Here is a 57,671-nt window from a genome sequence, read left to right as displayed (position 1 = left end):
GTTGGCCCCATAAGCCCCGCCCTGTACCCGGATCTTCGTCCACAGGTATTCATACCGCAGCATGGTGGCCAGCACCAGCATGCTGCCGCTATATTGATACCCGTGTTTGTGATAATCGCCGCCGGCCAGCACATACTGCACCTTGCCCGGTGTGATGATGGCTTCGTTCGTTTCCGGCTGCGGAAGGATCTTTGCTGCTTTTCCGCCAGCCTCACTGTCCGCAGGCAGCGCCGCGGTAAAGTCAAGCGCCATCCGGCGTACTTCGTCCCTGTCCGCTTTGTCACAGCTGTAGCTTAACAGATACCGGCCTTTATTAAAGAATACAGGCAGCAGTTTCTGCAGATTGGCGATGACCGTATCCGCCTCTTTATCAAAATCTTCCGCCAGCCTTTTAATAAACTGATAGTAACTGTAATAATCCTGTTCCGTCACACGGGCTTTGGCGGAAAAATAAGAAGCGAGCCGCACGGCCGCCACCGTCTGGCCTTTGGCAAAAAATGTATTGTCCCAGTCGGTTTTCACCTGGTCGATCAGTTCTTTCAGCCGCCCTTTATCGGTAAACCGGGTGTGCAGCGTCATGGCCTTCAGAATCTTGAACAGTTCCGGCAGTTTGGCCGTCAGGCATTTTGCCGCCAGGGAAAACTTCACCGTGTAATCGTTGCAGTCGCTGTTCCGGCTTAACGCCTCCATCTGGAAGGAGATTCCACCGGTGTACATGTCCGTATATTTTGCCAGGTCCGCATAGGAATACTCATCTGTGTTCAGTTTGCCCAGCACATCGCTGAGGAGGTTGCAGTACGGCAGCAGTTCCGGGTCAATGCCGGTCATATCAAAATGCCAGTTTAAATAGGTAACTTTGTTAGTCGGCAGGGCCTGGTACAGCAGGGTTCCCCCTTCTGCCTGTTCTTTTTCGACTTTCAGTATTTCCGTTTCCCGTTTTATGTCTTTCCGTTCCAGCAACGGGATGGATGCCAGGTCTTCTTCCGAATCCGGCGCGGCCTGCCGTTCATGGAGTTCCACGCATTCCGCGGCGTACCGTTCCAGCTCGCTGCGGTTCATCTTTTCTTTTACCGCAGCCAGTGTTTCCGCCAGTTCGGCCTGTTCCTTTTCCTCTTTACCCTCTTCCGGGGTCAGGGTCAGGATGACGCGGTGGGTATTGTCCAGCAGATTGGTCTCGATCAGGGTTTCATAATAGTTGGTGTGCACGGCTTCGCGCAGTTCCTGCAGCAGCGGTTCATACTGCAGGCTGCTGACCGGGTCGATGTCGTAGATCCAGGAATCCAGCACGGACAGCCCGTAAATCAGTCCTTTGGGATAGGTTCCGAAATCCGCTTCCCGCAGTTTGAACTCCGCGCTGTTCAGCGAGGCTTCCAGCAGTTCCTTGTCGATGCCTTCCATGGAAATCTTCTGCAGGTTATGGTACAGCGCTTTCACAAAGGCGTCCTTCTGTTCCAGTTCGCTGCCGCTGGCGCGGACGGAGAAAATGTTCTGCAGCATGCTGCCGCTCATACTGCCGGAAATGTCTTTGGCAACACCGGCGTCCAGCAGGGCGCGGCGCAACGGCGCCCCTTCCGATTCCAACAGCACATTTTCCAGCAGGCGCAGGGCCATGATTGTCTTCTGGTCCCGCATGTCCCCCGCCACGATTTGCACTTCATGGAAGGTCATGCCTTCTGTGGGAGAACCTTCCGGCACCGGATAGGTCCCGTCGAACTCCGCCGTTTTGGCCAGGGGTTTCTGCAGCGGGATTTCGGAATGCACCTCTCCTGTTTTCGGGAACTCTTTCAGATAGCTGTCCAGATGGGCCAGCGTTTTTTCAATATCCATATCCCCATACAGGTAGATATAGGAATTCTCCGGGCTGTAATATGTCTTGTGGAAACGGGTAAAGGCTTCCTGGGTCAGTTCCGGGATGGCGGAAGGCAGACCGCCCGATTCAAAACGGTAGGTGGTGTCCGGAAATAGAATCTTCTTTCCATAATATTCAAGGAACGCATCCGGGGCGGAATACGCGCCTTTCATCTCATTATAGACAACACCGTTGTACTGCAGCGGGTCGTCGGCGTTCTCCAGTTCGTAATGCCAGCCTTCCTGCTTCAGGGTAAATTTGTTTTCATAAATCAGCGGATAGAACACCGCGTCCAGGTACACGTCCATCAGGTTTCGGAAATCCTTGTCGTTGCGGCTGGCCACCGGGTACACGGTCTTGTCCGGGTATGTCATGGCGTTTAAGAAAGTATTCAGGGAACCTTTCACCAGTTCCACAAAAGGCTCTTTCAGATGATACTTCCGGGAACCGCACAGGACGGAATGCTCCAGGATGTGGGCCACGCCGCTGTCATCGGAAGGCGGCGTACGGAAGCCGATGGTGAACACCTTGTTATCGTCTTCATTGGCCAGATAGAAAAGACGGGCGCCGCTCACCGCATGCTCCATGAGGTACGCCGCAGAGTTTACTTCCTTGATAAATTCTTTTTTACAAACGCGGAATCCGCTGTATTGTTTTCCAGTTTCCACTCTCTTTACTCCTTTGATGTAAGGAAGCGCGAAACATCTGCGCGCCTGCCGGCGCTTTTGCTTTCGTGTTTCCTTAACTGAAATCTGTGTCTTCTTATTTAAAATCTGTGTTTCATTTTACCATATTTTACGCGGTAAAACAAAAGATATCCCAACAAGTATGATTGCTTTTTGCAAAGAGTTCACAAAACCGGTTATTTTACATTAAAACCGACTGTTTTTACATTCTTTCTATTGATTTAACCGCGTTTCTCATTTATAATAATTGTAAAGATGACATTGAACTGACATCATGCTTTCGGGAGGTATCTGCTATGGCTTCTATGGAACAATACCGTTTTACATTACGCATCCATCCGCTGATCATGGAGAAGATGAAATATATCGCCGAGACAAACGGGCGCTCGGTGAATAAAGAGATTGAACAGATTTTAAAGTGGGTCATCAGCGACTACGAAAACAAACGGGGCCGCATCCATGTGGATGAACAGGACCAGCCCGGTTTCCGCGGCACCCGCACCAACAAGGAAGAACTCCGCCGTCTGGAAGAACAGGCAAAGATGCGGAACAAACCTATCAGTTCGGCGTTGTTTAAGATAAAATAATTTGAATTAATACCTATTACAATATAATTCACCGGCACACGTTGTGTGCCTTTTTTATTTTGTTTTCCGTTCCGCAGGAATTCTATCCGGATCTTCACAAATAAAAATAAGGGAAACCGCTGTTACGCAGTTTCCCTTTTGTTTACGAGGTGAGTGTTCAATAAGCCGAGTTCTGTTCCGACAAGCGGTGGCAATCATTTATCTATTCCTGCGATTACTCGCAAGATACAGCGACACAACCCGGAAGGTTCAGCGGGCCGCTTCATCCCTTCCCTATTTGGTCTTACTCCGAATGGGGTTTACCAAGCCAAGTAATTACTTACTTGCTGGTGCGCTCTTACCGCACCGTTCCACCCTTACCAGATAAATCTGGCGGTACACTTTTCTGTGGCACTATCCCTAAGGTTTCCCTCGCCGGACGTTATCCGGCATTCCGCCCTATGGAGCTCGGACTTTCCTCACCGCCTGCAAATCCGAAAATTTACAGGCGCCGCGATTGCCTTTCACACTCACGTGTGTATCGTAGCACAAGGTATTTTGCTTGTCAAGACAGTTTGAATTATTTCAAAGTTTCGCCACTGTTTTGCAACAAATTCTGCCGGCAAAGCCATGTATGCTTTGCCGGCAGCCGTATTTCTGCAATAATTCTGCTATAATTTATGCAAAACGTTTCATTTCACCATCAGATAGCGCTTCATCATGTTGTTAAACTCCCAGGGGGACTTGCTGTCCTTCACATCGAACTGGTTCATGATGGAATTCACTTCATCCGCGTAATGCACAATAAACGCTTCTTTGGTCGCGCAGGCCACAGGCGATCCTTTTTCCTGGTCGCCGTGATGGGACAGGATGACATGTTCCAGCTGCTGCAGCGCCGCAGCGGGCATCTTCAGTTCCGTCGCCGCTTCCCGCACCATCAGCGCGGACATGGTGATATGCCCCAGCAGCCGGCCTTCCGTGGTATAGGGAAAACCCAGGCCGGCGGAAATCTCTTTTACTTTTCCGATGTCATGCAGCAGGGCGCCTGCCGTGATTAGATCTTTATCTGTATTGCCGATAGCCTCCGCCATGGCAAGAGCCAGTTCAGTCACGTCCACTGAGTGCTGCAGCAATCCGCCCAGATAGGCGTGGTGCAGCTTCATGCCCGCCGGGTTCTTGCAGAACTCTTCATAAAACGGACCGCTGAACACTTTCTTCAGCAGCGTGCGCAGGCTGGGCGTTTTCACGCTGTTAATCAGCGCCTCCAGTTTGTTTTTATAGACTTCCATATCAAAACTGCCGGTGGGTACCAGATTGGAAATATCGTCCTCCGGCATGATGTTGTCCAGCTTCTGGATCACGACCTGCAGCGCCAGCGTGGACGAGTATTTGACAATGTCCACCGGACCGGAGATCATAAATGCTTTGGCCGCGTCCAGATCCCGCAGCCGGTTCACGATATCCCGTTCAAACGCAATGAACTGGATCTTGCCACTGTTATCTTCTACCGTCCCCCTGGCAAACACACCCCCGTTGGAAGAGTTGCCCACCTTCTGCAGGCGCAGCAGCACCGCCTGGGTCATCCGTTCCCCCGCTTTTATGTTTTCAATCATTTGTATCTCCTCTTTACCGTTTATATAGTGATTGGTTTACATAATTTGCAGCAGCTTTGTTTCTTTTGCCACCAGCACCTTCGCCGTGTAACCCTCCCGGCTCAGCCGCAGGGCCAGCCGGTCGGCCAGTTCATTCACCACCGGCAGCTCCGTTCCCTGATGGGTCGCGTCGATCAGGTTGATATGTTTGCCCTTTGCCTCCTGGGCATCATGGTATTTTATATCACCGGTCACATAGGTATCCGCCCCGGCCTGCACCGCGTAATCCAGGAAATCCATGCCGTTGCCGCCGCAGACGGCCACTTTATGTACCGGGCGTCCTGCCGGGATTACGGTAATATGTTCCAGCTTCAGCGCATGCTTTACCTTTCCGGCAAACGCTTCCAGATCCGTCGCTTTTGTTAATGTACCGATCCGTCCTATGCCTTCCAGCGTATCTTCCCCGGAAAGCCCTTCCACATTTTCCAGTTCCAGAAGACTTGCCAGCACATCGTTCACCCCGCCTGTCACGCTGTCCAGGTTCGTGTGGGCGCTGTAAACGGCGATATCATGCCGGGCTGCTTCCAGCAGCAGGGCCGTACGCCAGTCCGCGTCGGTGAGTTGTTTTATGCCGCGGAAAATGGCAGGATGGTGCGTTACGATAATATCCGCGTGAAGCTGTACAGCCTGCTCCAGCACTTCCGCAGAGAAATCCAGCGCGCATAAAATAATCTTTACTTCTTTATCGTTATGCCCTACCTGCAGCCCTACGTTATCCCAGTCTTCCGCCAGCCGCGCCGGCGCCATTTCGCTCATGATTCTGGCAATTTTCGCTACTGAAATATTCATTGCGTTTCCTCTTCCGTTAACCGCTGTAAAACAGCCGGCCCACTATGTTATTTTCTGCATTGCTTTTGCAATGTGTCCATCACTGACTGACTAAAGCGACTTCCTTCTGTACAGATAAATTATACTGATTTATGGATCAGCCCGTCAACTTGGGCGAGCAGTTTTTTCAAATTATTGTATTTAGCGCTGTTCACTGCCGCGGGGCTCGCCGCCATCTGCCGCAGCAAACGGCGGTAATGTTCCGATTTGCCTTCTATATACTCCTGCCACAGGGCAGGCTTCTTTTCCAGGATACAGGGACCGAATTCCTCTTCCAGAGGAGACAGGTCCTGCTTTCCTTCCCCGTGGACTGCTTTAATGATACTGTAGATATGTTTATTTTCTTTGCAGAGCGTTTCTTCCGCAATACGATAGCCGTGCTGTACCAGCCACCGGCGCAGCAGGCCGGCAGCGTTCATGGGCTGCAACACAAAGGTGGTGACGGATGCCGCGATTTCCGGGGATTCTTCCAGGATGCCCGCGATCGTCGCGCCGCCCATTCCCGCAATGACAACGGTTTCCGCCTCCCCGGCGCGCAGTCCCTGCAGCCCCGGCGCCATGCGGATTTCCATCTCGTTATGCAGTTTGTATTTGTTTCTTGTTTCTATGGCTGCCTGGCAGGGGCCTTCCGCAATATCCGAAGCAATCACGCGGCGGCACTGCCCGGACAGCGCCAGACAGGCCGGTACATAGCCGTGGTCCGTGCCGATATCCGCCATTGTGTGACACACGGGGACCAGGGAAGCCACTGTTTGCAGCCGTTCACCGATTCGAAGCATAGTGTTCTCCGTCCGTAACGTACGTAAAAACGGTCTGCCTGTGTAACAGACAGACCGTTAAGGGAATTGGAATTATTTTTTCGCTTTTTTAGCTTTCGCTTTTTTAGCCGGTTTAACGTTAACAGCTTCTTTGAAAGCTTTGCCAGCTTTGAAAGCGGGAACCGTTGCGGCAGCGATCTTAATTGCAGCGCCGGTCTGCGGGTTTTTGCCGGTACGGGCAGCGCGTTCACGGGCTTCGAAAGTGCCAAAGCCGATTAACTGTACTTTGCCCTTTTTGGCAACTTCAGCAACGATAGCTTCGTTGATGGCTTTCAGTGCTTTTTCTACATCTTTCTGAGATAATCCGGATGCTGCAGCAGCTGCTACAATAAGTTCTTTCTTGTTCATCGTAAAATCTCCTTTGCGAAAATTTTTATTCAGATGCCGTTTTCTACTGCATCTATGTTAATAATATCAGTGTTTATCAGTGTTTGCAAGCCTTTACACGGTTTTTTTTGCTGTTTTTTCGCTTTTTTCATGTTTTTTTTTATAAAAACCGGTTTTCAACAGTAAATTGTGTGTAAAAACGGATTTTTCCCTGCAATTTAAGCATCCGGAGCCGCATATAAATTCGCAGATTTTCTTGACACTGCCGTAAAGTTCGGTTAAAATAAGTAATGTTGAAAACAACGGGCCCGTAGCTCAGCTGGTCAGAGCCGGCGGCTCATAACCGCTTGGTCGGGGGTTCGAATCCCTCCGGGCCCACCAATACCATAACCGGCATAAAAGCAGCGCAGGATAATGCTAACACGCGCCGGATTGCAACTAAAGACTGTAATAAAACGCAACCCGCTTCAGAAGCGTTTCTGAAGCGGGTTGTTTTTTATATTCTGTTATTCCTGTTGAAGCGAAGTTGGAATCAGTCCGCCACAAAATCACGCAGCTGGGTACAACGTTTGCTGCGGAGCCGGCGCAAAGCTTTGGCTTCAATCTGACGGATACGTTCACGGGTCACCCCGAAATGCTGGCCTACTTCTTCCAGCGTACGCTGCCGTCCGTCTTTCAGGCCGAAGCGCAGTTCCAGCACTTCCCGCTCGCGGCTGCTCAGGGTGCTCAGCACCTCGTTCAGTTTTTCCCGCAACAACGCAAAGGAAGCGGCGTCCGCCGGAGCCGGGGCGTCATGATCTTCGATGAAATCGCCCAGATGGGAATCTTCTTCTTCCCCGATAGGCGTTTCCAGAGAAACCGGCTCCTGGGCAATCTTCATGATTTCCCGCACCCGGTCTTCCGTGGTTTCCATCAGTTCCGCGATTTCCCTGGGGGTCGGTTCCCGTCCCAGTTCCTGCAGCAGCTGCCTTGATACGCGGATCAGCTTGTTGATGGTTTCCACCATATGGACCGGTATGCGGATCGTCCTTGCCTGGTCGGCAATGGCCCGGGTAATGGCCTGACGGATCCACCATGTGGCATAGGTGCTGAATTTAAAGCCTTTATTATAATCGAACTTTTCAACGGCTTTGATCAGGCCGAGATTCCCTTCCTGAATCAGATCCAGGAACAGCATGCCGCGGCCCACATACCGTTTGGCAATGCTTACCACCAGACGCAGGTTCGCCTCCGACAGGCAGCGTTTTGCCTCATTCCCCTGCTGTTTAATCGTTTTCAGCATGGCCGCAAACTGTGTCTTGATATCCGCGAGGCGCTGGGCGTTCTTTTTATCCGTCCTGTAGACCTTGCTTTTCGGGCTTAAAGAGTTCAGGCGTTCTTCCAGCCACAGTTCGGAAGCGTCAATAAGCTTTCTGATCTCACCGAGATTACGCGGTTCCGGTCCGTTGTCTTCTTCCCGTTCCGGGCATTCTTTGTCCCAGTCCGCACATTTGAACTTTTCTTCTTCCAGCAAGCCGATCAGGCGGCCTCTCTCATTTTTCGTAAACTGGGCAGTGTCCGCCACAAAATCCGCGATAACATATTTTTCCCCGCTCTTCCGTTTTTCATCAAATTTGCGGAACGCAACAGGGACGGAACGCATGTCGGTTGCCGACTGTTCTTCTTCCAGAAGGACATTCAACTTACGGAAAGCCTCTTCAAATTCCTTTTTCGTTTTGAATTTTAAAGGTTCATCCGCATTTTTGCTGCCTTCCATCCGTTCAATCTGTTTGCTCTTATCCATGCGTTTGGCCAGTTCCACTTCATCTTCGCTCTGTAAAAGGGGAACGCGGCCGATTTCCTTCAGGTACATGCGCACCGGGTCATCAATACTGATGCCGTCGGGCACCGTCATGGAAGAGGCGATTTCGGCTTCGGTAATTTCTTCCGCTTCTTCATCTTCCGCAGGTGGCAGGATATCGTCTTCGTCTTCATCCTGGGGATAAATGATGTTGATCCCCCTGCTCTGGAGATATTCCATCATAAAATCAATGGCTTCCGGAGAAGTAACAGCGGACGGAAGAATATCATTCACTTCGCTGTCCGACAGAATGTTGCCGTTGACTTTTGCCCGGGCTTCCAGTTCCAGCATTTTTTCTACAGGAAAGCCTGCCGGCATCAGGGCAAGAAGTTCTTCACTGGCTTCCAGAACCGGCTGCGCTGTTTCCGGCGTTTCCGCTTCCGGTTTCCCGGAATCAGGTAACTCCTTCTTTTTGTTCTTCTTTGGAGCTTTTTTATCTTCAGATGCGCGTTTTTCAGGCGCACTTATCCCTTTATCCGCTTCAGCGGTTTTGTTTGCAGAAGGTTTCTTTACGGTCTTCTTTTCCGGTTCCTGATTTCCTTTCGGAGCATTATCTTTCGCTGCTTCTGCCGGTTTGGCTTCAACTTCTGCGGCAGTTTTCTTCGCTTTGGCCTTCACTGCAGTTTTCTTTTCTTCTGCCGGTTTGGCTTCTGCTTCAGCGGCTGCCTTTTTCGCTTTGGCGTTCACTGCCGGTTTGGTTTCTGCTTTTACTGCCGGTTTCTTTGTTCCGGCAGGTTTGGGCTTTGCTTTTGCTTTCGCCGGATCTTTCTTTGTTTCTGCAGCGATTTCTGCCGCTTTCTCAGCAGTCTTTTTTGTCTCTGCCGGTTTAGGTTCTTTCTTTGCAGTTTCCTTCTTCGCGGTCTTTTCCGGCTCTTTTTTGGCTTTTACTGCCGCTGCGGCCTTTTCTGCTGCCGCCTTTTTCTTTTTGCCGTCTTTCTTTTCCGCGGGTTTCGGTCCTGCAACGATCTTTTCTTCTGCGATTTCCGTATTCAGTTTTTTGTTGGATTTCTTTTTGTTAGTTGCCATACAGATTTGTAATCTTCCCTCTTAATTCATTGCAAATTTTGATCTCATCTTCAAACCTCGGATCGTTCATGCCTGCATACATATCTGCAAGCCGCCGGTGATCCTCGTAGGCACGCTGCAGAAAATCCCGCTGCATCCTGCGGACATAACCTTCTGCGATCTGCTTCAGGCCCGCTTCGTCAGCAACAAAATCTTCCCCGGCTAAAATTCTTGCGGTTTCCGCATTGGTTTCCTCGTCCCCCGCTGCAAACAAGCTCTCTTTGACTGTGGAAAAATCAGCGTTTCCCAGCTTGCATATTTTTTCATAGATGCTCTGTCGGACAGGTGACGCGAAACCGGTTTGCTGTATAATCTCTTTGTACGAATCTATCAGCCAGGAATACCGGAAGAATAACAGTAACAGTTTTCTTTCCGCCAGCTCCAGCGCGCTGGGCACCGGCTGCGCGGACGATACAGGAGCCCGGGGGACGGAATTGCCGCCGGAAAAACGGGATGCCGATTTTTTCCTGTATTCCCCCATGATCAGGCCTTCGTCAATAACCAGTTCCTTTGCCAGGAACCGGATATATTCTTCGGCTTCTATCTCTGTTTTACACTCCTGCAGGTAAGGAATTATATTCGACACACACTGCACTTTTCCTGCCAGTTCCGATACATTATTTTTCGAGATTGTATAACGGATCTGGAATTCCGTGCCATCCCATGCGTTTTTCACAAGGTCTTCAAAGGCGTCCCTGCCGGATTTCCGGACAAACGCGTCAGGGTCTTTCCCTTCCGGCACGTTCAGCACTTTGACGGAAAGGCCGGCTTTCTTGGCGATGCTGACCGCCCTTACCGCGTTGCGCCGTCCCGCGTCATCACTGTCATAGGCAAACACAACGCTTTCCGTAACCCGGTGCAGCAGTTTCGCATGCTGCTCACTGAACGCGGTCCCTAACGACGCAACAGCCCGGTTGATGCCTGCCGCGTGGAGGCTGATGGCGTCCATATACCCTTCCACAATAATGGCTTCTTTTGCTTCCCGGATTGCTTTAAGCGCCACGTCCAGCCCGAACAGCGTTTCCCGTTTCTGGAAGACATCGGTCTCCCCTGTATTTAAGTACTTGGGCAGTCCGTCATCCATCACGCGCCCGCCAAAGGCGATTACCCTGCCCCGTGGGTCTTTGATGGGGATCATCACACGGTTGATGAACACGTCACGGTAAGAACCGTTCTTTTGCCGGATCAGTCCTGCGGCTGCAAGCTGTTCCCGGGAGCATCCTTTTCTGGCCAGGTTGAATTCCAGGGCGTTAAAAGACGGCAGGGAATAGCCCAGGGAAAAACGTTCGATAACGGCATCGGTGATGCCCCTGTTATGGAAGTACTCCAGCGCAGCCGCACCGGGCCTGGTTTTCTGCAGGCAGGCGGAAAAATAACGGCAAGCCAGGTCATTGACCGTATACATATCTTTGCGCCGCTGTTCCCTGCGCACATCCGCTGCTGTCCGGTGTGTTTCGGGAACCGGAATGTTGGCCCGCCCCGCCAGGGTTTTTATTGCTTCCGGAAACGTACTGTTTTCTATCTTCTGCACAAACGTGAAAACGTCCCCGCCGGTATGGCAGCCGTAACAATAGAAAAACTGGCGTTCCTTGTCTACACAGAAGGAAGGCGTCTTTTCCCCGTGGAATGGACAGCATGCCCAATAGTAACGTCCTTTTTTCTGCAGCGATACATAACCTGCAATCACGTCGACAATATCGGAGCTGTCCTTAACCTGTCTTTTAAAATCTTCATACTGCTGATCCATCGTTAGCTCCTTATCATCGAACATCAATCCTCAAACTTCAATAACTTATTCTCTGTTGCGGAAGAAAATCCTCTTTTTCGTTAAAAAAATACTTGACACTTTAGTTTGTAAAAAAATGAGAGCGGCTTACCTCTGTTTCAGCCGCTCAGCATTAACTTGCATAATAATATTCAGTAAAAACTGTTTAATCCGTATTTGTATCTGCGTATGTTTTTGTTTCCGCAGACTTCCACTTTATTCGCTTACCTTCGGTACAAAGTACTGGTTGAACATCCTTACGGCGCTCAGGTCCGTCAGACCTGCCACATAATCCACGATCGCCGTCATTTTCCCGAACCGTTCAAAGTTCAGCCGGACTTCCTCAGGCAGCAGCTGCGGTTCTTTAACATACAGATCCAGCAGACTCATGATCACATGTTCCGCTTTGTGGTGTTCTTTCTCCAGAGACGGGCACTCATACACATAAGCAAACATAAAGTTTCTGAACTCTTCTACCGCTTCGTCATAATAGGAATCCAGAATGATTTTGTTTTTCCCCGCAGAGCACTCCACGATATTATGCACCAGGATATCCAGAATCTGGGTTGGTTCCGTACCCAGGCGCATGGCCACCATCCCCGGCAGTTTGTCCGGTCCCACCAACCCTACCCGGATGCCGTCGTCCAGGTCGGAGCACAGATAGCAGATGCGGTCACAGCGTCTGACGATGGCGCCTTCCGGCGTGTCCGGCAGCTTACTCCCGGTATGGCACAGAATCGCGTCCTGTACTTCTGTTGTAAGATTGAGGCCGCGTCCCTGCCGCCCGTAATAGGTTACTACCCGGATGCTTTGCTCATTATGGGTAAAATGCCCCGTGTATTTATTGATCGCCCGCTCCCCGGCATGCCCGAACGGCGTATGCCCCAGGTCATGCCCCAGGGCCGCGGCTTCAATCATGTCTTCGTTAAGGCGCAGCGCCCTGCCGATCGTCCGGGAAATCTGCGAGACCTCCATGCTGTGGGTCAGGCGGGTACGGTAATGGTCGCCGGGCGACAGATATACCTGGGTTTTATGCTTTAACGCCCGGAACGCTTTGCTGTGGATGATGCGGTCACGGTCACGCTGGAACGCAGTTCGCAGATCATCCTGGGTTTCTTCTGTCAGCCGGTGCGAGGCCGCGCTTTTGCAAGCCCAGGGCATCAGGTTCTTCTGTTCCTGGTCTTCAGTGTATTCACGAACATTCATAATCGATAATTCTCTGCTCCTTACCGGCGGGCCGCATTATTTTTATAATAATAATCCAGGATGATGCCGGCGGTTTCTTCAATCGCGCGGTTGGATACATTGATGATCATACAGTGCACGCGCCGCATGATCCCTTTTGCATAATCCAGTTCTTCGGTGATGCGCTCCACATCCGCGTACTCTGCATCTTCGGAAAGCCCCATGGCTTTCAGGCGGGTCATGCGGATATCCGTCAGCTTATACGGGTCAATGAGAAGCCCGATGATCTTATGGTGCGGAACCTTAAACAGCTCCGGCGGCGGAACAATTTCCGGCACCAGCGGGACATTAGCCACCTTGAGCTGCTTATGGGCCAGGTACATGGACAAAGGCGTCTTGGATGTCCGGGATACGCCGATAATCACGATGTCCGCTTTCAAAAGACCCAGCGGATTTTTGCCGTCATCATACTTAACGGCGAATTCCACGGCTTCCACACGCTTGAAGTATTCGTGGTCCAGCGCATGGATCAGGCCTGCCTGGTTCTTGGGAAGCAGCCCGGAATTCTTCTGTATGGCCCGCAGCATGGGCCCCAGCACATCCACTACCTGGATCTGCAGTTCCACGGCCCTGTCGGCAAGATGCTCGCGCAGACGCGGATTTACGATTGTATAACAGACGACAGCCTGATGCTGCGCCGCTTCCTGCAGCGCTTCGTCAATCTGTTCCTTATTGTTGATATAGGGAATCCTGATTACATCAAATTTAGTTTCCGTAAACTGGCTGACCGTCGCTTTAATAACAGATTCCGCCGTGCCGCCGATAGAATCTGACAATGCATAGATAATAGGATTCGTATTACTTATGATGACCCACTTCCCTTCCTTCTGCAATATCTACAAACAGCCGTGTAAAATTAGTTTTGGTAATGCGGCCAATCACTTCATAGTCTTTTGTCTTCTCATTCACACACCTGACTACGGGCAGACTGTCGATCTGGTTGTCGATCACCTTGCGGGCCGCGGAAGACACCGTTGTGTCCGGGAACGCCATCACCATTTTGGACAGCGGGGTCATTGCCATGACCACGGGTATCGTTTTCATATCCCCATTCGTATTGGTTGCCAGCTTCAGCAGGTCCTTACGGGAAACAACACCCACCAGCAGATTTTTATCATCAACCACATAGATTGAGCCGACATCTTCTACAAACATGCTGATAATGGCTTCGTACGCGCTTTTTGTGTTCAGGATCACAACCGGCATGGACTGGATATCAGAAACCAGAATATCAGAGACCTCTTCCGTCAATAAGCCCAGGGTGCTTCTGCCGATAAAGTAATAGCCGACCTTCGGGCGCGCGTCAATAATGCCGCTCATGATCAGAATCGCCAGATCGGAGCGCAACGCGGCCCGCGTCACATGCAATTTATCCGCGATACGCTGTCCTGTGATAGGGCCCTCAGCCCTTACAATTTCCGCAATCTGTTTCTGTCTTGCTGTTAAGCCCATTTGATTCCGTCCTTTCCGGCGTAAAACGCGATCCCGTCCTTATACTGTTTAAAATATCAGGCACCGTTAATTACAGGGCATCCGGATTCCCGCCAGGCTATATAGTGCCTACACTGCCAATAATTATTATACACTAATTATATGTCTTTTTTGCAATTTTGTAAACTATTAAGCGTATGTTAATCATATAACCAGGCAATGTGCAGCAAATAAACGGGACTTGCTCAGATTCCTGCCTGCTCTTTTAACGCGGCGGCCTTATCGGTATGCTCCCAGGGAACGTCGATATCGGTACGGCCCATATGTCCGTATGCCGCGGTCTGTTTATAGATAGGACGGCGCAGGTCCATATCGCGGATGATTCCTGTCGGGCTTAAGGAAAAGTTTTTGCGTACCAGTTCCGCGATTTTGTCGTCCGCAATCACGCCGGTGCCGAAGGTATCTACCAGGATGGAGACCGGCTGTGCTACGCCGATGGCATAGGCAAGCTGGATTTCACAACGCTTTGCCAGACCGGCCGCTACAATATTCTTGGCTACATAGCGCGCCGCATACGCAGCCGAACGGTCAACCTTGGACGGATCCTTGCCGCTGAAAGCGCCGCCGCCATGCCGGGCCATTCCGCCATAGGTATCCACAATAATCTTGCGCCCGGTCAGACCGCTGTCGCCCTGAGGCCCGCCGATGACAAAACGGCCGGTGGGATTGATAAAGTATTTTGTGTTTTCATCCAGCAGTTCTGCAGGTACAACTTCCTTGATAACCAGTTCGATCATATCCTTGCGGATCTGGTCCTGGGTGGCATCCGGATCGTGCTGGGTGGAAATAACAATCGTATCCACACGGACCGGCTTTCCGTCTTCGTATTCCACCGTAACCTGGGTCTTTCCGTCAGGACGGAGATAAGCCAGAGTTTTATTCTTGCGGACTTCGGTAAGTCTCCTGGCCAGTTTGTGAGCCAGGGAGATCGGCAGCGGCATCAGTTCCGGTGTTTCGTCACAGGCGTAACCGAACATCATGCCCTGATCGCCGGCGCCCATTTCGTTTTCCGCGGCAGCGCCTTCCTTTGCTTCCTTGGATTTATCCACGCCCATGGCAATATCGCCGGACTGTTCGTCAATGGAAATCAACACGCCGCAGGTGGAACCGTCAAAACCATATTTTGCCCTGTCATAACCAATGCCCAGAACTGTGTCCCTTGCGATTTTGGGGATATCCACAAAACAGGTGGTGGATATCTCGCCTACGATATGAATCTGGCCGGTAGCCACCACCGTTTCGCAGGCCACCCTGCCTTCCGGGTCCTTTTCCAGAATTGCGTCCAGGATGGCGTCAGAAATCTGGTCGGCAATTTTATCCGGATGACCTTCCGTAACAGATTCAGAGGTAAATAATTTGCGCATAATACATGCTCCTTTCCTTAAAAAAAGATGCCCTCGCGCACGTGAGAGCATCTTAATTACTTTTATGATCTCATCTTGCGATTTCTCGTAAGGACTTAGCACCGTTTGACAATCCTGCGACTGCAATGGTTGCTGCGGCTTCACTGGGCCAGTTCCCTCCACCGCTCGTGATGAGCTTTATTCAATTATCGTAACCATTATAACAGAATTTTACAGTAATGCAACTGTTTCACACTAATTTCACAGCAGGAAATTTTTCCGGCTCCAAAACGCGCAACTTCGGCAAAGCCGTTGCGCATTTTTAATGCTTCCGCAACTACCGTTTCCGCTTAGCCATGACACGGTCCAGCAGGATCGAAGCCACCTCATCTTTGGAAAGGATCTCCAGCGCTTCTACCGTTCCGTCCGGATACAAAAACTTGACGATGTTGGTATCTGTATTGAATCCGGCGCCCTTCAGGGAAACATCATTGGCGACGATCATGTCCAGGTTTTTCTTTTTCACTTTGCTTGCCGCGTTTTCCAACAGGTTTTGCGTTTCTGCCGCAAATCCCACCAGGAACTGCTGTTTCTTCATGCCGCCCAGCGTTTTCAGAATGTCCGGGTTCTGGTCCATCACGATGGTCATCCCGTCTTCCGGATGGATCTTTTTGATCTTCTGGTCCGCCACGGAACGTGGTTTAAAATCTGCCACCGCGGCAGCTTTGATCACAATGTCCGTCTCCGGATACACGGCGAGACAGGCATCCAGCATCTGCTTTGTCGTCTCCACGCGGACCACCTTCGCATAGGGCGGCGGTGTCAGGGCGGAGGGTCCGGTGATCAGCGTCACGTCCGCGCCCCGCAGCAAGGCCTGCCTGGCAATGGAGTACCCCATCTTCCCGCTGCTCCGGTTCCCTACAAAGCGTACCGGATCGATGGGCTCACGCGTACCCGCTGCGGTAACCATCACTTTCAGGCCGCGCATATCGCCTTCCCGCTGTGCAAGAAACCGTTCCAGGTACGCAATGATTTCCGGCACTTCCGGAAGCCTTCCGGCACCGGTCGTGCCGCAGGCCAGTTCGCCGGAAGCCGGTTCCATTACGGCAATGCCGCGGCCGGCTAACACTTTCAGGTTTTCCTGCGTCGCCACGTTCTCGTACATGCCCGTATTCATGGCCGGGCAGACGATTTTCGGGCAGGGAGCCGCAAGTACTACTGTGCTGAGCAAATCATCCGCCAGCCCGCAGGCCATCTTGGCCAGGATGTTCGCCGTGGCCGGCGCCACCAGCAACAGATCCCCCCAGTTTGCCAGGGCGATATGCTCCACGTTAAACTCATCCCTTCCGTCCCACATGGAAACGGCGCACTTATGCCCGCTGATTTCCGCAAAAAGCAGCGGGGAAACAAATTTCGCGGCGTGCTCCGTCATGACGACACGGACCTCTGCCCCCTGCTTGCGAAGCTTGCTCACAAGATCTACCACTTTGTAAATGGCAATGCCGCCCGTTACTCCCAGTACGATCTTTTTCCCTTTCAGCATAACTCCATCTCCATTATTTCTTACGGGTATAGGTAATTTTTTTCTCGCCTACCTCTTTCAGCGCGATGCTGACTTCCTTTTCCGGAAGGGTCTGCCCGGGCTTTGTCAGTTCACGGGCCCGTTTGGCAGCCAGGATCGCCAGGGTATACTTGCTGTCGACCATCTCCGCCAGCTTGTCGATGGAAGGATTTACCATGCTCATTTTGAATTGCCTCCTGTATATAAAAATATCTGATTAAATATTATGCATTCTGCCCGAGTATCTTATCAATCAGGTACCCGTTCCGCTTTGCCCGGTACCGTTCCGCTTCCAGCAGCGTCAAAACGCGCTGCGTTGCTTCTTCAGCTATGTCGTTGACAACGACATAGTCATATCCGCTGGAGCTTTTCAGTTCGCCTGCCGCCGCTTTCAGCCGCTTTTCTATCACTTCTTCCGTATCTTTGCCCCGTTTGTAAAGCCGGGCCCGCAATTCCTCCAGGGACGGCGGCATCACAAAAACAAATACGCCGTCGGGGAATACCTTCTTGACCTGAAGGGCGCCCTGGATATCAATCTCCAGCAAAACATCTTTTCCTTCATTCAGAAGGTTCATTACATAAGGTTTCGGCGTCCCGTAATAGTTCCCATAGACCTGGGCGTATTCCAGCAGTTCGCCGCGGAATATCATATCCTTGACCTGGGCGACGGTCTTAAAAAAGTACTCCCTGCCGTCCACTTCCCCTTCCCGGGGTTCCCTGGTTGTAACAGAAACCGAATAGCACAGCTCCGGCAATTCCTTGCGAAGCAGGCCGCAGATTGTTCCCTTTCCGGCACCGCTGGGACCGGATACGACCAGCAGTAACCCCCGGGGCTTATCTGATGAATTTTTCATTGTTCCTCCATTCCTTCCGTGTCAGGGTTAAAACGGTTGGCTACCGTTTCCGGCTGGATAGCCGATAAAATTACATGACAGCTATCGGTAACGATAACCGCACGAGTCTTTCTTCCATATGTCGCGTCAATCAGCAGCCCTTTGTCCCTTGCTTCGGAAATAATGCGCTTGACCGGTGCTGATTCCGGACTGATGACCGCAATGATACGGTTGGCGGAAACAATATTGCCAAAACCGATATTGATCATTTTAATGCTCATATATTCTCCTGCTTTTAATTATTCAATATTCTGGACCTGTTCCCTGATCTTTTCAATCTCCGCTTTTACATCCACCACGATTTTTGCCAGTTCAAAATCGTTGGCTTTGGAAGCGATGGTATTGGCTTCCCGGTTAAATTCCTGGACCAGGAAATCCAGCTTGCGCCCCACCGGCTGCGCGGCATCCATAATCAGGCGGAACTGACGGATATGGCTCTTCAGCCGGACGATTTCTTCCGTTATGGCAACCCGGTCTGCAAAGATTGCGACCTCCTGCAGCACGCGGTCCGGGTCCGCGGTAATTTTTTTGTCTGCCAGCAACGCGTCCAGCCGTTCATTCAGCCTTGCCTGATACTCCGCCACAACCTGCGGGGATCGTCTTTCGATTTCCAACACGTTCTGTTCGATCAGATCCAGCCGTTTATGGAAGTCCGCCCCGATATTTTTGCCTTCCGCTTCACGCATGGCCACCAGGGCTTCCACGGCCTGGTCCACAGCCTGTTTGATCTTCGGCCAGTAAGCATCACAGTCGAACAGGCCTTCTTTGGTCGTGATCACCTCAGGACAGCGCGCCAGATATAAAACTTCCGCCTGTTCGCTGATAGAAGGCGACGGTATGCCGATTGCGTCTCCCACTTCCCGCAGGGCATTATGATAAGCCGCTGCCAGCGCTTTGTCAACAGTAACGTTCACCGCGTCCTGATTCGTGTATCTGGCGGTTACAAACACGTCGATCCGTCCCCTGGACACAGAAGCCAGGATTGTCTTACGGATCTTGTCTTCCAGCGGGTTCAGGAAATGCGGCAGACGGATCGCCGTTTCGTTATACCGGTGATTGACAGTTTTTATTTCTATTGTAACCGAAAAGTTTTCTTCTTCATAACATCCCCGGCCGAAACCGGTCATGCTTTTAACCATTGTATGGACCTCCCATCTTACCGGATCGCTGCCGGATCCACTTCAAAGCGGCGTTCCCCGCAATATTTATCAGAGATTAAAACCGTATAAGGCTGCGCCGGGTTGAACTGGGAACTGTCAAAATAAAACTGCATTTCAAGAACCGCGACCTTCTCGGTCTTTGCAGTATTGTCATCTTTCTTTTCGTTCCTTGTCAGCTGTTTCCCGTCATCTGCCTGATTCGCCTTTTTACCCTCTTCCTTCTTGTCAGTTTTACTGATCATCTCATGATGCAGATACATGGAAGCATACGGCGCCAGCTGTGTATTTCCCTGCAGCAGTTTCACCATATATTCGCCTTCCTGCAAAACAACCGGGGTATTCAGCCTGGCCCCAATCAGCGTAATGCCATCATATTCCTGAATTGCCTTTCGAATATCCGCCGGTTCCGGCACACGGGATTCTTCCACCTTGTCCCGGGCATGGATCGCGGCCAGCAGATACGGAGTATAAACAAAAATGCTCTCCTTTTGCCGGTAGGGATTCTTCAAAGCCTTTTCCGGTATCAGCCAGGGATCCACCAGCTGGTACAGCGTTTTCTTTTCCTGTTTATTGGCGATTCCGTACTGGATCGCTTTCATCATGTTCTCATCTGTCATGGGGGTCAGCGCGAAACACTGTGACAGGAAGCTGCAAAATAATAGTGTAAGGAAAACTTTTTTCATCCTGGTTCCTCCGAAAGATATTTTGAGCAAAGTATGATATACTTGAAACTGAATACAGAAACTGTACCGATATTATAAACCATTGTTAAAATGAACGCAACCAAACAGCCAAATAAAATAAAGAAAAAGGAAGATAAACCATGAATTTGGAAGGTATTGCCTTATATGCGCTGACAGATTATCTGAAACAGGAAATTACCGGCAGCCGGATTTACAAAGTCGGCATGCCGTCAGCGCATATTGTTTATTTTTCGCTGAAACGGGAACACGATACAATTCATCTCATTATGGACGTCAACGGCGGTTCCCCCTCTGTCAGGGTTGTTGCTGCCGCGCCCGATAATCCGCAGGAGCCGCCGGCATTCTGCATGCTGCTGCGCAAGCATCTGGAAGAAGGAAAAATCACTCAGGTCCGTCAATACGGCCTGGACCGTGTCATCGAGCTGGAAATCAGCCTGTTAGGGAGGACCGGCCGGATCATTACCAAACAGATCATTATTGAACTCACCGGCAAAAACGCCAACCTGGTCTTTGCGGAAGATGGGAAAATCCTGGACAGCCTGAAGCATGTCAGTCCCCTCATGAATTCCGTCCGCGTCATCCAGCCCGGGTATGCTTATAATCCTCCGCCCCCGCAGTCAGGGCTGAATATCCTGACCGCATCCCCGGAAGAAATTGTGGAAGCCGTTCCCGATGAAGTGACCGTTTCCTTATGGAAGCAGCTGGTAAAAGCGACCACCGGTATTGGCAAAGCTTCGGCTTTACAACTGTTATCCGCCGCCAAAATCCCGTTAAACGCCAACTACCTTACTCCGATGGACCGGAAACATCTGGTTTCTGCGATAACGGATGTGCAGGCAGACATGACGGCAAGCACCGCGTATCCGGCCACGGCCCTCATTTCCGAAAGCAACCAGTGCCAGACCGTCTTCCCGTTCCCCGTTACATATGTCCCGGAAGGCTTCCGTGCGGAAACGTTTCCCAACATAAACGACGCATTGTGCCATGCGGCCCGGTTGCAGCCGGTGCAGTTACCTGAACAGGATCTGTTGCGGAAAACCGTGCTTTCGGAGTTACGCAAAACAGAGAAAAAAATAAGCGCCCTGGAACAGGATCTGTCCCTGTCCAACGACGCGGATACTTTCCGTATCATTGCCGACAGCCTGATGGCCGCGTTATATCAGATTCAGAAAGGAGCCGCGTCCTGCTCTGTCCCCAATATTTACGACGGCGCCTTACTGCAGGTAACCCTGTCCCCGGTACTGACACCGGCGGAAAACGCGCAGAAATATTATAAGAAATACAACAAACTAAAACGTGCGCAGGATGAGATTGCCCTCCACCTGGCGGAAGCGACGGATATGCGTAACTGGCTGGAAAGCGTAGAAGAAAGCCTGCGCCTTGCAACCACCCGGCAGGAAACAGAAGAAATCAAAGAAGAACTGCAAACCGCGGGGATTTTGCCTGTTCCTAAACGGAAGTCCCATGCGTCCGGCAAATCCAGTCCCTTACAAATTGTTTATTCTGAATCGACCAGAATCTACATCGGCAAAAACAATCGGCAGAATGAAGAAGTGACTTTCAAAACCGCCACAGGAAATGATCTCTGGCTGCACGTTCAGAAAATCCCCGGCAGCCACGTGGTCATCAAAACAACGCTTCCAGAACCGGAGCCGGAAGCAGTGGATGCGGCTGTCCAGCTCGCCGCTCACTTCAGTAAAGCCCGCGGCGGCAGCCAGGTTCCCGTAGACTGCGTTCCCCGTCGCTTTGTGAAAAAACCGCCCGGCGCCAAACCCGGTTTTGTTCTTTTTACAAATCAGAAAACTTTTTATACCACACCTGATGAAGCGTTTATTAAAAACCTATTACAAAAAAATAATATTAAATGAATTCAGCAAATGAAAATACCGCAGCATTCAGAAATAAAATTCCGGATACTGCGGTATTATTAATTTAAAAGAACACAAATCAATGTCTGGCTACGATCAGCCGGCTCAGTTTTCCGTCCGTTAACTGCATGAACTGGTTATATTCATGTTTGTGGTCCGGGGTGGGATCAAACCGCATGATGATAAACTTCGGGTCAGTGTGGTCGTCCAATGAAGCAAGCTTTCCCCTGTAACAATCCAGCACTTCCGCTTTCGTCATGCCAACCTGTATGCCGCTTCCCGTCTTGTATCCGGCCCCGGTCATGTAGTACGCGTCCGGTCCGTACGACGGCGGCAAAGGTTTCCCATAGGTTTCACCATGATCCCTGATTTCATTGAAAACAAGCCCGGAATACTTAAACTCTGTTAAGACAGCCGTCTGCTTCTTCTCGATCGGCTCACCCAGAATCTCTTCGATTTCTTTCCAGCGGCAGCCTATGCCCACGCCCATCACGGAGTCGCCTTTGATTTTCGGGGCAATCGCGGCTTTCAGCCATTCCACATGATCCTGCTTCAGCGTCTTCCGGATTTCTTCTGCGTCCGCCTTAAATTTGGCGTCCGCCTTCCCATACTTTTCGCCTAACGCCTTCAGCTTGCTGTCGATTTGTTCCAAAGCTGCTTTATGCCTGGGCGCCGCCTCGTCGATCGCCGCGTCCAGCGCCTCCCCTTCCAGATTCGCCGGGACTTTGATCAGCTGGACCTGCTTTAATTCCTCAAGGATCTGGGCTTTTTCTTTATTATATTTTTCTTCTTCCCCACAGCCCGCAACAAGCAGCGCCGCCATTGCCAGAAGAACGGCAAACAGCAGCAGCCTGCGGCGGGATCCTTTCAAACGTTTCATAGGTATGTTTATACTTCTTCGCCGGAAGGAGCTTCCTTATGGGGCATCAGGTTTACCCATTTGACAAACTCATCCTGATCCAGCTGGACGACAAACCGTAACCCGTTTTCCAATTGGGCAGCCACCACATGCCAGGTTTTGTTGTCGCCGCCAAGAATCGCGCCGGCCAAAGCGCCCAGCGGGCCAAAGATGGCAAGTCCGACAATTCCCCAGCCAAGGCTGAACTTCTTTTCGTTTTCCTGAGTGACTTCTTCATAATATGAAATATTATCTTTAATGCCGATTTTCTCTGAAGAAAAAATACCGGTAGATACATTTAAGACAAAGTCATTGCTCAGCAAACCCGGGGTAATCAGTTCCGCCTTAACTTCTTCCTGCCGGCTGTCCGTGCCGCCTAAATATTTTGCCATGTTGAGATATCCTCCTTTACTGCCTTGTCTTTAATTTAACCTGTCTTTGTAAGATAATTAGTAAACCCGTACATAACAAGGTTATTATATCATTATAAGGCGATTCATATCTTGACTTTTATGTGAAAAGATTTTTGAAAGCCGGATGTGTTAAACGCTGACATCTTCGTTATGGGTGAGACGGAAGAATATCAACAGGGATACGATGGAAGTCAGTGTCAGAATCGTAGAATACGCCGCGGCATTGCCGAAGTTACTGCGGATGACTTCCGCATAAATCGCAACCGTCAGGGTGCTGGTACTGCTGGTATATAAGATGATGCTGGAACTCAATTCGCTGATCAGGGTGATCCAGCTCATGATTGCGCCGGCCAGTACGCCCGGAAGCATCATCGGTACCATAATCTTACGGAAGGATTTAAATTCGCTGGCGCCCAAACTGATTGCCGCTTCTTCCACGCTGGGAGAAATCTGGGAAATGATTGCCGTGCTGGAACGGATTGTATAAGGCATGCGCCTGATTGTCAGGGAAATGATAATAATGAGAGCCGTGCCGGACAGAACCAGAATCCCCGAATTGAAACCCGACAGCAGCGCGATACCTAACACAGAACCCGGGATGATATACGGGAACATGGTCAGCGTATCCAGAATATTTGTCAGCAGGGACGGTTTCCGCGCGGTAAGATACGAGATCAGGATGCCCAGGACTACTACGATACCGATAGCGCATAACCCAAAGGCATAGGTGTTGAAAATCGAAATATTATCTTTGGAAAACAGCGTATTCTCATAATTCATCAAAGAGAATTTCCCGGTATACACTGCGCCCCCCACCGTTTCCAGGAAAGAAGTAAAGATAACTGTCAGCTGGGGAAGCATGGCGATAAACGCTACGCCGAAGACAAACAGATACGCGAAGAATTTCTGGCTTCCTTTCGCCTGTACCGGCTGCATGGGTTTTAAGGCCGTCATCGCATAGGAGTAGCGTTTTGCTACGATGCGCTGCAGGAAGAACAGGAACAGTGTAATCACAACGACGATTACGCACAGGGCCGCCGCAAAATGATCGTCCGTGCTGACTTCGCCCATGAACTGGGTGTAAATCAAAACCGGGAACGTCTTAAACCCTTCCCCGATCAGCATAGGCGTACCGAAGTCTGAGAACACCCGCATGAACACCAGCAGGGAACCTGCCAGCAGGGATGGCATGACCAGCGGAAGGATGATCTGTGTCACCCGCTGGAATGCGTTGCAGCCCAGGCTTTCCGCCGCTTCATTCAGAGAACTGTCCAGATTCTTTAAGGCGCCGGAAACATACATGTAAATCAAAGGGAATGACTGCAGTGAAAAAACAAGGACGATGCCCGCAAACCCGTAAATGCCTCCGAACTGGACGCCAAACAGGCTGTTGACCAGCTGCGTAATAAAACCGTTGCGTCCCAGCAGCTGGATCCATGCATAGGCGCCGATGAAAGGAGGCGACAGGTACGAGATTACGATTAAAATATTGACATATTTGCTGTAAGGGATTTTAAAGCTGCGCAAAACATAAGCCATGGGCAGACCGATAATGGCCGCCAGCAGTGTCGCGCAGATAGTTACCTTGAAGCTGTTGACCAGCGTGCTCCAGTAGAACTTGCGGCCGAAAAACTTTGTAAAGTAATCGAAGGTCAGCGCGTGGGTCTCGGGATCAACCACGCTCTGATACATGATCAGAAACAGCGGGTACACTACAAACAAAAGGAAAAAGCACAGTATTGCCAGCGTAAACCCGGTCCAGATGTTTGGCTTCTTCATGCGTCCTCACCACCAATTCGCCTGCCGTTAATATCTTCTGTCTGAATGATCAGCGACTGCATCCCGTCCTCTGTAAATACATTAATGCGTTCTGCTTCAACGCGCAATTTAACAGCCGTATTGTTGGGAATGATCCGCCCCACATCCGAAGGTGTGATGACTTCCACCTCCTGGCCGTCGGCCATGGTCAGGAAGTAATGTGTCGAAATCCCCAGGAACACGCTGTAATTCACCACCGCGTCCAGGCCTTCCCCGTCCATATGCACGGTAAACTCTTCCGGACGGACGGCAACGGTTACGGGGATGTCCGCCGCGCCGCAGGTTTCCGCGTATTTTGCAACAGCGGCAGCGTCCAGCGTCTGCATGGGAACCTGGTATTTTCCAAAGGACAGGATATGCTGCGCACCGGCTTTCCTGACAACAGCCTTAAAAATATTCGACAGACCGATAAACGTCGATACAAATCGGTTGGCAGGCCGCTGATAAATGTACTGGGGAGACCCGACCTGCTGGATGACGCCGTCATTCATAACGGCAATACGGTCGGAAACCGCCAGGGCTTCCTCCTGGTCATGGGTAACATATACCGTTGTAATCCCCACCTGCTGCTGGATGTTTTTAATGGCATTACGCATTTCGACACGCAGTTTCGCATCCAGATTGGACAATGGTTCGTCCATAAGCAGCACCTGGGGATGGATTACAATAGCCCTGGCCAGGGCCACGCGCTGCTGCTGACCGCCGGACAGCTGTGTAGGCATACGGTCTTTCAAGTGCCCGATCTTGACTACATCCAGAATTTCAACAACCGATTTTTCAATTTCCGCCGCAGGCACTTGGCGCTGTTTCAGACCGAAAGCCACGTTGTCAAAAACGGACATATGGGGAAAAATTGCGTAATTCTGGAACACCATGCCCATATTGCGCTTATTGACCGGGATGTTGTTAATGACTTTATCATCGACTTTTATCGTGCCTCCTTCGATGGAGTTAAAGCCGATAATCATGCGCAATAAGGTAGTCTTCCCGCAACCGGAGGGGCCTAATAAGGTAAAGAATTCTCCCGGATGGATCTTCAGGGACAGACCGTTGATTACGATTGTATCTTCATATTTTTTGATTACATTATCAATATCAATGGAAACGCTCATCAGAATTCTCCTTTGTATAACAAAATGGCGCCAATTGGTATATTGGCGCCATTCATAGCTTCAGCACAAATTGATTACGGAATGACCCCGCAGTTCCTTATGCCGTTTTACAGTTACATGGATTTTTCCAGGTGTTTGGTGAATTCCTTGGTGAATTTTTCTTTGTTTTCGGAAACCCATTTTTCGTTGAATTTCGGAGCGATTTTGATCTTGCTGGCAGGAGTCATGTAGTCAGCCAGTTTGGCGTTCTTCCGCAGCGGGCGGACCGTCAGCGTGGTGCCCACCAGGTTCTGGATCTTTTCGCTCAGCATATAGTCGACAAACTTTTTCGCGTTTTCGGGATGCTTGCAGTTTTTGATAATCTGCACAGACTGGGGAGCGTACAAAGCGCCTTCTTTAGGGAATACAACTTCAACCGGAGCGCCGCTCTTAACCAGTGTCGCAGCCGGATCTTCCCAGGTCAGGCCTACAATATATTCTCCGCCTGCCACGCCTTTATAAACCTGGCTGGAGCTGTTCATCATCTTGCCGTTCAGCTGTTTCAGGAATTTATCGCAATAATCCCAGGCTTCTTTACTGAAGGGATCGCCATTCCCCATATCATACAGCATTACAACCAGAGATTGGAACGCAGAAGAAGAGTTTACCGGGTCGCCGAATGCGATTTTATCTTTCAACGCCGGATTCAGCAGGTCGCCAAAGCCTTCAATCTTCATGTCGCCCTTCATCTTTTTGTTTACGACCATGACTGTAGGATCGGAGAATGCCGGTGTGAAGAATTTCGTACTGTTCCGGAACTCCTCCATCATGTTCGGGTCTTCTTTGGAAACATATTCCATGAAAAGGTCTTTTTTGGAGGCCAGCATCGCTTCACTGCCAGCCCATAAAACGTCGCCCAGCGGATTCGCTTTTTCGGAAGCCACACGTTTTACTACTTCGCCGGTGCCCGCTACCACAACATTTACTTTAATGCCGGTATCTTTTTCAAAGTTTTTGATTACCGCATTATTCAGGCTTTCGGAGCGGGCAGTGTATACAGTCAGTTCTTTTGCCGCGTTATCCGGTTTCGGACCTTCAGCCTTTTTGTCACCGCCGCCGCACCCGCTGAACAACATGGACAGTGACAATAATGCTGTTGCTAAAAATGCTACTGATTTTTTCATTCTCTCTTCCTCCCATTTTTAACAAACAATAACAACTTGCCTTTATTACGAACCGCAAGTTCTTTATGATTTGATTATAACACTTCAATGTCAATATCTCAAATACTAATTCAAACAAAAACCAGCCTGTACCTCTTTAAAAGTACAGGCTGGTGTTCTCTGTGTTCTATTCTCTGAATTCACATTTCAAATGCTGGCGTTCCGGCATCAGTTTATACTTAACCCTTGGGTAACCGACCATCATACAACCCACCAGTTTCTGTTTCGGCGGAATTCCCACCAGGTCCAGCAGCGGTTTGTATCCGGCAATGCCGCAGGCCTGGATGAACCCGGCGATCGTCGTTCCCAGACCGATGGCAGGCGCAAACAGTTCCGCATAGGCCAGGCACTGCTCGCTGTTGCTTACTCCCGTCACATTCAGGCGCCTTGTTGATACAAAGATGAGCATCGGCGCGTTGCGACCGATAATATCAACCTTTTTTTCATGAAATGTATGCAATACCGCTTTGAAATACCGTTTGTTCACCGTTTCTTTTTCTACTTCTTCCGCCATCCAGTCAGCAGTCGTCCTGCGGATCGCTGCCAGCGTGTCCGGATTGGAGATCACCGTAAAATACATGCTCTGACTGTTTCCTGCAGTGGGCGCGTACCGACAGATATCCAACAGCTTTAACACATCTTCCTGTTTCGGTGGCTGCGGTTTGAACAGGCGCACGCTGCGGCGGGAGCGGAGAAAATCATAAGCCTGTTGTTCCGATATGATCGACGGGGGAACCGGAGTCATTTCTTCCCGCGGCGTATATTTATTATCCATGGCGCCCGTAGGGCAGATTGCCACACAGTGCCCGCAGCTCATACATCCCCGGTCCACATTGCATTCCGGGCCGTTCTCCCCCATATCCAGGATACAGGCAGGACAGTCTGCCACACACAACCCGCACTTTACACATTTATTCCGATTAACTTTTATTAAATCCATTACCGGCACTCTGCCAACCCTCCAGACCCTGTGAACTCTGTCTTCCGTTTTTAAGGAAAAAAACGATATTTTGTATTATACCACATCTCAGGAAAAATGCTAACTAAAAACAGCATTTTTCGTAAAAAAAACAGCTGCAGAACAATCCGCAGCTGTGAAAAAACTTATTTCCTGTTCGTCTGTTCGCTGGTCAGTTTGTACATCAGCGCATTACAGATAGCGGCCGCCACGTTGCTGCCGCCTTTACGGCCAACGGCCACGATGTACGGAACTCCGCTGGCCATAATGATTTCTTTGGACTGCACCACGTTAACAAAACCGACCGGCACACCGATGACCAGAACCGGTTTGATTTTTCCTTCTTTGACAAGTTCATCCAGACGCACCAGTGCAGTAGGCGCGTTGCCGATCGCAATGATGACCGGTCCCTGCAGCGTTGCTGCTTTTTCCATGCAGGCCGCAGCGCGGGTGCTGCCCGCTTCTTTTGCGCGGGCCGCCACGTCCGGGTCGCTCATAAAGCAGACGGCGTTACCGTTCAGTTTGGCAAGCGCGGCTTTGTTGATGCCGGTCTGGGCCATCTTGGTGTCCGTAACAATAGTAAATCCCCCGTTTTTCATAACGGCCAGCGTGTCTGCCACCACATTGTCGCTGAACCGCATGGTGCGGGCATAATCAAAATCCGCTGCGGTGTGGATGCAGCGCTTGATGATGCTTTCTTTATCCGGATCCAATTTTAACTCGCCTAATTCTTCTGTAATAATTTCAAAGCTGCGCTTTTCGATATCCATTGGCAGTACATTTTCCAGGTTCATGTGGTACCTCCTTGTTTAATGAATTCTTACCGATGATACGGCTTCCATACTTTTGCACCTTTTGACTCCGGCAACCCGGATTCTGACAACAATATTATTATACGCAAACAAAAAAATAACGACAATATATCTTCCGTATCATTTACCTATTTTTCAATTCCTTCCCTGGCAGGAATTCCTCTGTCAAAAGGATGTTTACGTTTGCAAATCTCTGAAACATAGTCAGCCAGTTCCAACAGCTCCGGCGACGGATTACGTCCTGTCATCACCACTTCCAGATGTTCCGGCTTGTGTTTCAGAAAATCAATCAGCAGACTTTCATCCAACAGATGAGTACCACAGGCGCCGATCACCTCATCCAGCACCAGCAGGTCTGTCTCTTCTTTCCGGCAATGCGAAGCCAGTTCCTGTATAAACGCGTTATGGATTTTCAGCACTTCCGCTTTTTCCTGTTCATTCATCTGGAACGAAAATTTGGTCAGCGGTTTGCCACGGAACACCGTTACTCCCGGCAGTAACGCAAGGGTGCGCAGTTCTCCGGTTTCCCGGCCTTTCAGAAACTGCCCCAGGACAACCTTCAATCCTCTTCCGCTGGCACGCAAAATCAGACCTAACGCAGCAGTAGTCTTTCCCTTTCCATTACCTGTATAAATATGGATCAGGCCTAATTTACTTTTATCCATGTAAAGTACTTCTCCCTCTGAATTTCAGAAAACGTCAGTCAGTGTTTTCATACCAGCACAACTCCGGCCGGCAAGACAATCCCTTATCTATTCGTCCAGCCCTTTTTCTACGATTGCATAAACCTTTTCCATATCCAGATGCTCACGAACACTCTGGGCCAGCAGGTCATACTGATGCTGTTTGTATTCCTGGTAATCTATTACCTTGACATCGTCCATGCTCAGGCCTTTTCTGGCCAGCAGCGCTTCTACGATTTTTGCGGCAATGCCTTCCCCGTCAAATATGCCGTGGATATAGGTTCCGTAAACCTGCATTCCGCTCCGCACCGTCTGGCTTCCTTCCGCAAACGGCTCCGCCTTCTCGTTGATGGGCTCCACCGTATTCAATGCTTTCGTTTCTTCCAGTCTGGTTATACCGCTGTGGATCTCATATCCGTAAAATTCCCTGCCGCTTAAACCGGAAAAAATACCTTCCACCCGGTTAAAATGTCCTTTCATCTGGATGGTGCGTTTTTTCTCCACAAATTCCGTTTCCGTATTCAGCAGGGCCATGCCGGTAGTCACGCTTCCCGCATGCCCGCTGTCATAACCGAATGGATCGGACAGGCTGCGGCCCAGCATCTGATACCCGCCGCAGATACCAAAGACTACCGTGCCGTTATTCGCTTTATGCAGCACGGCAGTTTCCAGGCCGTTCTGCCGCATCCACTTCAAATCATCAATGGTATTTTTGGTGCCGGGGAGAATGATCATATCCGGATTTCCCAGTTCTTCCGTACTCTTAACATAACGCAGGGACACACCGTCTATCAGTTCAAACACATTGAAATCCGTAAAATTGGACATACGGGGGAACTTGATTACAGCGATGTCAATTAATGCATTCTTACTTTTCACCTGGGTCAGGCGTTCCGATAAACTGTCCTCATCTTCAATATCCACATTCATCATGGGGAGAACACCAATCACCGGAATGCCGGTCTTTTCTTCCAGCATGTCCAGACCGGGTTTCAGAATACTCACATCGCCGCGGAATTTATTGATGATAACGCCTTTCACCATGGCCCGTTCTTCCGGTTCCAGCAACATCAGGGTTCCGTAGATTGAAGCGAACACACCGCCGCGGTCAATATCGGCTACTAACAACACAGGGGACTTTGCCATTTTGGCCATGCCCATGTTCACTATATCCTGGGCTTTCAGATTGATTTCCGCCGGGCTGCCGGCGCCTTCAATGACCATGATGTCGCTCTGCTCTGCCAGGGTATTATACGCTTTCATGATATCGGGAATCAGCTTGGTCTTATACTTGTAATACTCTACGGCCGGCATCGTGCCGATGGCCACGCCGTTGACAATGACCTGGGAGCCGCTGTCACTGGTGGGTTTCAGCAGGATCGGGTTCATCAGCACGCTGGGTTTTACCCCGGCCGCTTCGGCCTGCACCACCTGGGCCCGGCCCATTTCAGCGCCTTCCGCTGTAATAAAGGAATTCAGGGCCATGTTCTGGGATTTAAAAGGGTTTACCCGTTTCCCGTCCTGATGGAAAATCCGGCACAGCGCAGCTGTTACCAGGCTTTTCCCCGCATTTGACATGGTGCCCTGTATCATGATTGCTTTAGCCATCGTATTCACTCTCTTTCATTAAAAAGTCTGTTATATCCCGGTATGTTTCAATACTGCGGTTCAGCAGATGCCCGGTTTTTGTTTCCGCAGTTATCACCGGTCCCCTGCCCCGGGTATGTTTTCCCGTCACGCTGCTGGTCACATGGTCGCCGCAGATTACAATGCGCAGCGGCTCCTCCGCCGTATCCAGCAGCGGCTCCAAAAACTCTTTATCGATACGGGAGATAAATTCGGCCTTGCCTTCATAATCATGACGGTGCGCCGCTTCATCCGTCCCGTTGAAATGCGTCATCACAAAGGGGAAACGTGTCAGCATCTTACGGGTAACCGCCAGTTTTTCCCTGATATTTGTATCGGTATCCGCCGTACAGTAAGAAAGCTCCGGCACTTCCATCTTCAGTGCTTTCCCGATACCCCGGACGATTTCCGTCTGGCACACCAGAGCGCCTTTCATACCATTCAGTGTTTCAAAGGATGGCATCTCCGTCCGGCAGGAAGCGCCCCAGGGATACAGTCTGTAAGTAAGATCATTACGGTTGTATTGCTGCAGGATCTGATCCGTTTCCTGCATGAACAGCTTCATAGCCAGGGAAGAAGACTTCAGTTCCGCCAGCAACTCATCCACCGGAAGTCCCATGCTTTCGTGTGGCGGCGCGGTCCGGATCCGCAGCACGCTTTCTTTCCGGTCCATCACCAGCAGATTCCGGTAGCCGGAAAGATGGATAAACTCTATGTCCGGGGTCAGGGAACTGAACTGCCCTGCCATGGTTTCCATCTCCCGGAATGAAAGCCCCATGCCGTTAAAGGAAACCAGGCGGCCGCTGCTGTCCTGGGAAACCACGTTGCAGCGCAGCACCATCTCATACTCGGAAACATCCCGGTTCTGGGCCAGCAGTTCCAGATACGCCCTGTTGGTGGGAAACGCTTCTTTCGGAACACCCAGAAGCCGCAGGATGCAGGTCAGGCTTTCCGGCACTACATCCGTTTCGCAGATGCTGACCTGTGAAAGCCGGCCTTCCCGGATCAGTCTGTCCATGTTAGGATGAAACGCACGGGTAAAAGGGGTCTGTCCGTTCCAGGCAGGAATCGGATCATCGCCTAATCCGTCAATTAATATAATTAAACATGTCATGCTTTACAAGTTCCTTCATAATTCTGATCAGCTTACGGTTATCCCGGCGGGTTTTCACGGCGATCCGGTAATACCCTTCTGATAATCCGTGATAGTTGGAACAGTCCCTGATCAGGATATGGTGCTTCTTCAGCTTCTCCGGCCAGGGATAATTATGCGTTGTTTTTATCAAAAGATAGTTGGCCGCGCCTTCAAACACCTGCAGCTTGATGAGTCGCAGCTGCGCAGCCAGATAGGCTTTTTCTACTGCAATCAGTTCGCGGGTTTCTTCAAGATAATCTGTTTCTTCCAAAGCGGCGGCACCGGCCGCCTGCGCCAGCACGGAAACATTCCAGTCCTGCCCGCAGGCATACAGTTTATCCATAAGGCCGGCATCGGAAGCCAGGCAGAAACCAAGCCGCACACCCGGTATCGCGAATATTTTCGTAAAAGCTTTCAGGATGATCAAGCCCGGATGACCGGTCAGCTGGTCAAGGAGGCTGTATTTATCTTTATCCTTTACAAAATCCATGAAGCATTCATCTACCAGTAAAGGAATATGCAGCGCCTCGCAATGCTGCAACACCGTTAAAAGCAATTCTTTATCCATCAGCTTTCCGGTGGGATTATTAGGATTGCAAAGCACTACCATCTCTGTCCGTTTGGTAATTGCTTTCAGGATTTCCGGGGTGACGGCAAACTCATTTTTTTCATGTAATGTAAAATAATCTATCTTGCTGCCTGCCGCCACGGCCGCCTTTTCATAATCGGCAAACGTCGGCGCCAGTACAAGCGTCCTCTTCGGCCGCAGCGCGGTCATGATCCGGAACAGCACGTCTGCCGCCCCGTTCCCGCAGTATATCATCTCTGCCGGGAGAAAAAAATACCGGCTGAGCCCGGCGCGCAGCTCCCTGCAAAACGGGTCTGGATAATTCACGCAATCCGCCACCGCATTCTTTAGGGCGCGGCCCACGCCGGCAGGGATCCCCAGCGGATTGATATTCGCGGAATAGTCCAGCATCTCTTTATTCTGTTTCAGGGAAGGGTCGCTGTAAATATCGCCGCCATGAACATATTGATACATGAAAATTTCTCCTTTATCCTGCCGTAAACAGGTAAACAGCCTGTAACAGGCTGAACCCAAGCAGACCGGTAATCGAAGTAAAATACATCAGCAGGTTCATCTGTTTAATATGCAAAGAAGCCGCATGTTCTAAATCGTCCCCTATGGTTTCTTTATGCACCAGTTTACCAAAATAGTAATGGTCACCACCCAGCATCAGATGCAACGCGCCTGCCGCTACGGATTCCGTCTGGGCCGAATTGGGACTTAAATGATGGTACCGGTCACGCCAGAAAATTATCCAGGCATTTTTGGCATCCAGCCCGGTAAAAAAACTGGCTGCCATCATACAGAAAGCACAAATACGTGCCGGAATATAATTCGCTATGTCATCAAGCTTGGCAGCATACCGGCCGATATACAGAAACTTTTCATCCTTATAGCCGATCATACTGTCCATGGTATTAATACCCTTGTATAAAAAGGCCAGCGGCGCACCGCCGATAAACATGTACAGCATGGGTGCGATTATACCGTCTGCCGTATTCTCCGCAACCGTTTCCACCGCACCTTTGATTACTTCTTCTTCCGAAAGCTCGGCAGTATCCCGTCCCACGATCCAGGACAACATCTTTCTTCCCAGCGGAAGGTCGTGGGCTTCCAGCGCATCATAGACCTTCATGCTTTCATCACGCAGGGAACGGGTGCAGAAAATCTGGTAACACATGATAGTTTCTATCACAAAACGCAGCCAGGGATGCACGGTTCCCGCAGCCAGCAAAATCAGATACGGAACCGAAAAAGATAAAAAGCACACAACAACGACGATGATAAAACCGCCCCGCAGCAATTTATCCGGGTCTGTTCCGCATACAGCCCTCACCCGTTTTTCCAGCCAGCTGATCAGGTTGCCGATCAAAATAATGGGATGGGGCCAGCCGTGGGGATCACCGATTGCCAAGTCCAACAGAAACCCGCAGACAATGGCGCCTAACAACATCATATATAAAACGCCTCTTTATAAAAGGATTGGTATTTCAATTAATATGAACAAATCAAAATCAAAAACGCAACCAAATAATAACAAGCATAAACGGCAGAATGGATTACTGTTCAGCGCGCTTCTGCTGATAACAGATGCAGGCTTTCACAAAATTTTCCGCAAACCCGATATTGCCCCACAGATGGAGATGGGGATACCCTGCGTACAGCGTTCCGTTTGCCTGGGCTGCAGGCCAGGAAACCGCTTTTCCAGCCTTTTGCGCCGTAAAGGCAGCACCGTTCTGATCACTGTCGGAATAATGAAATTCATGGGCATGAATTGAATCGCCGGCTTTACACAGCACATTGTCTGTGTTCGCAGTCATATTGACATAACCGAAACGTACCAGCCGGTCTGTCATCCAACAGGTACCTTGCACTGCGCCTGCCCAGGGATACAATGTATCGTTGTCCCTGTACCCTTCCATCAGATACATGAAGCCGCCGCATTCCGCATAACAGGGAAGCCCAGCCGCCAGTTTTTTGCGCAGGTCTGTAAGCAGCGAAGTATTCTCACCCAGCTGCTTTGCGTATAATTCCGGATAGCCGCCGCCCAGGAATACACCATCACATTCCGGCAACGCCGTATCCTGCAGCGGACTGAAGGGAACAATCTCCGCACCCATCATGGACAACAAATCTAATGAATCCTGATAATAAAAGCAAAATGCCTTATCCTGCGCCACCGCAATTTTAACGTTCCCTAACGGCGTAATGTCCAACGGTTCATATTCCAGCGGCTCTGCGGTCTGAGCCAGCGCCATCAGCCCTTCCAAATCTATGGATTCCTCAGCCTGCTCAGCCAAACGCTCCACGATGGTTTCCAGCGTTCCAATCTCTCCCGCAGTCACAAGCCCCAGATGCCGGCTCTCCAGATTGCATTCCGGCAAATGCGGGAAATAACCGCACGCCTTAACGCCAGTTTCTTTTTCAATTACATCTTTATAGAACAGGTATGTCATCTTCTTTACATTGTTTAAGATAACGCCCTGTACATTACTGTCCCTGCGGAAATCTTTGAATCCTTTAATAAGGGCAGCCATGGAAAGCGCAGCGCCTTTGCCGTTTATGATCAGCACCACCGGTGCTTTTACGGTACGCGCCAGATCGTATGCACTGGCTTCCGCAGTTTTGCCCATGCCGTCGTAAAAGCCCATGGCCCCTTCCAGGATAGCTATGTCTGCATCTTTGCTGTTTTTTGCCAGCAGCCGCTTTACATTCTCGGGGCCGGTGAGGAATAAATCAAGGTTCCGGGATTTTGCCCCGATCACCTTTGAATGGAACATGGGGTCAATATAGTCTGGACCGCTTTTGAAAGCGGCAACCCGCAGTTTTTTGTCCAGCAGAGCCCGCAGCACCGCACAGACTACTGTAGTCTTGCCGCTGCCGCTCTGGGGTGCCGCAAATAAAAGCCGGGGAATGTCAAGAAACACCGTTTCCGCCATTTTCCTTCCCCCTTCCTGAACACACGTATCGAACACATTTATAACGCAAAAGCGCCTGCATGCACCACCAACACACGCCTTACCGCACTGATTCTTTCCGGTTCGTCATGCCTGCGCTTTTTTCTGAGCCGTGATGATGTAAATCGGATTTTGCGCCATCATCAGGTTATACCGGCCCAGCTTTTTGTTATAAGCCGATGCAATGTTCACTACATCCAACTCATAATCCGGTTTTTCTTTGTAATAATCAACCACCGTGCAAAGTGTTTCCAATGCAATCACATTGATTACAATACGGCATTCCGGATTCCGGGCATACAGGCTGTCCAGCATTTTCGCCATATTCCCGCTGCTGCCACCGATGAACACACAGTCCGGCGCCGGAGTCTTTTCGATTTCTTCCGACGCTTCCCCAGCTACGATTTCCATATTATCGCAATGGAAGCGTTCTTTATTTAAACGCAGGAGTTCCAGCGCGTCTTCTTTCATCTCAAAGGCATACAGTTTCCCCAGGGGCGCCTGCAGGGCCAGTTCCACGGAACACGAACCGGTACCCGCTCCGATATCGTAAATAATGTCGTCCGGGCGCGGTTGCAATTTGGAAATGGAAACCGCGCGGATTTCCTGTTTAGTCATGGGCGCCTTGCCCCGAAGGAAAAGACTGTCATCCAGACCGTGCACACCCTGCCGCAACGGGCCTCCTGCCTTTTCATTTAAAATCATCATTACTGAGAGGGACGGGAAATTCCCTTCCGCAATTTCTTCCGCAGTTCCGGTTACGATTTCTTCTTCCGGATAAGACAGGTTAGAGCCAACGTGAACCGTCACTTCACCCAGCCCCTGTTCACACAACTGCCGGCATAATACCTGCGGGGAATTTTCTCCGCCGGTGAGGGAAAACACTTTTTTATATTGCAAAACAGCAGAAACCAGATTCTGCTGCCTTCCATGCATGCTGATAATCTTCGCATCGTCCCAGGACAGCTGCAGCCGGGACGCAAAATAGACCAGACTGCTGATACCGCAATAGCGTTTTACTTCACATTGAGGAAGTTTTCCGGCAATGGTTTTGGCCAGGCTGAAAAAACCCACGTCACCGGAAACCAGAATGCCTAACACATCCTTCTCTGCATCCGCGTTTGCAGCCAATTCCGCCAGTTCTGCGAGTTTGATTGTCGGACAGACTTTCTTCCCGCTTCCGAACTGGCCGACCATCCGTTTATCCCCGGCCAGAATCGTGCTTTCAGTAATAGCCTGTCTGGCCTCCCCTGTCAGAAGATCCGGGTTGCCCGGGCCGATTCCGATCACATTCACTTTCAGCATTGCCAGTCTCCTCATTATTAATTAAGCGCCTAAGCGCCGAATTTTTCTTTCAGTTCCGCCAGCACCTGTTCCAGATCTTCGCCGGTCTCCGGATTCCTGTCAATCAGAATCAGTTTAGCCCCTACTTCGGCGGCCGCCTCCAGTTTATCATCAAACCCGCCGGTCTTTCCGGAATCTTTGGAAACGATATATTTCGCACCGGAACGGCGGAACATGGCTATATTCAAATCCTTTGCAAACGGTCCCTGCATGCAGATAATCTGTGCAGGTTTGTACCCAAGGTTGAGCGCGTTATCCAAGGAATCCCGCAAAGGCAATATCCGGCAGGTAATGCGTTCCGCATATCCGGGAAGCTTTGTAAAATCAACCAGGTTCTTGCTGCCGGTCGTTAAAAACACCGGTCCTTCCGTCCCGCTCAAAACTTCTATGGCTTCCCCGAAATCTTTTACCGTGATACAGCCGGGGTGTTCGCTGGCAGGCCGTAGCATCCGTTTATAAGGGAAACCGGTCTCCCTGCAGGCTTTCTGTACGGTTTCCGTAACCAGTACCGCATAAGGGTGGGTGGAATCCAGCACCAGATCCGGCTGCACCTCACGTAAAAAAGCGCACATATCTGCAAAGTTCATGCGTTTTGTCAGTACATGGATATAGGGATTTTCAGGATACAAAGACGCACCGTACGCCGTAGCAACGGAGACATAAACATCTACCTGCAGAGCAGCCAATGCGTCAGCAATCTTTCTTCCTTCTATAGTTCCGGCAATCAGCCAGACTTTTCGTTTCATAAATGATAACCCCGGGGCGTTACGATACGCCCGTTAATCACCTTGCTCTGGGAGTTTCCGATAATCACGGTAGAGAACATGTCCACGTTCTCGTTATCTCCCAGTTCTTTTAAGGTGGTCAGTTCGTAAGATTCCCCTTCCCGTCCGATATTATGCACGATGCCACAGGGGATGTCACCGCTCTGGTTCTTCAGCATAATGTCACAGGCTTTTTTCAGATAGTCTTTCCGTTTATGGCTTCTGGGATTGTATAGGGCAATACAGAAGTCAGCCTGAGACGCACAGTCCAGACGCTTTTCGATTTTTTCCCAGGGAGTCAGCAGGTCGCTTAACGAAATAAGGCAAAAATCACAAATCAGAGGAGCGCCAAGAAGCGCAGCGCCGGAACAGGCAGCCGTTACGCCGGGAATCACTTCAATATTTACATCCGGATAATCGGCTGCAACCTGGCACATGATGCCGGCCATGCCGTACACACCGGCATCACCGCTGCTGATAATGGCTACGGTCTGCCCTTTCAGCGCTTCTTCCAGCGTCGCTTTGCAGCGGTCCACTTCCTTACGCATGCCATTGGAAACAAACCGTTTTCCCGGGAACTCGTCTTTGATCAGATTCACATACACATTGTAACCGGTGATTACATCACAGGACTCCAGCGCTTTTACAGCGCGCTCTGTCATCTGTTCCCTGCCGCCAGGTCCCAGACTTACCACATAGATTTTAGCTGACATTTTTTCTCCTTTTACCGTCAGAACCGTTTAAATCACTCATTAAAATCCACAACAAAATTCTCAGCCGCCACAGCCAGCGTTACACCGTTCCTGCCAGTCTTGCGCAGTAACAGCTTCCCGCCGTTGCTGTCCAGCACTGCTGCTCTTTCACAGACATTGTCCACGCCCACCGTCTTTGCCACAAAAGCAGAGGGCGTAAAGATCCCTTCAACAGCATTCAATTCTTCCGCAGAGTAAAAGCGGATGGGAAACGAATTTTCCCTGGCGAAAGCCAGCAACCCTTCCTCATCTTTTTTAACATCGATGGAAGCGATCCCTTTTACCACGCTCATCGTTACTTTCAGTTTTTTAAGTTCCTGAACAACCAGTTCTTCGATTAAATACATGGGGGTACCCCTGCGGCATCCGATGCCAAGATGAAGAATACGGGGACGCAGCACAACCGTCTCAACAAAAGGCTGTACCGTTTTCCGCAGGGAAATCGCCAAACCGACAGGTCCCTCCTCAGCCATGATCAGCCCTTTGGGAAGCGGGCCCCTGACGGGAAATTCGCTCTTGACCCCCACCTTTTTACAATCTACCAGATAAGAGGCAAAGGTTTTGGCGCTCTGCATATTAAAAATAGACATGTTGTGCCGGGCTGCCCATTCATCCACAGCAAACAGGTCGTTGACGTCAGTAGCTGTGGTTATAACCGGCACTGCATTGAGAAATGCCGCTATCCCCGTCGCCAGCCCGTTCGCGCCGCCAATATGACCCGAAAGCAGAGGGATGACAAACTTCCCCTGTTCATCAATGGAAATCACCGCCGGATCCTTGGTCTTGCTGCGGATATAAGGGGCGATGCTGCGAATGGCGATTCCTGTCGCGCCGATAAACACCATCAGACGACACAGGGAAAAAGCCTCTTTGCACATTAACTGCAGAGAAGGGCTGATTTCCTTTAACGCCGGATTCAAATCCCTGTAGCGCCGGGTTGTATATATCCCCGTCGCGAACCCACAGGAATCCAGATACTTTTGCAGTTTCAGACTGATTTTTGCCCCATTACGGGTAAAAGAAAAAACAATTGCATTCATTTTATTTGCCAGGTTTATGATGCGTTTTCGTCACCGGTTTGATCTGCAGTTTGCTTGCATCGGCTTTACGGTATCCGGTTTCAAAGGTCGGATTGTACAGTTCGCTGCGTTCATAGGCCGAACCCAGGAACCCGCCTACGGTGATCAGCGCCAGATTCTTCACATTATTGGCCGCTGCCGTTTCCGCAATGGTGCCAACCGTGCAGTGCAGCACCTTTTCATCAGGCCATGAAGCTTTGTAAACGATGGCCGCCGGTTCGTCCGCGCCATACCCGCCGCTGATCAGTTCCTTCTGCAGTTTTTCCAGCATGCCCGCGCTGAGGAAGATGACCATGGTGGCATGATGCTTTGCGTAATCTTTGATCTTTTGTTTCGGAGGTACTCCGGTCCGGCCTTCCATGCGGGTAATAATAACTGACTGGCTTACTTCCGGAAGAGTGTATTCCGCTTTCAGGGAAGCCGCTGCCGCGCAGAACGAACTGACGCCAGGCACAACTTCAAAATCCAGGTTATAACTCTTTAAAAGATCCATTTGTTCCCTGTGGGCTCCGTACACGCTGGGATCCCCTGTATGCAGACGGACTACCAGCTTGCCTTCCTGTGCAGCCGGAACCATGGCCGCAATAACTTCTTCCAGAGTCATCACGGCGCTGTTCATAATTTCACATTCAGGTTTTGCGTAGTCCAGCAAAGCCGGGTTAACCAGGGAACCGGCATAGATGATCATGTCTGCCTTTTCCAGCAGTTCCTTACCCCGTACCGTAATTAAATCCGCTGCTCCGGGACCTGCTCCGATAAAATAGATCATTACTGTTCAAACTCCTTTTCTTTTACCAGTATCACTGAAAAATAACTGCTCTTATCGTTAACTTTATTCAGATCTTTATATACTTTTTCTCCGGGCAGGCCGCAGTTCTCAATCATCTGGGCATGTTTCAGAAGACCGCGCCCGGTCAGTTCATCCCGGACCCTGCCGATTTCGCTGGCCGATTTCATCAGGATTTTGTTACCGGGCATATCCAGGAACCGGCTGGATTCTTTATAGCTTCCCGGCAGAATGGTCAGCGGTTCCGCTTTTTCACAAAGGGAAACGTTCAGTTTGGCCGCAACGGCACAGAAACTGGTTACACCGGGAACCAGCAATGCTTCGTAACCGGCCTTCAGCACCAGTTTGTGTACGTAGATGCAGGTAGCGTAAACGGTGGGGCATCCCAATGTAATAAATACCACGTTCTTTCCCTGATCCAGATACCTGATAATATCGTCCGCGCCTTTCTGATGGGCTTTGGATATAACGTCATGATCCTTGACCATGGGCATATAAACCAAAAGCTGTTCCTTATTACTCAGGTCGACGATTCCTTCCACGATATTTTTAGCGACCAACACATCGCTGTCGCCCTGGGGAATCGCCAGCACATCACATTCTTTAATCAGCCGGACCGCTTTCAGAGTCATCAGTTCCGGATCGCCGGGGCCAACGCCAACGCTGTACAATTTACCTTTCATACCATGCTTCTCCTTTATCGCTTGCAAATTTTAATAACCTTATATTTTCATCAGACGTTACGTCAGGCGTTATTCTGATGCAGTTTCAACAGTTCTTCCGCGCCGGCAGTCTGCCCTAAAAACCCATAAACATTGGAAAACAGGATCGCACCGGTTTTCAGTTTCCCATGCACCCGTTTCTGCATATAGAAATCAATTTTCCGGGCTGCCTCTTCTATCACGGTTTCAAACAGCCCTTCCCGTTTCAGGATCTTCGTCATTTCATCTGTGGTCAGAGCCTGATAGATTTCTTTTCCGACGGAAGGAGCCGCACCGTGGAACATGGCCTGCAATGCCAGAAATTCCGAGCGGCAGTCGGCGTATTTGGAGTGTGTGTTCATGACGCCCTGGGCCAACTTGATCAGTTTGCCGGAATGACCGATGATCAGAACGCTTTCAAAGCCTTTTAATACCGCGTAATCCAAAAGTTCCCCCACAAAATTGCTGCACGTCACCGCCTTACTGATATCCACCTTCATTTCATCCCGGGTAAAATCGGCGCCGTAGTTGCCGAAGAACACCAGTAAATCTTTATCCCCGTTCGCTTTCCGGGAATCCATCTCCGTATACATCGTGTCAATCAGGGCACGGTCACTCATGGGTTCCACGATCCCGCTGGTACCTAAAATAGAAATGCCTTCCTCGATACCCAACCGCGGATTAAATGTCCTGGGCGCGATTACAGGGCCATCCGGAACAGAGATGACCACACGCAACGGTTCTTCAAAGCCATACTGATTCATTACGTCCAGCACTTCCTGTGTGATCATTTTACGGGGCACCGGATTGATAGCCGGTCCTCCCACCTTACAGGCCAGCCCGGGTTTCGTCACCTTGCCTACGCCTATACCGCCCCAGATTTCCACCTTTCCGTCCAACTGTTCCACAGATGCTGTGCGGGGCTGCATCACAAGTTCGTCTTCAGGTACCTTTGCGTGCAGCTCAGACACGGTAGCGTAAATCAGGGTCCCGTTCGTATCATCCGGGTCATCCCCGCTGTCCTTACGGATCGCACAGCAGGCAAATCCCGGACCGCGCAGGATGTCCAGCACATCCAGCGTCAGCATAATGCCTTTGGGCGTATCCAGCTTGACCTGATCCGTTTCTTCCCCGGAAAGAAGCATCACGGCAGCAGCCTTGGAAGCAGCCGCGGCACAGCTTCCGGTCGTATATCCCCGCCGCATGAGCCTGCCCTGGGAAACAACAACATCCTGTTCCATATTGATTCGTACACCTTCTTAACGGAAACACAGATAAGCCCGGTATACCTGCCGGCTTTTCAATCAGCGATTCCCTGTTTATGTTTCCTGTTTTTAATAACAAAAAAGACTTCCGCATCCACTGGCAGAAATCTTCATAGTTAACCCCAGACGCGGTAACATATTTTATATTCCCGCGCCTATGCGTTATGCCTATTCCATCACTCGTGGACTACGGTGCAGTTAATCCGGGCAGGTTGCTGACTGTAGACAGAAATTAAAAAACTGTTTGACAGCGACGGGACCGTGACGGAATTTCACCGTCTTGCCTTTTAAACAGACTGTTACCCGGACTTATTCATTTGTAACCGATTATTATTGAATTATATCATAGTTACAGGTCCGACACAATATTTCAGTCAGGGAAATCTTCATAATAATAAGGTTTTTTATAAAAAATAACTTAAACAAGAATTCTCACGCAAATACCTTGCTTCATTATCATTTTGTATTGTATATTAAAATATGCAAATGCACGGCTTTAACAACTATGCCTGAAAGAAGTGTACTTAACATGCTCGATATCCGCTATGAAGATGAAGCGCTCCTGATTGTCAGTAAGCCACCCGGCATCCTTGTCCATCCCACAACCAAAGAAGACGCAGATACACTGTCTGCCCGGATTGGCCGGTACTACCGTAGCAAGGGTTGGAACCTGAACCTGCATCCTGTTTCCCGCCTGGACAGGAATACATCCGGTCTTGTGGTTTTTGCCAAACTTCCTGAAATCCAGGGACAGCTGATCAAGCAGGGTATGCAAAAGGAATACCTTGCCCTGGTCACCGGGGTTCTGCCTGCCGGACACGGGATTTTAGACTTTCCGATTGCCCGGAAAGCCGGCAGCATCATCGAACGGGAAATCAATACCGGAGGCAGGCCATGCAAAACAGAATACTGGGTAATTTCTCCCTCTGGCAGGTTTTTGGGACAAGACGCAAAAGTTGCTGCAGCGGACAGGTATTCTGCGTATCCGTCTTCCGGCTCCGCAATATGTGACGCAAAGTCTGAAGCGCACCTTTCTCTGGTACGGTGCCGTCTTTTTACGGGGCGGACCCATCAGATCCGGGTACACTTTGCCGGCATAGGCTGTCCCCTCTGGCACGACAATTTATACGGAAAAATTCCTGGACCTCCCCTGAGGCACGGCCTTCACGCATATAAAATTTCTTTTGAACATCCCTGGACACACGCCATTCTGGAAGTCACTTCCGCATTGCCGGAAGATCTGAATCTGGTCTGGCAGAACAGCCGGCTGTAAAACAGTGCTTTACTCATCCGTCATTTAAAATAACAGGCTTACGGGTATCTTCCGCAAAATAAAGAATTAAAAAAGGCAGCTGGTGTTAATCAGCTGCCTTTTACCTTTTATCTGAATCAGATTTTACGTCCCGGATACTGTTTTACAGCTTCCGCCAGCAATGCCATTGCCCTTTCCAGATCTTCACAGTTTAACACATAGGCCAGGCGGGCTTCGTCAACGCCTTTGCCCGGTGTGGCGTAAAAGCCGTTACCGGGAGCGATCATAACCGTTTCGCCGTTTACATCAAAATCCTGCAGCATCCAGATAGCAAATTTTTCCGCATCGTCAACCGGGAACTTTACCATCACATAGAATGCTCCTTTAGGCTGGGAAGAAACCAGTCCCGGGATCTTTGCCAGACCGGCCGCAATGGTATCACGGCGTTTCTTATACTCTTTGTTGACCTCTTCAAGGTAAGAGGCCGGCGTTTCATATAAGGCAGCCGCTCCAACCTGTTCCACGGCCGGAGCACACAGACGCCCCTGACACAGTTTCATGAACTGCGCGCATAATTCTTTATTTTTGCTGATAACGCAGCCGATGCGGGCGCCGCAGGCGCTGTACCGTTTGGAAACCGAATCGACCATGATAAGGTTCTGTTCCAGCTCTTTATACGTTCCAAAACTGGTGTAAGTTCCGTCATACACAAACTCACGGTATACTTCATCAGAAATCAGGGCGATATCATACTTTTTAACAATTTCCGCAATCATGTCCATTTCCTGCTTACTGTAAACTACGCCGGTGGGATTGCCCGGGTTGGTCAGCAGGATTGCGCGGGTTCTGCCGTTGATGTATTTTTCAACGGTTGCCATGTCCGGCATGCAATAACCGTCTTCAGCACGGGTAGGTACCGCTGTTATTTTTGCGTTGCCCAGTTTGGCAAAGGTCGTATAGTTAGCATAGAACGGTTCGAACACCAGAATCTCGTCACCGGGATCGCACAGACTGAACACCGCCATTTCCAGCGCTTCGCTGCCGCCGTTTGTAATATAGATATTTTTGGTTTCGTAATGAATGCCCCAGGCTTCGTAGTACTTCTGGATTGCTTTAATCAGGTTCACATCGCCCTGGGAATTTCCGTAAGCCACCACCTTCTGATCAAACTTGCGGATGGCTTCCATGAATTTGGGTGACGTCGCAATATCCGGCTGCCCGATGTTCAGATGATAAACTTTCTTCCCTTTCTTTTTGGCAGCCTCCGCATAGGGCGCCAGTTTGCGGATTGGAGATGTCTCCATTCCCAAAGCGCGGTCTGAAATTTTCATTTTTTATCCCCCTTTAAAAATAGTAAGCTTAAAGAAACACTCTTCACCCGGTTTCTTTAAAAATGTAAACTCTTTGTAATCCCTTATAGTTTTACATTATAAAGCAAGCCAGGCTAAGCCGCAAAAAAAATAGTGTAATGGATATTACACTATTCTTAAAAATACACCAGGATCTTCAAAAGTATATTGTACACAAAATACTGTCTTACCTGTCTGTATATTGAATTTTCAGATATCATTCCCGGTTGCATGTAAAATACAGCCGTTATTCAGTTTTTTCTTTCATCCGGCAGCGGGATCTGCACCAGGACCGTGGCCGCAAACATTACCGTGCACCCCAGAAGTTCCCGGGAACTCATCTGTTCACCCAGCAAAAGCGCCCCGGCGATGACGGCAAATACAGATTCGAGACTCATAAGCAGCGACGCAATGGTGGGATCCGTAAACTTTTGGGCAACGATTTGCAGGGTGTACCCGATGCCGCCCGAAACCACGCCGCAATACAGGATGGGAACCGTGGCAGCCGCGATGCCTGCCCAGTTTGGACTTTCAGTAAAAGACGCAATCACAGCGGAAACAACTGCTGCCGTAGCAAACTGGATGGCAGCCAGTTCAACGGCGCTCGCCAGCTTAACGAAATAATCACAGCACAAAATGTGTCCGCTGAACATCAGCGCGCAGATACAGACCAGAATATCGCCCCGGGTCAGGCTGAAATCTTCTTTCACGCATAACAGATACATGCCGCCCACACCCAGAAAAACTGCCAGCCACACCAGCCATGAGTTTTTCTTTTTAAACAAAAGGAAATTCAGGATTGGCACCAGCAGCATGTACATGGCTGTGATAAATCCGGCCTTGCCGGCGGTCGTATACACTACCCCCATCTGCTGGAACACGCTGCCCGCCGTTAAAAACAGGCCGCAGCAGATACCGCCCTTCCATGTCCGGTTCCACTGTGACTTACGCTCCCCTGCCTGCACTGGTGTTTTTCCTGCCGCTCCGGGTACTGGCATTGCGGCAGCATTCCGCGGTGAAATATCCTTACTTTTCCTCTGCCGCAGGCCGAATGCCAGCGCGCCTACCATCACCGCTGCCAGGGCCATACGCGCCGCGTTAAACGTAACCGGTTCGATGCTGTCCATGCCCACGCGCTGGAACACAAACGCCGTGCCCCAGATCATCGCGGTCAGCAACAGCAGCAGGTTACCAAACATTTTTTTATCGTTCATCGTCTGTATTTCCGCTAAATTACTTAAAAAAAATAAAGAAAACCAAAAAAATGATACTGCCCCGCCGGTATTATCATGCAACAGGCATCTACTTTATTGTGATCACAACGATTTCCGGAGTGCTGCCGATGCGCACCGGCGAACCCCACAAACCGTAACCGCAGGAAGTGATGCCCATCATGTTGCCGAACTTCTTATTGCCGTAATCCAGCAGATACATACGTTTTGTTACTAAATTAAGCGGAGCCTGCTGGCCGCCGTGGGTATGCCCTGCCATGTATAAATCGTAGCCGGCCTTTTCCGCTTCCAAAAATCGCCGGGGCTGATGCTCCAACAGGATATTAACCTTACCGGGATCTGTACCCGCCAGTTTTTCCAGATACGGATTGCGCGGCTCACTGCGAAAGTCTTCCAGGCCGGCCAGATGCACGCCGCAGGGCAAATCCACCGCTTCGTCCACCAGCATATGGAAGCCGACGGACCTGAACAGTTCCAGTTCTTCCTGTACCCGGCCGCTGAAATGGTCGTGGTTTCCCAAAATCGCATAGACGCCGTGTTTGCTTTTAATATTCCGCAGCGGTTCATAGCTCTTTTCCCGCAACAGGTAACCCAGGTCGTTGTCTACCTGATCCCCGCCAAACAACACCACATCTGCATTCTGACGGTTAATAAGCGCTGTCAGTTCTGCCGCGTACTGCCGGCCAAAAAGGGAGCCCAGATGGATATCCGTGACCAGCACGATCTTCACCGGTTGAGACAGATGCTTTCCGGTATCATGCTCCATTGTCCGCACAACCGGGTGCAGCGCGTTCCAGGCACCGTAAACCAGAATTGCCATTACAGCAACAAAGGCCGCTTTTGCATAAAGGGTGTAAGCCTGTTGCCAGAAAGCCCCGTTTCCCCCGAGCAACCCAACAACCCGCAATACCAGATACAAAATACCCGCATAGGCAGAATAATGGAAAAAAGCCAGCCAGTACCCGCCCAGAAAGGCAAAGGGCCTTAATACCCGGGGATCAACGGCAAGAGAAGGCCCCCACACGTTGACCGCGCAAAACAGCAACGGCAAACACAGAAAGAAACACAAAACAAAAGCGTGGTTTAAAAATGTAAAACCACGCCGGTACATCAGCCAATATAGTCCGGTCAGCAATACCCCGACCGCTGACCAAAAATAGAAAAATCTTCTCATGGTCTACTGATCGTCACCTCTGAAAACTCTCAACGAGTTACAAGCAACATCCGTTAATTCTCCTGATTCCGGATTTCTTCCAGCAAAAACTCATTTTTAACTCTAATATAAGTACCTTTCATTCCCAGTGATTTGGTCTCAATCAGATTCGCGCTTTCAAATTTGCGCAACGCGTTCACGATGACGGAACGGGTAATGCCAACCCTGTCAGCAATTTTTGATGCAACCAGAATGCCTTCCGTACCGTTTAGTTCCGCCAGAATGTTAACGATGGCTTCCCATTCGGAGAAAGAAAGCGTGGAGAACGCAATCTGCACGCTGGCTTTCTTTTGCGCGTTTTCCTTTACCTGGACCTCGCGTTCCCGCAGGATTTCCACACCGATCACCGCTGCCGCATATTCCGCCAGCAACAGGTCATCGTCATTAAAATCCCTGTCATAACGGGCCAGAATCAGGGTCGCTATGCGTTCGCCGTTACCGTTAACCGGTACGATTGTAGTACGCTTTTCCCCGTACATACACTTCTTTGTGTCAATAAACGAACACTTCTGATCTTTGTGGCTGATATTGGAATTGGTTTCCGTTGTCTCCTTGACAAACTCCATGTACTTTTCCGGGAAACGCTGGTTCACCAGCACCATATCGCGCATCACGTCGCATTCAAACTCATCCAGCAGACCGTAGCCCATTATTTTTCCATCTATATCGATTACATAAACATTGCTGGAAATCAGGTTCCGCAGTAATAACGCAACCTCTTTATACTTGACGCGTTCCCCGTTCTGCATCAGTCTGTTCAGGATACGGGCTTTTTCCAGTAACTTCATTCACACACCTCCAAACTTATAACCGTTTACATTTACGCTCTGGGGAAATTTTTCTGATACACTTTATTGATTCTCTCGTTGGTAATATGGGTATATATCTGGGTCGTAGAAAGGCTTGCATGCCCTAACAGTTCCTGTACCGCACGCAAATCCGCTCCGTGTTCCAGTAAATGGGTAGCAAATGTATGACGAATCGTATGAGGACTGACGTTTTTCTGCAGTGCCAGCTTCTGCACATACTTGTCCAGAATCCGGCGGACACTCCGGTCGGTCAGCGCTCCTCCCCGGTTGTTCACAAAGACATACTGATGCTCGTCCACATGATATTTCGCCATCAAAACTGACCTGCTTTGCGCATAATAACGGAGAAACGCGTCTTTACAGGTATGCCCGATTGGCACGATGCGGTCCTTATTGCCTTTGCCATGCAACAGGACAAAAAGACCGCTCAGATCCACGTCTGCCAGCCGCAGGCCTGCCAGTTCCGACACACGGCAGCCGGTGGCATACAGCATCTCCAGAACTGCCTGGTCACGCAATCCTAACGGTGTAGCATCTGGCAGGTCCAGCAGGGAATCGATTTCCGTTTCTTCCAGAAAAACCGGCAGCCTTTTGTCCAGTTTCGGCGTACGGACCTTGGTAAATGGATTCTGACCAACGTACTCTTCCCGCAGTAAAAACTTGTAGAAAGAACGCAGGGACGAAATCCGTCTTGCAATGGTTCGTCTTGCGTAGTTCTCGTGATTGAGCCAGGCAAGATAGGAACGGATATGAATGACCTGAACCTCATTCCAGTTAAAGTCCGCTCCAGCTTTGGCAGCCATAAACTGTTCGAAATCGGATATATCCCTCCGGTAATTCTCACCGGTCAGCCTGGAACCGTTCTTTTCAACCAGTAAATAAGTATAAAATTTTTCAGTCCATTCTTTGCGCAGCTCTGCTTGCGACAAAAAATTCACTCCCCTGGAAACCATAAACCGAATATAACGAGATAAGATTTATTTTATAACTGTAAAATCAACTTGCTCTATACTACCACATACTACCACGAGTTTAGAAAATAAGCAAATTTATTTTTTTGAACTTAATATGAATTTTTCGAATATTCAAAAGCAGTGTTCTTTCAGAAAAATGAACGGCTCTTCTTATTCTCTGTTCCCCAGCCCGGAACACCGTTCCGTCACCTGTCCAAACGCCTGCAGAGCTCTCTGGGACAACAGTTCATTCCGGAATCTTCTTTTGCGCACTCTTTTTTCCAGGGGCGGCATGATGCCGTAATTCACATTCATAGGCTGGAAGTCACTAACGGCAGGATTGCTGATATAATGAGCCAGCGCACCCATGGCCGTAACTTCCGGGAAATCAACAGGGGGAAGCCCCTGCAGCGCGCAGGCAGCCTGAATGCCAACCATCAGGCCGGACGCTGCAGATTCCACATACCCCTCTACCCCCGTCATCTGTCCGGCAAAAAAGAACCTGGGATTTGTCCGCAGGCGGAAATCCGCATTCAGCAATTGGGGCGAATTCAGGTATGTGTTTTTATGCATCACGCCGTAACGCACAAACTCCGCATTTTCCAGACCGGGGATCATACGGAACACCCGTTTCTGTTCCGGCCATTTCAGGTGGGTCTGGAATCCTACCAGATTGTACAGCGTGCCCGCCGCGTTGTCCTGCCGAAGCTGTACGACCGCGTAGGCTTCCTGCCCCGTTCGGGGATCCCTGAGACCAATGGGCTTCAGAGGCCCGAAACGCATGGTGTCCTCACCCCGGTATGCCATCTCTTCAATGGGCATGCAGCCTTCAAACACATTATGTTCAAAATCTTTGACTTCAGCAGTTTCCGCTTCTTTTAAGGCTTCATAAAACGCCAGGTACTCTTCTTTTGTATAAAAAGGACAGTTAAGATACGCCGCCTCCCCTTTATCATAACGGGAAGCGCGGTAAATAATATCGTAATCCAGTGAATCCCCTTCCACAATAGGGGCCGCCGCGTCAAAGAAATGCAGATACTCTGCCTTGATGATGCGCCGGATCGCTTCACTCAGGGCCGGGGAAGTCAAAGGGCCGCTGGCAAAAATCACCAGGCCGTCCAGATTTTCCGGTTCTGTCACTTCTTCTTCCACCACCGTTACCAGCGGATGCTCCCGGATAAAGGTCGTGATCGCTTTCGCAAACATGTCCCTGTCTACCGCCAGGGCGCCTCCTGCCGGGACCCGGTTGGCGTCGGCAGCTTTCATAATTATGGAGTCCAGCCTGCGCATCTCTTCTTTCAGGAGACCTACTGCGTTTTCTACGTTGGCAGCCCGGAAAGAGTTGCTGCAAACCAGTTCCGCAAAGAATTCTGTTTTGTGTGCCGGGCTGGATTTGCCCGGGCGCATTTCATGCAGGATGACCGGTATGCCCCGGCGGACAAGCTGCCAGGTTGCTTCGCTTCCCGCGAGACCGGCCCCGATAACATGGACCGGCCGGCTCGAATTTATAAACTGTTCCATCATGTTCTCCCCGTCACAACTGAATTATGATATAAACGCCGAAAACCTGTGTCCTGCGGTTTTTCAGAAAATGGACAGGAGGATGGGCTGACTCTCATCCTCCTGCAGATTAAACCGCTTCTTCAGTTATTTAAATACACAATACGGTCTGCTGCTGCAGACTCTTTTAAACAATGCTTCGCATACTTTACGAATACATTAAAGTCGCGCCGTTTATTCTTCCGCTTTTTTTACGGCATTCCCGGCACCTTTTTTCCTGGAACCGGTTTTCTTTGTACGTTTCTTTTTTGCCGTTTTTCTTTTCGCTGTTTTCTTTTCTGTATCCGCGGTTTCACCCTCAATAAGCGAGGCCGTTGTCACCTTTTTTCTTCGACCCACACGCTTAGGCGCGGCATTGGTGCATTCCGGATCAGAACAAAAATATTTTATCCTGCCATTGCCCTCTGTCCGCTCCAGCAACTGCTTACCGCAAACCGGACAGGGTTTGTCGGTAGGTCTGTCCCAGGAAGTAAAATCGCATTCCGGATAATGTTCACAACCATAGAAGACGCGGCCCGTTTTAGTCCGGCGCTGCGTCACCTCGCCGCCGCACTTGGGACAGGGCACACCGATTGTTACCAGCAGCGGTTTGGTATTATGGCACTGGGGGAAACCCGAGCAGGCCTGGAATTTGCCGAACCGGCCTTCGCGGATGACCATGTCCTTGCCGCACAGTTCACACTTTTCACCACTTAACTGCAACGGAGGCGGATCCTTGGGAATCACCCGGTCCGCTTCTTCCAGCAACTGTTCAAAAGGTTTGTAAAAATCGGCAAGCGTTTTTTCCTTTTCCACCTGATGGGCCGCAATCGCATCCAGTTCATTCTCCATACGGGCAGAATACGGGATGTTGATGATATCACCGAAATGACCCGTCAGCATGTCCGCCACTTTGACACCTAACTCAGTCGCCATCAGCTTTTTACCATCCCGGACTACATAACCCCGGGTCTGGATCGTCTGGATAATAGGCGAATACGTGGAAGGACGTCCGATTCCTTCCTCTTCCATTTTCCTGACCAGGGAAGCTTCCGTGTAATGTGCCGGGGGCTCGGTAAAATGCTGTTCACCGGGCAGTACTTTATATAAAGTCAGCACAGTACCGGATTTAATAAAGGGTACTTCGGTCTGCTTCTCCGCATTCAGGTCTTTCTTATCCGCCAGGCACAGATGGCCGTCAAAGGTCATGACAGAGCCTGTTGCTTTTAATTCGTAGGCACCGGCTCCGATGGTCAGCGCGGTCTGTTCAAATTCCGCCGGAGCCATCTGGCTGGCAACGGTCCGGTCCCAGATCAGTTTGTACAGACGGTACTGCTCTTTTGTCAGGAACGGCTCTATTTCCTCCGGCTTTCTTTCGATGGAAGTGGGACGGATAGCCTCGTGAGCGTCCTGGGCATTGCTCTTATTACTGAACACATTGGGCTTTTCCGGACAGTATTTGTCGCCGAAATCCTGCTTTACCAGTTCACGGACTGCGTCTACAGCCTCTGCTGCCAGACGGGTGGAGTCCGTTCTCATATACGTAATCAGACCGGCAGAACTCTTGCCGATACTGATGCCTTCATACAGCTGCTGGGCCACCATCATGGTCCGGCGGGTCGTGAAGTTCAGCTTATGGGAAGCTTCCTGCTGGAGCGTGCTGGTGGTGAACGGCGGCAGCGCACGACGGGAAACTTTTTTACGGAAGGCAGCTTCCACCTTATAGGCCGCCTGTTTCAGATCGTTTTCCACTGCCAGCGCTTCCCGGGCATTGTGCATTTCCAGCTTATTGCCGTCCTTTTTGACAGCTTCCGCCTCAAACAAAGGAGCCCCGGCTTCCTCACGCAGCTTTGTCTTAATCGTCCAGAACTCTTCCGGAACGAATTCATCAATAACCTTGTCCCGGTCCGCAATGATCTTCACTGCCACGGACTGCACACGGCCGGCGCTCAGGCCTTTGCGCACCTTGCGCCAAAGCAGCGGGCTCAGCTTATACCCTACCAGACGGTCAATGATGCGGCGTGTCTGCTGTGCGTCCACCATCGCCATGTTTATGGGGCGGGGATGTTTCAGCGCCTCCTTAACCGCGCCGGAGGTGATCTCATGAAACTCTATCCGGCAGGGAGACTTATCGTCCAGTCCCAGGATGTGGGCCAGATGCCAGCTGATTGCTTCCCCTTCCCGGTCAGGGTCAGTTGCCAGATACACTTTATCTGCTTTGGCCGCTTCCGCTTTTAACTCGCGGATCAGATCCCCCTTGCCCCGGATATTGATGTACTTCGGCGTGAAATCATTCTCGACATCCACGCCCAGCGTACTCTTGGGCAGGTCACGCAAGTGACCCATAGATGCTTTTACTGCATAATTCTTACCTAAAAACCTGGTAATCGTCTTGGATTTAGTCGGTGATTCAACAATAATCAGATTCTTCTTCATATATCCTCCCATAAAATGATTCGGGTAATTAACCGATTCAAAAACAATCCGCGTGCTGGTGGTTACAGCCGGCAATCACTGCGCTGATTAAAACAATCAGCTTAATCAGATGAGAAAATACCGCTGCGCGGCATTCATCTGCACAAAGCCTTTCATCTGCAGTTCCAGCAGCATGACGCTGGCCTCTCCAACGCCGAAACCGGCTGCCGCTACCAGTTGCTCCAGCGTCTGGGGCCCCCGGGTCAGCAGGTCCAGTATCTTCTGCTGTTCTCCGGAGCATTTGCCCAACGGCGCCGCGCCGTTAAGCCCCGTAAAAAGATTGGAATGGGCGCTTCCGCATAATTCCGGAAAGACCTCTTCCAGGATATCCTGCGGAGAATCAGCCAGACGCGCCCCCGCCTTGATCAGCCGGTGGGGCCCGGCGCTTTTATCTGTAAAGATATTGCCGGGAACACAGAACACCTCGCGCCCTTCATCCATGGCAAACTCTGCCGTGATCAACGCCCCGCTCCGCTTCGCAGCCTGCACGAGCACAACGCCCTGGCAGATACCGCTGATAATCCGGTTGCGCTCCGGAAAACGAAACCTGTCCGGCCGGGTTCCGGGCGGATACTCGGAAACAAGCGCGCCGTTCGCTTCGATTTTTTCAAACAGCCTATGGTTCTCAGGCGGATAAACAATATCCGGGCCGCAGCCCAGTACTGCCACCGTTTTTCCCCCACCCTGCAGCGCCCCTTCATGGGAAGCTGTGTCGATGCCTTTTGCGCCTCCGCTGACAATGATCACCCCGGCTTCTGCCAGAGCCCTGCCAAAGCAGGCCGCTGCCTTTTTGCCATAGGCATCCGCCAGGCGGGAACCTGCCATACCTATGCTGTACCGGCAATCCGGCAGTGTTCCTTTCACATACAAAACTGCCGGTGGGCGCAGAATCCGCTTCAGACGTTCCGGATATGCGGAACTGACGACAGTAACAACAGAAATGTGTAACCGTTCACATTGCTCCTGCAACATTTCCGGAAGCCTTCTGTTCTTCCTGATGCTTTCAACAAATTTCGCAGTACGTTCCGGCGAAAGGATTCCCGTGGCAAGAATATCCGCTTCCTCCGCTTCATACAGATCCTGTGGGCTGCCAAAAGACCTGACCAGCGCAAGCAGACGCGCCGTATCAACCCCTTTGGCAGCTCCCAGTGCAGCCCAGTAAAATCGATCCATTAAACCGCCTCTTTTCTGAAATTTGGGTGCCCTTTATATGAAATATTGAATTTTATAGTGTCATGAAAAATAAGGTTACTTTAATATACATAGCACAACGGCTGTCATAAAGTCAATGTGTTTTTCGTTTTTTCTTCATTAAATAGTACAAAAGCCGTAAAATATCCGGAAGAAACATACATCAGCAGCGCAGCAGAAATACGGACAAAAATCAGCGACCCCGAAGTTTGTCCGTGAGTTCCGCGATCCGCCCCGCCGCGGCCCGGTGTCCGTAACGCTGCTTCCGCATTTTCTGCCTTTGCAGCCGTTCCGAAAGAGAAACCTTCTTCTCACGTTCCAGATAATCGTCCAGTTGCCGGATATCCGTTACTGCCGCAGCGCCATACTCCTGATGTAAAAACACCGTGTTCCCCTGTTCCTGCCCGGGCAGAGGATGATAAATCAAAATATTCGCTCCGCACTCCAGGCATTCCGCAAGAGATACGCCGCCGGCTTTGGTAATGACCACATCCGCCGCCTGCATCAGCTGCGGCATTTCATCGGTAAAGCCGAGTACCGTCAGACGGGAGATACTGTCATCGGCCTCACGCTTCGAAAACCCTTTTTGCATTGCTTCCAGTTTCTTGCGCAGCCCGTCGTTGTGCCCCGTAACCGCGACTACATAAATATCTTTAAACTTTTCGTTTTGCAGGCTTCTCACAATCTCTTCCATGGGCAGCATACCGCCGCCTCCACCTGCCAGCAGGCAGACAAAGGCATCCTCAGACCAGCCAAACCTGCTGCGTGCTTCACCACGTACTGTTGCAAGTTCCTGCTTTTCCGTAAACCTGCCGCGCACCGGAATGCCCCAGCCATAAAGCGCAGGCTGCGTTTCAGAACGTCCTGCCGCAGAACCTATCTGCCCAAACAGTTTTTCATCCGCAACAAAATATGCGTCCACCCCCGGACACACAAGCCAGCGGTGCACGGTGAAATCCGTCACAACAACCCCCAGCCACAGACCGGGGTCAAATTTCTGTTTATACAGTGAAAGAATACCTGTAGGCGTAGCATGGGTACTGAACACTGCATCAGGCTTTACCTCTTCGATAAATGATTTACCCAGACGCAGCAAAAATCCATTGATCAGGTTGCGCATCCGCAAGGAACCGCCGTCCCGATTGCTCCAGCGGTAGGAAAAAGCGTACAGCCAGGGGCAAACCGCCAGGACGGTTTCATAAAACTTCAGAAACGCCTTTCCGATGACTGACGGAAAAAAATCAAACACGTTCCCCTGCACCACTTCCACGTTTTCCAGGCCCAGCAAGGCTTCCTCCAGCGCAGCGGCAGCCATACGGTGGCCGCTGCCGATGGGGGCAGACAGAATCAGTATCTTCAGTTTTTTGTTTTTCGCCGGCGGAAGATTCATTTGTTGTTTTTTTTACCCATGTTATAATAATGATAACCAGCCCGTGTCACTAAACCAGGCTTTTAATGTAGCAAACACGCTATACTATACATCACCTTTGTAAAATATGCAAGAACAGAAAGATAAATTTATTATTATTATTGGTGCTGCCCCCTGACGGCAGCAGAACGGAGCATCACATGAGCAGCTTAAACGCAACCCCGGCAGGAGAGCGGGTCCATATCGGTTTGTTCGGAAAACGCAATGCGGGCAAGTCCAGCCTGATCAACGCCCTGACCGGGCAGAAGCTGGCGGTAGTGGCAGAGGTGCCAGGCACTACCACCGACCCGGTACTGAAAGCCATGGAACTTTTGCCCTTAGGCCCGGTTTTGATGATGGATACCGCAGGCATCGACGACACCGGCGAGTTAGGTCAGCTTCGCGTACAGAAATCCCTGCAGGTGTTAAACAAAACTGACATCGCTGTCCTTGTCATAGACAGCACCGCCGGCATTACAGAAGAAGATTTGAAACTGTTGCAGCGCATTCGGGACAAAGAGCTGTCCTGCGTGGTTGTGTTTACAAAAGCAGATGTGGCGGAGCAAAATGCTGCTTTGGAAGCAATGCATAAGCGAATCCCATCTTCTATTCCCCGGATTTCCGTCAGTTCCACAACCGGCAAAAACATCAGGGAACTGAAAGAACTGTTGGCCCACCTGGTTCCCCAAAAGAAGGCGCCTTTCCCCATCTGTGCCGATTTAATTGAACAGGAAGACCATGTATTGCTGGTAACACCCATTGACAGCGCCGCGCCCAAAGGCCGGCTCATCCTGCCCCAGCAGCAGACCATCCGCGACATCATCGACAGAGGTGCCGTTGCTGTTATTACAAAAGAAAACAATGTGGGCAGTTCACTGGAAAACATGAAAAAACCGCCGGTGATGGTCATCACCGACAGCCAGGCGTTCGTGAAAGTCAATCAGGCTGTGCCGCAGGAAATCAAACTTACCTCTTTTTCCATTTTAATGGCCCGTCACAAAGGCAATCTGGCACAGGCCGTGCTGGGCGTAGCCGCCCTGAAACAGCTGCAGGACGGCGACCGTGTGCTGATTTCCGAAGGCTGCACCCACCACCGCCAGTGCGGGGACATCGGCACGGAAAAACTGCCCAAATGGATCCGGGACTTCACCGGCAGGCAATTTAACTTTTCCTGGACCAGCGGCACGGAATTCCCGGCCGACCTGTCTCCCTACCGGCTGGTCATCCACTGCGGCGGCTGTATGCTGAACGAACGGGAAATGCAGTACCGTTACCGCTGTGCCGCCGACCAGAATGTGCCTATGACCAACTATGGACTGTGCATCGCCTATGTCCACGGGATTCTGAAACGTTCGTTAAGCGTGTTCCCGGATCTGGCGGAAAAAGTATAATCGCTTCCACCCCTTCAAGGGGTGGTTCGCTTAGCCCTATAAGGGCCCAACACAGGCCAGCGCCTAAATGACGCTGGCTTTCACTTTGTTCAAGCCGCAGTGGTATGACTACTTGCTACCCTTAAAAGGGTCTTCGTATTCTTTACTGAATAACGAATCTTCCATTTGATCCATCTTATCCTGTTCCCGGATATATTTCTGTATGGTTTGCGCATTCAGCCCTACCGTACTAACGTAATATCCGGTTGCCCAGAATTTTCGATTTCCAAATTTATATTTCAGATTCGCATGTCGTTCAAATATCATCAGTGAACTTTTTCCCTT

At 50.4% G+C, this 57,671-nt stretch carries 51 protein-coding genes, 1 tRNA gene, 1 other RNA gene and 2 riboswitches (1 of these 55 running past the window's edge); of the genes, 5 read left to right on the top strand and 48 right to left on the bottom strand.

Going from position 1 to position 57,671, the window contains the following annotated elements; all coding sequences use genetic code 11:
* Positions 1 to 2,517, bottom strand: the 5' portion of a protein-coding gene (locus tag BM159_RS08750; protein ID WP_245763695.1) for an insulinase family protein. The gene continues 402 nt to the left of window position 1, outside the view; only the first 2,517 of its 2,919 coding nucleotides appear in the window; its start codon is at positions 2,515 to 2,517; the stop codon falls past the left edge of the window.
* 314 nt (positions 2,518 to 2,831) lie between these two features.
* Between BM159_RS08750 and BM159_RS08745 the strand changes: the two genes are divergently transcribed.
* Positions 2,832 to 3,122 (top strand): Arc family DNA-binding protein, encoded by a 291-nt coding sequence (locus BM159_RS08745; protein WP_218149553.1) that lies wholly within the window; start codon positions 2,832 to 2,834, stop codon positions 3,120 to 3,122.
* A 146-nt stretch (positions 3,123 to 3,268) separates the two neighbouring features.
* On the opposite strand, the gene rnpB is transcribed toward BM159_RS08745, so the two are convergent.
* The 5 genes from rnpB to BM159_RS08720 form a co-directional block, all read right to left on the bottom strand.
* An RNA gene (gene rnpB / locus BM159_RS08740) (RNase P RNA component class A) lies at positions 3,269 to 3,634 on the bottom strand.
* A gap of 159 nt (positions 3,635 to 3,793) precedes the next feature.
* Positions 3,794 to 4,714 (bottom strand): 3'-5' exoribonuclease YhaM family protein, encoded by a 921-nt coding sequence (locus BM159_RS08735; RefSeq protein ID WP_093913867.1) that lies wholly within the window; start codon positions 4,712 to 4,714, stop codon positions 3,794 to 3,796.
* A gap of 36 nt (positions 4,715 to 4,750) precedes the next feature.
* Positions 4,751 to 5,542: a Nif3-like dinuclear metal center hexameric protein gene (locus BM159_RS08730; RefSeq protein ID WP_093913866.1), complete on the bottom strand. Its 792-nt coding sequence runs from the start codon at positions 5,540 to 5,542 to the stop codon at positions 4,751 to 4,753.
* 119 nt (positions 5,543 to 5,661) lie between these two features.
* Complete coding sequence (locus tag BM159_RS08725) at positions 5,662 to 6,360, bottom strand: tRNA (adenine(22)-N(1))-methyltransferase (protein WP_093913865.1); 699 nt, start codon at positions 6,358 to 6,360, stop codon at positions 5,662 to 5,664.
* A 72-nt stretch (positions 6,361 to 6,432) separates the two neighbouring features.
* Positions 6,433 to 6,747 (bottom strand): HU family DNA-binding protein, encoded by a 315-nt coding sequence (locus tag BM159_RS08720; RefSeq protein WP_093913864.1) that lies wholly within the window; start codon positions 6,745 to 6,747, stop codon positions 6,433 to 6,435.
* A gap of 283 nt (positions 6,748 to 7,030) precedes the next feature.
* On the opposite strand from BM159_RS08720, the gene BM159_RS08710 reads away from it, so the two are divergent.
* Positions 7,031 to 7,107: transfer RNA gene (locus BM159_RS08710), tRNA-Ile, on the top strand.
* A 151-nt stretch (positions 7,108 to 7,258) separates the two neighbouring features.
* On the opposite strand, the gene rpoD is transcribed toward BM159_RS08710, so the two are convergent.
* The 12 genes from rpoD to BM159_RS08650 form a co-directional block, all read right to left on the bottom strand.
* On the bottom strand, positions 7,259 to 8,884 hold the full coding sequence (gene rpoD, locus BM159_RS12265; protein ID WP_093913872.1) for an RNA polymerase sigma factor RpoD: 1,626 nt from the start codon (positions 8,882 to 8,884) through the stop codon (positions 7,259 to 7,261).
* 697 nt (positions 8,885 to 9,581) lie between these two features.
* Positions 9,582 to 11,378 (bottom strand): DNA primase, encoded by a 1,797-nt coding sequence (dnaG, locus tag BM159_RS08700; RefSeq protein WP_177205984.1) that lies wholly within the window; start codon positions 11,376 to 11,378, stop codon positions 9,582 to 9,584.
* Between the two features lie 234 nt (positions 11,379 to 11,612).
* On the bottom strand, positions 11,613 to 12,602 hold the full coding sequence (locus tag BM159_RS08695) for a deoxyguanosinetriphosphate triphosphohydrolase (protein WP_093913861.1): 990 nt from the start codon (positions 12,600 to 12,602) through the stop codon (positions 11,613 to 11,615).
* Positions 12,603 to 12,622: 20 nt separating this feature from the next.
* Positions 12,623 to 13,429 (bottom strand): pyruvate, water dikinase regulatory protein, encoded by an 807-nt coding sequence (locus tag BM159_RS08690; protein WP_425443222.1) that lies wholly within the window; start codon positions 13,427 to 13,429, stop codon positions 12,623 to 12,625.
* A 10-nt stretch (positions 13,430 to 13,439) separates the two neighbouring features.
* The gene (gene ccpN / locus BM159_RS08685) at positions 13,440 to 14,093 is read right to left on the bottom strand and encodes a transcriptional regulator CcpN (RefSeq protein WP_093913859.1); all 654 of its coding nucleotides are present in this window, start codon (positions 14,091 to 14,093) and stop codon (positions 13,440 to 13,442) included.
* 224 nt (positions 14,094 to 14,317) lie between these two features.
* Positions 14,318 to 15,496, bottom strand: a complete 1,179-nt coding sequence (metK, locus tag BM159_RS08680) for a methionine adenosyltransferase (protein WP_093913858.1) — start codon at positions 15,494 to 15,496, stop codon at positions 14,318 to 14,320.
* A gap of 67 nt (positions 15,497 to 15,563) precedes the next feature.
* Positions 15,564 to 15,673, bottom strand: a riboswitch (SAM riboswitch).
* Positions 15,674 to 15,812: 139 nt separating this feature from the next.
* Entirely contained in the window at positions 15,813 to 17,018 is a 1,206-nt protein-coding gene (coaBC, locus tag BM159_RS08675; protein ID WP_093913857.1) for a bifunctional phosphopantothenoylcysteine decarboxylase/phosphopantothenate--cysteine ligase CoaBC, read from the bottom strand.
* Positions 17,019 to 17,031: 13 nt separating this feature from the next.
* Positions 17,032 to 17,214 (bottom strand): DNA-directed RNA polymerase subunit omega, encoded by a 183-nt coding sequence (gene rpoZ, locus BM159_RS08670; protein ID WP_177205985.1) that lies wholly within the window; start codon positions 17,212 to 17,214, stop codon positions 17,032 to 17,034.
* A 46-nt stretch (positions 17,215 to 17,260) separates the two neighbouring features.
* Entirely contained in the window at positions 17,261 to 17,890 is a 630-nt protein-coding gene (gene gmk / locus BM159_RS08665) for a guanylate kinase (protein WP_093913855.1), read from the bottom strand.
* Positions 17,887 to 18,150, bottom strand: a complete 264-nt coding sequence (gene remA / locus BM159_RS08660) for an extracellular matrix/biofilm regulator RemA (protein WP_093913854.1) — start codon at positions 18,148 to 18,150, stop codon at positions 17,887 to 17,889. Before remA ends, gmk begins: the two co-directional genes overlap by 4 nt.
* Positions 18,151 to 18,168: 18 nt before the next feature.
* Complete coding sequence (locus BM159_RS08655) at positions 18,169 to 19,068, bottom strand: YicC/YloC family endoribonuclease (protein ID WP_093913853.1); 900 nt, start codon at positions 19,066 to 19,068, stop codon at positions 18,169 to 18,171.
* Positions 19,069 to 19,085: 17 nt separating this feature from the next.
* Positions 19,086 to 19,772 (bottom strand): hypothetical protein, encoded by a 687-nt coding sequence (locus tag BM159_RS08650; protein ID WP_093913852.1) that lies wholly within the window; start codon positions 19,770 to 19,772, stop codon positions 19,086 to 19,088.
* Between the two features lie 140 nt (positions 19,773 to 19,912).
* Here BM159_RS08650 and BM159_RS08645 point away from each other — a divergent pair, with 140 nt between their 5' ends.
* Positions 19,913 to 21,661, top strand: coding sequence for an Rqc2 family fibronectin-binding protein (locus tag BM159_RS08645; protein ID WP_093913851.1), 1,749 nt, complete (start codon positions 19,913 to 19,915; stop codon positions 21,659 to 21,661).
* A gap of 79 nt (positions 21,662 to 21,740) precedes the next feature.
* Here BM159_RS08645 and BM159_RS08640 read toward each other — a convergent pair whose 3' ends face one another.
* From BM159_RS08640 to cbiD, 20 genes are all read right to left on the bottom strand, one after another.
* Complete coding sequence (locus BM159_RS08640) at positions 21,741 to 22,541, bottom strand: hypothetical protein (protein ID WP_093913850.1); 801 nt, start codon at positions 22,539 to 22,541, stop codon at positions 21,741 to 21,743.
* Positions 22,542 to 22,549: 8 nt separating this feature from the next.
* Positions 22,550 to 22,951 carry a hypothetical protein gene (locus BM159_RS08635; RefSeq protein ID WP_093913849.1) on the bottom strand — a complete coding sequence of 134 codons (402 nt, stop codon included), beginning with the start codon at positions 22,949 to 22,951 and terminating at the stop codon, positions 22,550 to 22,552.
* A gap of 150 nt (positions 22,952 to 23,101) precedes the next feature.
* On the bottom strand, positions 23,102 to 24,751 hold the full coding sequence (locus BM159_RS08630; RefSeq protein WP_093913848.1) for an ABC transporter permease: 1,650 nt from the start codon (positions 24,749 to 24,751) through the stop codon (positions 23,102 to 23,104).
* Entirely contained in the window at positions 24,748 to 25,902 is a 1,155-nt protein-coding gene (locus BM159_RS08625) for an ABC transporter ATP-binding protein (protein WP_093913847.1), read from the bottom strand. The genes BM159_RS08630 and BM159_RS08625 overlap by 4 nt, the downstream gene beginning before the upstream one ends.
* A 113-nt stretch (positions 25,903 to 26,015) precedes the next feature.
* Positions 26,016 to 27,017 carry an extracellular solute-binding protein gene (locus tag BM159_RS08620; protein ID WP_425443221.1) on the bottom strand — a complete coding sequence of 334 codons (1,002 nt, stop codon included), beginning with the start codon at positions 27,015 to 27,017 and terminating at the stop codon, positions 26,016 to 26,018.
* Positions 27,018 to 27,231: 214 nt separating this feature from the next.
* Positions 27,232 to 28,044 carry a nitroreductase family protein gene (locus BM159_RS08615; protein WP_342745755.1) on the bottom strand — a complete coding sequence of 271 codons (813 nt, stop codon included), beginning with the start codon at positions 28,042 to 28,044 and terminating at the stop codon, positions 27,232 to 27,234.
* A 164-nt stretch (positions 28,045 to 28,208) separates the two neighbouring features.
* Positions 28,209 to 28,856: a precorrin-8X methylmutase gene (locus BM159_RS08610; protein WP_093913845.1), complete on the bottom strand. Its 648-nt coding sequence runs from the start codon at positions 28,854 to 28,856 to the stop codon at positions 28,209 to 28,211.
* Positions 28,857 to 29,002: 146 nt separating this feature from the next.
* Positions 29,003 to 29,539 carry a cob(I)yrinic acid a,c-diamide adenosyltransferase gene (locus BM159_RS08605; RefSeq protein WP_093913844.1) on the bottom strand — a complete coding sequence of 179 codons (537 nt, stop codon included), beginning with the start codon at positions 29,537 to 29,539 and terminating at the stop codon, positions 29,003 to 29,005.
* A gap of 87 nt (positions 29,540 to 29,626) precedes the next feature.
* Entirely contained in the window at positions 29,627 to 31,165 is a 1,539-nt protein-coding gene (locus tag BM159_RS08600) for a cobyric acid synthase (protein ID WP_093913843.1), read from the bottom strand.
* Complete coding sequence (locus BM159_RS08595; RefSeq protein WP_093913842.1) at positions 31,158 to 32,297, bottom strand: alkaline phosphatase family protein; 1,140 nt, start codon at positions 32,295 to 32,297, stop codon at positions 31,158 to 31,160. Before BM159_RS08595 ends, BM159_RS08600 begins: the two co-directional genes overlap by 8 nt.
* The gene (cobD, locus tag BM159_RS08590; RefSeq protein ID WP_093913841.1) at positions 32,272 to 33,360 is read right to left on the bottom strand and encodes a threonine-phosphate decarboxylase CobD; all 1,089 of its coding nucleotides are present in this window, start codon (positions 33,358 to 33,360) and stop codon (positions 32,272 to 32,274) included. The genes BM159_RS08595 and cobD overlap by 26 nt, the downstream gene beginning before the upstream one ends.
* 13 nt (positions 33,361 to 33,373) lie before the next feature.
* Positions 33,374 to 34,342: an adenosylcobinamide-phosphate synthase CbiB gene (gene cbiB, locus BM159_RS08585; protein ID WP_093913840.1), complete on the bottom strand. Its 969-nt coding sequence runs from the start codon at positions 34,340 to 34,342 to the stop codon at positions 33,374 to 33,376.
* A gap of 103 nt (positions 34,343 to 34,445) precedes the next feature.
* Positions 34,446 to 35,825, bottom strand: coding sequence for a cobyrinic acid a,c-diamide synthase CobB (locus BM159_RS08580; RefSeq protein WP_093913839.1), 1,380 nt, complete (start codon positions 35,823 to 35,825; stop codon positions 34,446 to 34,448).
* A 105-nt stretch (positions 35,826 to 35,930) separates the two neighbouring features.
* Positions 35,931 to 37,148 (bottom strand): precorrin-6y C5,15-methyltransferase (decarboxylating) subunit CbiE, encoded by a 1,218-nt coding sequence (cbiE, locus tag BM159_RS08575; protein ID WP_177205983.1) that lies wholly within the window; start codon positions 37,146 to 37,148, stop codon positions 35,931 to 35,933.
* Positions 37,149 to 37,177: 29 nt separating this feature from the next.
* Positions 37,178 to 37,933 (bottom strand): precorrin-6A reductase, encoded by a 756-nt coding sequence (gene cobK, locus BM159_RS08570; RefSeq protein ID WP_093913838.1) that lies wholly within the window; start codon positions 37,931 to 37,933, stop codon positions 37,178 to 37,180.
* A complete protein-coding gene (gene cobJ / locus BM159_RS08565; RefSeq protein ID WP_093913837.1) occupies positions 37,930 to 38,664 on the bottom strand; it encodes a precorrin-3B C(17)-methyltransferase in 735 nt (244 codons plus the stop codon). Before cobJ ends, cobK begins: the two co-directional genes overlap by 4 nt.
* Positions 38,665 to 38,696: 32 nt before the next feature.
* Positions 38,697 to 39,743 (bottom strand): cobalt-precorrin 5A hydrolase, encoded by a 1,047-nt coding sequence (locus tag BM159_RS08560; protein WP_093913836.1) that lies wholly within the window; start codon positions 39,741 to 39,743, stop codon positions 38,697 to 38,699.
* A gap of 1 nt (position 39,744) precedes the next feature.
* Positions 39,745 to 40,551: a precorrin-4 C(11)-methyltransferase gene (cobM, locus tag BM159_RS08555; RefSeq protein ID WP_093913835.1), complete on the bottom strand. Its 807-nt coding sequence runs from the start codon at positions 40,549 to 40,551 to the stop codon at positions 39,745 to 39,747.
* Positions 40,551 to 41,252, bottom strand: a complete 702-nt coding sequence (cobI, locus tag BM159_RS08550) for a precorrin-2 C(20)-methyltransferase (RefSeq protein ID WP_093913834.1) — start codon at positions 41,250 to 41,252, stop codon at positions 40,551 to 40,553. Before cobI ends, cobM begins: the two co-directional genes overlap by 1 nt.
* Positions 41,253 to 41,314: 62 nt before the next feature.
* Positions 41,315 to 42,511, bottom strand: coding sequence for a cobalt-precorrin-5B (C(1))-methyltransferase CbiD (gene cbiD, locus BM159_RS08545; RefSeq protein ID WP_093913833.1), 1,197 nt, complete (start codon positions 42,509 to 42,511; stop codon positions 41,315 to 41,317).
* 213 nt (positions 42,512 to 42,724) lie between these two features.
* A riboswitch (cobalamin riboswitch) is annotated at positions 42,725 to 42,857 on the bottom strand.
* Between the two features lie 183 nt (positions 42,858 to 43,040).
* Here cbiD and BM159_RS08540 point away from each other — a divergent pair.
* Positions 43,041 to 43,808 (top strand): RluA family pseudouridine synthase, encoded by a 768-nt coding sequence (locus BM159_RS08540; RefSeq protein ID WP_093913832.1) that lies wholly within the window; start codon positions 43,041 to 43,043, stop codon positions 43,806 to 43,808.
* Positions 43,809 to 43,924: 116 nt separating this feature from the next.
* Here BM159_RS08540 and BM159_RS08535 read toward each other — a convergent pair whose 3' ends face one another.
* The 9 genes from BM159_RS08535 to BM159_RS08495 all read right to left on the bottom strand — a co-directional run bounded on the left by BM159_RS08535 (position 43,925) and on the right by BM159_RS08495 (position 55,938).
* Positions 43,925 to 45,118 (bottom strand): pyridoxal phosphate-dependent aminotransferase, encoded by a 1,194-nt coding sequence (locus tag BM159_RS08535; RefSeq protein ID WP_093913831.1) that lies wholly within the window; start codon positions 45,116 to 45,118, stop codon positions 43,925 to 43,927.
* A 269-nt stretch (positions 45,119 to 45,387) separates the two neighbouring features.
* Positions 45,388 to 46,335 carry a DMT family transporter gene (locus BM159_RS08530; RefSeq protein ID WP_245763692.1) on the bottom strand — a complete coding sequence of 316 codons (948 nt, stop codon included), beginning with the start codon at positions 46,333 to 46,335 and terminating at the stop codon, positions 45,388 to 45,390.
* Positions 46,336 to 46,438: 103 nt separating this feature from the next.
* Positions 46,439 to 47,542: a metallophosphoesterase gene (locus tag BM159_RS08525; RefSeq protein ID WP_093913829.1), complete on the bottom strand. Its 1,104-nt coding sequence runs from the start codon at positions 47,540 to 47,542 to the stop codon at positions 46,439 to 46,441.
* A 53-nt stretch (positions 47,543 to 47,595) separates the two neighbouring features.
* The gene (gene codY / locus BM159_RS08520) at positions 47,596 to 48,369 is read right to left on the bottom strand and encodes a GTP-sensing pleiotropic transcriptional regulator CodY (protein ID WP_093913828.1); all 774 of its coding nucleotides are present in this window, start codon (positions 48,367 to 48,369) and stop codon (positions 47,596 to 47,598) included.
* Positions 48,370 to 48,401: 32 nt separating this feature from the next.
* A complete protein-coding gene (xerC, locus tag BM159_RS08515) occupies positions 48,402 to 49,319 on the bottom strand; it encodes a tyrosine recombinase XerC (protein ID WP_245763691.1) in 918 nt (305 codons plus the stop codon).
* Between the two features lie 195 nt (positions 49,320 to 49,514).
* Positions 49,515 to 50,867: a methylenetetrahydrofolate--tRNA-(uracil(54)-C(5))-methyltransferase (FADH(2)-oxidizing) TrmFO gene (gene trmFO, locus BM159_RS08510; protein ID WP_245763690.1), complete on the bottom strand. Its 1,353-nt coding sequence runs from the start codon at positions 50,865 to 50,867 to the stop codon at positions 49,515 to 49,517.
* Positions 50,868 to 51,077: 210 nt separating this feature from the next.
* Positions 51,078 to 53,318 carry a type I DNA topoisomerase gene (gene topA, locus BM159_RS08505; protein WP_093913825.1) on the bottom strand — a complete coding sequence of 747 codons (2,241 nt, stop codon included), beginning with the start codon at positions 53,316 to 53,318 and terminating at the stop codon, positions 51,078 to 51,080.
* Between the two features lie 105 nt (positions 53,319 to 53,423).
* Positions 53,424 to 54,530, bottom strand: a complete 1,107-nt coding sequence (dprA, locus tag BM159_RS08500) for a DNA-processing protein DprA (RefSeq protein WP_093913824.1) — start codon at positions 54,528 to 54,530, stop codon at positions 53,424 to 53,426.
* A gap of 211 nt (positions 54,531 to 54,741) precedes the next feature.
* Entirely contained in the window at positions 54,742 to 55,938 is a 1,197-nt protein-coding gene (locus BM159_RS08495; protein WP_093913823.1) for an MGDG synthase family glycosyltransferase, read from the bottom strand.
* Between the two features lie 179 nt (positions 55,939 to 56,117).
* Here BM159_RS08495 and hydF point away from each other — a divergent pair, with 179 nt between their 5' ends.
* A complete protein-coding gene (gene hydF / locus BM159_RS08490; protein ID WP_093913822.1) occupies positions 56,118 to 57,347 on the top strand; it encodes a [FeFe] hydrogenase H-cluster maturation GTPase HydF in 1,230 nt (409 codons plus the stop codon).
* Between the two features lie 108 nt (positions 57,348 to 57,455).
* Here hydF and BM159_RS08485 read toward each other — a convergent pair.
* A partial coding sequence (locus BM159_RS08485; RefSeq protein ID WP_177205982.1) for a transposase occupies positions 57,456 to 57,671 on the bottom strand: 216 nt, incomplete at its 5' end.

Source organism: Succiniclasticum ruminis DSM 9236, from assembly GCF_900112895.1.
Taxonomy (GTDB): domain Bacteria; phylum Bacillota; class Negativicutes; order Acidaminococcales; family Acidaminococcaceae; genus Succiniclasticum; species Succiniclasticum ruminis.
Note: the sequence above shows the minus strand (reverse complement) of the source record. Positions and strands in the feature narration are given on the sequence as shown.

Excerpts from the sequence above, each read along its gene's own strand:
- BM159_RS08745 (WP_218149553.1), top strand. The coding sequence starts at position 2,832 with ATGGCTTCTATGGAACAATACCGTTTTACATTACGCATCCATCCGCTG.
- BM159_RS08735 (WP_093913867.1), bottom strand. The coding sequence starts at position 4,714 with ATGATTGAAAACATAAAAGCGGGGGAACGGATGACCCAGGCGGTGCTG.
- BM159_RS08730 (WP_093913866.1), bottom strand. The coding sequence starts at position 5,542 with ATGAATATTTCAGTAGCGAAAATTGCCAGAATCATGAGCGAAATGGCG.
- BM159_RS08725 (WP_093913865.1), bottom strand. The coding sequence starts at position 6,360 with ATGCTTCGAATCGGTGAACGGCTGCAAACAGTGGCTTCCCTGGTCCCC.
- BM159_RS08720 (WP_093913864.1), bottom strand. The coding sequence starts at position 6,747 with ATGAACAAGAAAGAACTTATTGTAGCAGCTGCTGCAGCATCCGGATTA.
- rpoD (WP_093913872.1), bottom strand. The coding sequence starts at position 8,884 with ATGCCGGCAGGCTTTCCTGTAGAAAAAATGCTGGAACTGGAAGCCCGG.
- dnaG (WP_177205984.1), bottom strand. The coding sequence starts at position 11,378 with ATGGATCAGCAGTATGAAGATTTTAAAAGACAGGTTAAGGACAGCTCC.
- BM159_RS08695 (WP_093913861.1), bottom strand. The coding sequence starts at position 12,602 with ATGAATGTTCGTGAATACACTGAAGACCAGGAACAGAAGAACCTGATG.
- ccpN (WP_093913859.1), bottom strand. The coding sequence starts at position 14,093 with ATGGGCTTAACAGCAAGACAGAAACAGATTGCGGAAATTGTAAGGGCT.
- metK (WP_093913858.1), bottom strand. The coding sequence starts at position 15,496 with ATGCGCAAATTATTTACCTCTGAATCTGTTACGGAAGGTCATCCGGAT.
- coaBC (WP_093913857.1), bottom strand. The coding sequence starts at position 17,018 with ATGCTGAAAGGGAAAAAGATCGTACTGGGAGTAACGGGCGGCATTGCC.
- rpoZ (WP_177205985.1), bottom strand. The coding sequence starts at position 17,214 with ATGGTAAATCCTTCCATCGACAAGCTGGCGGAGATGGTCGACAGCAAG.
- gmk (WP_093913855.1), bottom strand. The coding sequence starts at position 17,890 with ATGAAAAATTCATCAGATAAGCCCCGGGGGTTACTGCTGGTCGTATCC.
- remA (WP_093913854.1), bottom strand. The coding sequence starts at position 18,150 with ATGAGCATTAAAATGATCAATATCGGTTTTGGCAATATTGTTTCCGCC.
- BM159_RS08655 (WP_093913853.1), bottom strand. The coding sequence starts at position 19,068 with ATGGTTAAAAGCATGACCGGTTTCGGCCGGGGATGTTATGAAGAAGAA.
- BM159_RS08650 (WP_093913852.1), bottom strand. The coding sequence starts at position 19,772 with ATGAAAAAAGTTTTCCTTACACTATTATTTTGCAGCTTCCTGTCACAG.
- BM159_RS08645 (WP_093913851.1), top strand. The coding sequence starts at position 19,913 with ATGAATTTGGAAGGTATTGCCTTATATGCGCTGACAGATTATCTGAAA.
- BM159_RS08640 (WP_093913850.1), bottom strand. The coding sequence starts at position 22,541 with ATGAAACGTTTGAAAGGATCCCGCCGCAGGCTGCTGCTGTTTGCCGTT.
- BM159_RS08635 (WP_093913849.1), bottom strand. The coding sequence starts at position 22,951 with ATGGCAAAATATTTAGGCGGCACGGACAGCCGGCAGGAAGAAGTTAAG.
- BM159_RS08630 (WP_093913848.1), bottom strand. The coding sequence starts at position 24,751 with ATGAAGAAGCCAAACATCTGGACCGGGTTTACGCTGGCAATACTGTGC.
- BM159_RS08625 (WP_093913847.1), bottom strand. The coding sequence starts at position 25,902 with ATGAGCGTTTCCATTGATATTGATAATGTAATCAAAAAATATGAAGAT.
- BM159_RS08620 (WP_425443221.1), bottom strand. The coding sequence starts at position 27,017 with ATGTTGTTCAGCGGGTGCGGCGGCGGTGACAAAAAGGCTGAAGGTCCG.
- BM159_RS08615 (WP_342745755.1), bottom strand. The coding sequence starts at position 28,044 with ATGGATTTAATAAAAGTTAATCGGAATAAATGTGTAAAGTGCGGGTTG.
- BM159_RS08610 (WP_093913845.1), bottom strand. The coding sequence starts at position 28,856 with ATGAACCTGGAAAATGTACTGCCAATGGATATCGAAAAGCGCAGCTTT.
- BM159_RS08605 (WP_093913844.1), bottom strand. The coding sequence starts at position 29,539 with ATGGATAAAAGTAAATTAGGCCTGATCCATATTTATACAGGTAATGGA.
- BM159_RS08600 (WP_093913843.1), bottom strand. The coding sequence starts at position 31,165 with ATGGCTAAAGCAATCATGATACAGGGCACCATGTCAAATGCGGGGAAA.
- BM159_RS08595 (WP_093913842.1), bottom strand. The coding sequence starts at position 32,297 with ATGACATGTTTAATTATATTAATTGACGGATTAGGCGATGATCCGATT.
- cobD (WP_093913841.1), bottom strand. The coding sequence starts at position 33,360 with ATGTATCAATATGTTCATGGCGGCGATATTTACAGCGACCCTTCCCTG.
- cbiB (WP_093913840.1), bottom strand. The coding sequence starts at position 34,342 with ATGATGTTGTTAGGCGCCATTGTCTGCGGGTTTCTGTTGGACTTGGCA.
- BM159_RS08580 (WP_093913839.1), bottom strand. The coding sequence starts at position 35,825 with ATGGCGGAAACGGTGTTTCTTGACATTCCCCGGCTTTTATTTGCGGCA.
- cbiE (WP_177205983.1), bottom strand. The coding sequence starts at position 37,148 with ATGCTGAAAGTGAATGTGATCGGAATCGGCCCGGGCAACCCGGATCTT.
- cobK (WP_093913838.1), bottom strand. The coding sequence starts at position 37,933 with ATGAAACGAAAAGTCTGGCTGATTGCCGGAACTATAGAAGGAAGAAAG.
- cobJ (WP_093913837.1), bottom strand. The coding sequence starts at position 38,664 with ATGTCAGCTAAAATCTATGTGGTAAGTCTGGGACCTGGCGGCAGGGAA.
- BM159_RS08560 (WP_093913836.1), bottom strand. The coding sequence starts at position 39,743 with ATGAATGCAATTGTTTTTTCTTTTACCCGTAATGGGGCAAAAATCAGT.
- cobM (WP_093913835.1), bottom strand. The coding sequence starts at position 40,551 with ATGATCTATTTTATCGGAGCAGGTCCCGGAGCAGCGGATTTAATTACG.
- cobI (WP_093913834.1), bottom strand. The coding sequence starts at position 41,252 with ATGAAAGGTAAATTGTACAGCGTTGGCGTTGGCCCCGGCGATCCGGAA.
- cbiD (WP_093913833.1), bottom strand. The coding sequence starts at position 42,511 with ATGGAACAGGATGTTGTTGTTTCCCAGGGCAGGCTCATGCGGCGGGGA.
- BM159_RS08540 (WP_093913832.1), top strand. The coding sequence starts at position 43,041 with ATGCCTGAAAGAAGTGTACTTAACATGCTCGATATCCGCTATGAAGAT.
- BM159_RS08535 (WP_093913831.1), bottom strand. The coding sequence starts at position 45,118 with ATGAAAATTTCAGACCGCGCTTTGGGAATGGAGACATCTCCAATCCGC.
- BM159_RS08530 (WP_245763692.1), bottom strand. The coding sequence starts at position 46,335 with ATGTTTGGTAACCTGCTGCTGTTGCTGACCGCGATGATCTGGGGCACG.
- BM159_RS08525 (WP_093913829.1), bottom strand. The coding sequence starts at position 47,542 with ATGAGAAGATTTTTCTATTTTTGGTCAGCGGTCGGGGTATTGCTGACC.
- codY (WP_093913828.1), bottom strand. The coding sequence starts at position 48,369 with ATGAAGTTACTGGAAAAAGCCCGTATCCTGAACAGACTGATGCAGAAC.
- trmFO (WP_245763690.1), bottom strand. The coding sequence starts at position 50,867 with ATGATGGAACAGTTTATAAATTCGAGCCGGCCGGTCCATGTTATCGGG.
- topA (WP_093913825.1), bottom strand. The coding sequence starts at position 53,318 with ATGAAGAAGAATCTGATTATTGTTGAATCACCGACTAAATCCAAGACG.
- dprA (WP_093913824.1), bottom strand. The coding sequence starts at position 54,530 with ATGGATCGATTTTACTGGGCTGCACTGGGAGCTGCCAAAGGGGTTGAT.
- BM159_RS08495 (WP_093913823.1), bottom strand. The coding sequence starts at position 55,938 with ATGAATCTTCCGCCGGCGAAAAACAAAAAACTGAAGATACTGATTCTG.
- hydF (WP_093913822.1), top strand. The coding sequence starts at position 56,118 with ATGAGCAGCTTAAACGCAACCCCGGCAGGAGAGCGGGTCCATATCGGT.